Raw genomic sequence first — 54685 nt, 5'->3', positions numbered from 1 at the left:
CTCCACGGGCGCGCCCGCGTCAAAGCTCGCGCGCACCGCACGGTTGCGCGCGCGGCGCAGGGCCGCCCGGCAGTTGGGCACTTCGAAGGCGGTGCCGGCAATGATCTCGTAGAGCTTTTCTGCGTTGCGCTCGCCCACCAGTTCGGCCACGCGGGCAAAGCGGGCGTCGGCGCGCGCAGACCAGTGCGGACCGCGCATCGGGCTGTAGATGCGCGCGCCCGGCATCTCGCGGATCAGCGCCATGGCGCCGCGCCAGCCCACCCAGCGCACCAGGTCGCGCACGCTGGCGGGCAGGTCGGTCTCGAGGATGGCGAGCGAGGTCCGGCTCATCAGGGCACCCGCTCGGACAGCTCGTGGCGCAGCGTGGTGGCCAGCGCCGCGACCACCTTCTTCAGGTCATCGGTATCGCAAAAATCCAGGCTGGAACGCTTGCACACCCGCCGCGCCACGCCGTCGGCGTAGGACAGGGGCTTCACGGTGCCGGTGACGCGGTGCAGCTCGGCCAGCAACGCGTCGACCTTGCTCAGCAGGGGGGCGCGCTCGGCGCTGGGGGTTACCCGCCGGCGCCCGGCATAGCCCTCGCGGCCGCGGTTGAGGTGGTCGAGGATGGCGTTGAGCTCGGCCAGGCTGCATTGAGACAGGCTCGCGCAGCGCCCGCCCGTCAGCTCGCGCACCATGCGCCCGCGCTCGGCCGCATCGCGCAGGTCGAGCCCGGCCTTGCCAGCGGCCGCAAATATGGCGCGCTTGCGCAGGGCGATGCGCTGCGCGGCGGTGGGGGCGGTGGGGGGCATGACGTCACTCCTCATCAATGGGCATGAGCCACAGCAGCGCGGCGTGCAGCATGTCGGCGAGGTGTTCGGCGAGGCGTTGCAGCATCATCGGCTCCTGGGCGTGGGGTTACTCGGCTTGATGGAGGGGCCCGCAGTAACGGCGCAGCCCCTCGGGCAAGACGGGTTACGGATTGATCCAGTCTTCCAGCGCCTTACCCGCCACGAACTTGACCACCATGCGCTCGGGGATCTGGATCGCCTCGCCGGTGGCCGGGTTGCGGCCGGTGCGCGCGGCGCGCAGGGTGGTCTTCAGCTTGCCCAGCCCGGGCAGCGTGACATCGGCGTCGATGCCGGCGTCTGCGCCTGCAAAGTGCTGGGCGATGACGCGGCCGGCGGATTCGAGGACCGATTCGACGACCACCTTCTGCAGGTTGATGTCGGCGGCGATGGCGGCGATCAGTTGTGCTTTGTTCATGCTGCGATGCTCCATTGGTTGTGAGGGGTTGCCGGTTCCCGGCGCCCTTTGCGGCTTTCGCCAAGGCGGGCCTTTGCTGTATCCGTGCCGGCTGGTTCCGTTATGTGCCCGACGGTTTCCTGCGGTCATGCCGCACTCAGGTGATTGGCGTAATGTGGAAATGGGTGGTGTCGCCGATGCGGTCGATCTCGATTGCGCGGTGCGTGCCCGGCTTCCAGAACTTGTCCATCAGTCGCTCAACGGCGACTTGCGCGCTGTTCGTGCTGCTGGCCCGCGTGTTCCCCATGCGGCAGCTGTAGGTGTTGTTGCGACCGCGCCGCACGGTGATTTCGATCGGGGAGGTCATGTCAGGCCAATTCCTTGCTCTTTGCCTTCGTCTTACCCTTGCGGACACTGGGCTTGTCTTCTTCGCCATGACGCCGGATCGCATCTGCAATGAGCGCCTGAGCCAGCTTTTCCACGTCTGCTGCGCCGATCGTGATAAAGGGGTTGTCTGCGCCCGTGATGCGGTTGATGCCGAGCTTTTGGTGCGCCGCCGCGGGCAGTTGCGAGAGGGCGTCGATGACAATCGTTTCCTCGGTGCGGATCAGCAGGTCGGCTTGGGCCGGCAACAGCGCCCGGATGCGCTTGATGAGCGCCGCGTCATCACCCCAGTCGAGCGCATCTTCTGCTTTGCGGTATCCAGCGCGGACGCCGTTGACGTTGATGCTGCGCGGCTTGTCGAACAGCTGTGGCGCGGCCTCGAGCAAGCTCATCAGGGCGCGGTGCGCGGCAGCTTCCTCTTCTGCCGCCGCGTCCATGCCTGCGCGGTGACGGTCGTAGATGGGCTGGATGGCGGCTTTGATCTCGTCCTGGCAAAGCGCCGCACGTGCGGTAGTTGCGGTGTGAGCAACAGCCAGCCGGTCGGCAGCTGCGCGGATGTCGTCGAGGGAGGGGGTAGCCATGTCAGTGGTCTCCAGTGGTTGCGGGGGTGGTGTTGGCCTCGCGCATGGCGGCCAGCGCAGCCCGCCCGAGGTCGGTGATGTAGTACGTGGCCGCGCGCCCCATGCCCACTGGGGTATTCGTTCGACTTGGCAGGGCTCGGCCCAGCCAGCGGCGGTCGTACATGTCCACTGCCAGGCTGGCGACCGCGTTATGGCTGATGTCGGGGTTTGTCCCCGGCACGGGCGCAGAGGCGATTGCGTCGCGCAGTTGGCGCACGGTGCGCGAGCCGCGCGCGGCCAGTTCGGCGAGCATGCATTGGCGGTGCAGCGCGCCTTGGCGCTGGGGTACCGATGAGCTGGGGCCAAATCGGGCGGCGCGGGAGAATGCGGCGCAGGCCTGTGCGCGGGCGGCCGCACTAGCGGCCTGTACCTGCTGCGCCAGCGTTGGGATCCCCTGGGTGGCGGTTGAGTGGATCATGCCGCCACCTCGCATGCATGCGGCACGCCGAGCAGACGGGCGAGCCGGGCTACATCTGCGGGGGCGATCTGCAGCAGCTCGTCGCCGTCGTAGATGGATAAGCCCCCGTCGTCCCACAAGGCGAAGCTGATGCGCGCGGGGTTGGTCTGCGGCGGAGTAGGCGGCGCGGGGTCATCGGGTTCCATGTCGCCGAGGGCGTTGGATACGGAGGCCAGGAAATCGGCGACGGTGGAGAGATCTGCGGGCTCGAGGGTTTGGGCCGGGAGCACCTCGGGTTCCGGCTCGGCGCCCGGCGCTGTGTCGGCGGCCGCGAACGGCTCGCCGGCGGCGACCTCTGCAGCCGGGTCATAGGCGCGGTGGCCGTGGTCTTTCGGCAGCTTGCCGAGCGCGACGCGCTGACCGCCGAGCATGCTCTTGATCAGGTGGCGCACGCCTTCGACGGTGATGTCGAGCTCGGCGACGAGCGCCTTGAGCGGCAGCCCATCAGTGAGCGGGCGTCCGGCAACGAGGTCGGCGATCTTCTGGCGCCGTTGCTGGGTGGCGGTGGGCGATTGCTTCATTTCGATCTCCTGTGCAGCGCGGCGCGCTGCGATGGATTGCGGGAGGCGCTGCGGGGTGAAGGTGCGCGTAGTCGAGAAGTGGCCGCGGGCGTTGAGCGCGTGCCACGAGTCCATGCGCGGGCGGGCGCCGGTGGGCCAGATGGCGAGCCAGGGCTCGGGGTCGGTGCCGCGCTTGATGTGGGCGCAGTTGATCTGGCTCGTGCCCTTGAGGTGCTCGATGGCGGCCCAGTAGAGGTGCTCGCAGCCGCCGATCAGCGCGGCTACGTCGTCGGCACGCGCCGGGCGCTTGCTGTCGTGCCCGGCAAGCTGTGCGAGGATGCGTTCGCCGAGGTCGGCGGAGCTGGCGCGGGCGGTCATCGCTGCACCTGGGCGGCGACGACGAAAACCGACACGGCGTCCGGGTCGGGCTGGGCGCCGCAGGCAATGCGGGTGTGCTCGACCTGGTCGGCCAGCGACACAACTGCGGCGCGCAGCGTCTCGCGCTCTGTATCGCCCGCCTCCAGGGCGATGACCACGCCGAGGCCAAAGGCGCAGACCATGGGCAGGACGCGCTCGGCGGCGTCGTGCAGCCAGTCGAAAAAATCATTCATCTCGATTCCCCTCGAAGTGCGCGCAGCGGCGGCATGCGTGCCAGTGCGCCAGGCGGAACGGGTTGTGGGTCGGCGGCTCGCAGCGGGCCTGTTCGGCACACAAGGCGCGGGGCTCTTCACGGCCGGTGTGCGGGCAGGCCACTGAATCGAGCACGGTCAAGGCGGCGCGCAGCAACTGGTCGGGGTCGCCGTAGGTGCCGGATAGCAGCCGCGATACAGCCGGGCGCGAATAGCCCAGGCGCATCGCCACGGCCGCCTTGCTGCTGGTGCTAACCTCTTCTCGGATCAGCGAGAGCGCACGCGCACGCGCTTCGTGCGTGAGAGCAGTCAGACTCATGTCTCCTCCCAACTCGGCTCTTCGTGCCACACCACGCGCCCTTGGTTGGGGTCGAACACCACCTTCGTGCGTTGCACCATTGGCGCGCGCGGGCCGGTCTTCATCTCGTGGCGCAACGCGTAACGCGCCGCGATCGGCCTGCTGCCGAGCTTGGCCGGCGCAACCTCGTCCAGGTAGCCGGCGGCATGCAGCGCGCCGATGTAGGCCTTGGCCGTCTCCGGGAACACCGGGTGATCCGGCGTCGAGGCATAGGCCGCCAGCTCACGAAAGTCGAACGTCGGCAGGAAGTGGCGCATTGCGTTCCACATCGCCTCGTTGCCGCGCCCCTGTGTGACTGCGGTGCCGTCTCGGCGTAACCGGGGCGCTTCCAGGCCCACGTCCTTCACCAGCCAGTAACGGTGTGCCGCGCCGAATCGGAGCCGGTCCTCGCGCCGCAGAAAGCCGCCGGCCACCAGTGCCTTCATGTATTCGCTGATCAGCGGCAGGCCGACCTTGCTGGCTCGGGTGAGGTCGGTGGTGGTGAAGCCGCCCTCACGATCGGCCATCGTGCGGATGGCCTCCCACACCCGCTGGCGCGGGCTCTTGCCGCCGGTCATTTCGAGGTGCGCGGGCTTACGAGACACGGTGCCAGCCCTCCGCAACCAACCACACGACGGCCGAACTGTTGTCACGCACGGCATCGTCAATCTCAATGACGCCGCCAGCCTTAACGACCGCGGTTCCAATGCGCATTTCTTTTACCTTCGCAACCCCGAGGCATCGATCCGCCGTCTTGATCTCAACTTGCGCATCGGGCGGCATGCTTGAGAGCTTCTCGATGAGGTCTCTGGCCTTCATCACACCACCCCCTCGCTCTCGTCGGTGTAGATGCCGCGCCCGCCCCACTTGGCCAGCGTCATCTCGTCCTCACCGCTCACCAACGCCTCGTCGCGGATGCGCGCCAGGTTCACGCAGGTGTAGCGCACCGACCCATCGACGCGCGCGACGATCTCCGCCAATAGATCCGGCGCCACCTGCACGCCGGCCGCATACACGGTGGCGAGCTTGACCGCATCCGCCAGGCTCACCGCTGGGGCTTCCACCCACTGGTAAACACGGCTGTGCATCTGCTTCCAGCGCCGCAGGCCCACGCGCAGCTCGTCGGTGCCCACCAGCAGCACCGGCTTCTTGCTGCCCTCGTAGATGTCGCGCACCGTCTCGATCAGGCTGTCGCTGCGGATCAGGTAGTCCGCCTCGTCCAGGATCAGCGGGCGACCGCTCTTGGCCAGCTGCGCGGTGATCAGGTCGAGCAGATCGGCCGTGGTGGCCTTGTTCGGCGCCGCCACACCCATCTCCAGCAGCACCTTCTGCAGCACCACCTTCACGCTCCAAACCCGGCGCACCTGCACGTAGTACGCGCGGTACTGCGCCACCATGGCGCCGGCGGCCATGCTCTTGCCGCGGCCCGGCGGGCCATACAGCACGCCCATGCCGGCCACGTTGGCATGCCGCGTCATCAGCGCTTCCAGCGCCACGCTCACAAGGTCGAGCGAGGCGATCGGCACCACGCCGCCCGGCAGCGCCTTGTTCAAGGGTTCATTCATCTTCATAATCGGGACTCAAGCTCCGTTTGCGGTTCTGACGGGCACGACGGTTGCCGCCGTCGTGCCCGAGTTGTTTCCAGCCGTCTGGTGCCGGCGCATCAGCGCGCCGAACTCCGACGACTGCGGGTACATCCCCCACCATTTCTGCAACTTCGGTTCGTCGATCACCTCTCCCCTTTCTGCAATTGCGTTGATTTCCAGCCACTTGCGGAAGCGCAGCTCCGGCGTCTCCGGGATGTGCACCACCTTTTGTTCGGGCTCGGGCACGGGCTGCGGGTTGTCGCGCTCGGCGCGGCGCGCATCCAGGCGGCGCTGCAGCTCGGGCGCCAGCGGTGCCGCCTCGCGGCCGTGGTCGATGCGCCGTGCAGCCTTGCCGGCCTCCTGCAGCCCTTCGCTGCGATGCGCCTCGGCGCCGCGCGGCGGCAGTGCGGCCAGCTTCCCGGCCTCTGCGGCCTTCCGGCGCAGCAGCTCGCCCACCATGCGATCGGGGTCCACCTTCGCCCCGGCCCCCATGCGCTTCTTGTCTTCCTTCACGCGCTTGGCCTGGGCGTTGCGCACGTGTGCGGCCAGTTCCTTGCGGCTCACGCCCTTGCGCTCCGGGCAGATCGCCACGCAGATGAACTTGCCGTCCTGGTGCACCACCACGGCGCCGAAGTCCTCGGTCTCGCGCACCGTCACCTCGGTGCCTACTTCCACCAGGGAGAACAGCTCCGGCGCGGCGTACCAGCCCGAATCCACCGCGATGCCCTTCTTCTGCAGGGTGCGCACGCCCGCCAGCGGGGCCAGCAGCACGTCCAGCGCGCGCTCGTCCTCGATGCGGCGCACCTTTCCCGTCCAGGCCGCGGCGCGGGCAAACGGGGTTTCGTTCGTCTCGCCGTGCGGGCGCTGTTCATAGGTGCCCTGCAGCCAGTCATTGATGTGGCCCTGCAGGGTGCTGGGCGTCATGTCCAGCTCGACCACGGTGTCCTTCTGGAACAGGCGCTCGCTGAAGGCCCGGCGCGACTCGATCGCCTGGCGCTCGGCCACGTTGTGCCCGACGAAGTTCGGCAGCAGCTCCAGGATGCTGTGCAGCATCACGCCGATGCCGCGCTCGACATGCGGCTTCTGCCAGGGCGAGAAGGGCGCCGTCACCCGCTGCTTGATGCCCAGCGCCTCGAGCGCCATCTGGAACTCGCGCGCCTTGTAGTCCTGCCCGTTGTCGGTAACGATCTCTTCGGGCACGCCCCACGCCAGTAACGCCAGCCGCAGGCAGAACATGTGCGTCTGCGCTTTCGGCGTGCGGCTCAACACCACCAGCATCCGCCGGCTGTAGATGTCGATCACCACCGAGCAGGTGTAGCGCCGCTTCTGGTTCGTCTCGGGGTCGGTCAGCATCCAGTCGCTGGGCGTGGCGTCCATCTCCCAGCGCTGGTTCAGCCGCACCACGTCCTCGCTGGCGTTGCCCACCGCGCTCATGCAGCGGTTCTTCCACTCGTCCGGGCTGGTCAGCGCGGTCAGCAGCTCCGGGTGTTTCTCCTGCCAGTTCTTCAGGAAACGGTAGGTCGCGTCGTAGCTCGGTGCCTCGAACAGGATCTCACCCGTCTCGGGGTCCACCGCCGCACTGGCCAGCAGCGCGTGCAGGTCGTGGGGCATGATGTTCGGCCGCGCCTTGATCAGCGCCAGGGTGGTTTCATGCAACGTCGGCTGCTTGGTGAAGACGTTCACACCGCGCATCAGCGCGCCGTCCTGCTTGTCGATCAGTCCGGCTAACCCCTCCTTCTTGAACTTGGATTCCCAGCGCGCCAGCGATCGCCCGGAAATCTCTGGGAACGCCTCGCGCACCGCCTCGGTGATCTGCGGCAGCGGAGGCAGCGTGCCGGCGTTGTAGAGGCTGCAGAACACTTCCTGCCCGCGCTTGCGCTTGATCGGCTGGGCCTGCACGAACCACACCTCCCAACCCTGCACGATGCCCCACCGACCATCAAAGCGCTGTTGCTGCCCTTCGGTCAGGCTGGCCGCCAGCGCCTTCAGCGCCTGCTCGCCCTTTTGCCGGCGAATGCGCGCCTCTTCGGCCACGTCTGCGCGCACCTTCGCCACCACGGCGTGCTCGCGCAGAGCGCGTTCGCCGGCGGCGATGATCCCCTCGGCACGGTCGATCAGCTTGGCGATGCGGGGCGGGGGGGCGTATTCGCGGGCGACGCCACCCTTTCCGCCCTTGACCGGCACCTCGCGGAAGGACCAATCCTCGCGGTCAACGAGCTTGCGCCAGCCACGCTCGGACCCTGGCAGATCAGGCAGCCTGAGCTCGGCCAACTCGCGGCAGGCGTAGTGGGTCTTACGCATGATCGCCTCGCCCATTCAGCCACTGCAGCAGCGCTGCCGCCTTGCTCGCGGGCAGCGTCAATGTCAGCGTGACCTCAGTCTCGCGGTGCTTGCGCTTGGTCACACCGATGCACGCTGCCGGCTCACCGGCGATCAGTGCAGCGATGCGCGGAGGAGGGGCGTATTCGCGGCGAACGCCACCGCGGCCACGGCCTTTGCTTTCAATGCACGGCCACCCCTCACGAGAGACGGTGAGCCGCCAACCTTCATCTGTGGTTGGGCAATCAGGCAGCTTGAGCTCGGCCAACTCGCGGCAGGTGTAGTGGGTTTTACGCATCGCCCATCTCCCCCAGTGCGCTCTTGAGTGCGCGGATCTTCTTTCCCGCCTCGTCGCGCACCCGTTCGAGCTTGCCGATCTCGGCATCCAGCGCCGCCTTGCCCACCAGTACGCGGCAGCCGCGGCGGTCCGCCAGCCACTGCGTCAGCAAGTGGGTGTGGCACGCCACCTCCAGCACCGGCGCCAGGTAAAACGGCATGTTGTAGGCCTCACGGCTCTCCGCGCTCCAGGCGTCCAGCATGTACTTGGAAACGTCGCGGCCGGCCAGGCGGCTCATGCGTGCGGCCACATCCGTGCGGTCGCAGCCTGCGCCGGCCAGCGCCTGACTCACCAGGTGAGCCACTTCCACCCCATAGCACTGGCTGCCCGGCGTCTGCTCCGCCGGCTGCGGCAACAGCGCAAACAGGTCGCCCGTGTGGATGTCGGCATGGCGTGCCATGGTCATCTCCTCATCCACCCTGCTCATGCGGTGGCGCGGCTGTCAGCGTCGCGGACATTGCGCCCCTTAGCTCTGCCGCTAGAATGTCCTGCAGTAACGCGGGTTTCCGTGTGTTCTGCAGGCGGCGGCAGGAGGGCCGCCGGGTGCCCCACGCTGGCCAGGGCAGCCCGGCGCCAGGGGTTGGCGGCAATGCATTCGGCGGTGTAGCGGCTGGGCCAGATCTGCGCGGGGTCCAGGCCGAGCGCATCGGCGATGAGGCGTTCGTTTTTCGGACTGCTGTTGTAGAGGGCGTGGCGCACCGCACGGCAATTCACGCCTTCGGCGCGCGCCAGGTCGGCAAAGGTGAGGCCTCGGCGGCGCAGCTCGGCGGTGATCGCGTGGCTATCCCAGTCCTTGATTTTTGGGGTCTTTGCGTTCATGTCTATTTCCTTGCGTTTGCGTGTATGTCGGAACTGTAAGGCCCTGTGTGGAACACGTCAACAGGGGAAATACTGTTCCCAGCTCAGCAACTCCACGCAGGGACTGATCTGCGCTACAGCCTCCGCAACTATTTTCTTTATAAACAGATGGATGGGAATGATATGAATAGCTCGGAACAGCCCGCATGCTCGGAACAATTAGGTTCCGAGCAAAAATGGTTTTCGTGTTCCGAGCTGTCGGCGATCAAGCTGCCTGGCGCCGCGCTCACGGATCGCGGCTGGCGCAAGGTTGTCGAGCGCGAGGGTTGGCAGTTCAGAGAAGTCCACGCAAAAGGGGGGAAGGCCGGCGTGAAGCGCGAATATGTGCCGCCGCCTGAGCTGCTCAAGCTGATCCGCCGCCACATGCGTGGTGAGGTCGTAACCGAAGAAGAAGTGAACCGCGCGCGGGCGATCAGGTCGGTGGCGTTCCGCAAAGCACCAGCAGGCCTCGCGGACTACCAGCAAGCGCCAGGGCGTGGTCAGCGCGCGGGGGCGCCAAACGTGATCGATGCCGACGAGCGCCACTCAGCCAGCGCAGCGCCCTCGCCTTCAGGCGTGGCGGGGCCCGCAGCCGCCGGCGCGCCCACGGTGGCGGCGACGGCAACCCCGGCGCCAGGGGCACGCACGGGCGCCGGCCGGCTCACCGACCCCACCGACGAAGACCGCCTGCAGATGCTCCTCGCCCTGCTGCGCACCATGGAGCACCACCTCAAGGCGCCCGTCAGCGCCGAGGTCGCGGCCCGCATGCTCGAGGTCGTCGAGGCCTGGCACGACTTCGCCGCCCGCCAGCCCGACATCCTCGCCCGCCTCGAGGCCGTCCGCGCCGCAGCCAACCTCTACTTGGTGCGGTGAACGAAAAAAGGGGCGTGGACCTATCCACACCCCCTCTCATTCCCGTTCACCGCGCCGCCGCTACGGTGCCATCTCCCGCGCAATTTTGCGCACGCCGTGCTCGTTCCACTCAATTTTGGCGCCAGCCCGGCCAGTCGCCCCTGCCGCCCAGAATCCCGCGCCACGCTTGACCTTCAGCCTCGCCGCCTCACCTCACCCCCGGTGCCAAAACGATCGCCCCCCCACAGCGAGTGTGGTCTGTGCGCCGTTCGGCCCGAACCCACCAGCCCAGCCGCCGCGGCTCAAACCTTGAAGCGCTCGACCTGACGCCGCATCTGCGCCGCAACGCCTTCCATTTCCTGTGCGGCCACCACGATGCTGCTTGTGGCGCTGCTGCTCTGCTCTGCCCGCAGCGCGATGTCCTCGACCCGCCGCGCCACCTCGGACGAGGCCGTTGCCTGCTCACGCAAAGCCAGGTCGAGCTCGGAGACGATGCCCGCCACCTCGCCCGAGAGTTCATGCAGGCGGCCGATCGTGCCACCGGTCTCGACTGCCTCCGCGCTGCTGCGCCTGACGACCTGGACCCCGCGCTCGATCCCGGCAACGGCCTCCTTCGTCCCTGCCTGGACGGATGCCACCATGCCGGTGATCTCCTCGGTGGACGTGGCGGTGCGTTCGGCGAGCTTGCGCACCTCATCGGCCACCACCGCAAAGCCCCGCCCCTGCTCGCCGGCCCGCGCCGCCTCGATCGCAGCATTGAGCGCCAGCAGGTTGGTCTGCTCGGCGATCTCGCGGATCACGGCGACGATATGAGAGATCTTCGCGGATTGCGCCTCCAGACCGGTGATGCGAGTCGCCGCGTCACCCACCACCTGCTCGACTTCGCGCATGCCCGCAACCAACCGCTCCATCGACTGCTTGCCGGCCGTCGCGCCTGCGCCTGACTCCGCGGCTACGCGGCTCGCATCGCTGGTGCGATCGGACACATGCGAGATCGAAACAGTCAGCTCCTCGACATTGGCTGCGATGCTGCTGGCCGCCTGGCTCTGCGCCGAGGCGCCTTCGCTGACCTGACGTGAGGCCTCGAGCAGGCTCGTTGCCGAGTCACCCACCTGCCCCGCACCGTCACGGCTGAGCGCGATGGTCTCGCGTAGCGAGGACTGCATGTCGCGCATCGCGCGTACCAGGTCGCCGATCTCGTCGGCGCTCGGCTCGGGCAGGGCTGCGCGCAGGTCGCCCGCAGCGATCTGCTGAGTGCCGCTGACCGCCGCGCGCAAGCGACCACTCATACGCCCGGCAAACACCAGGGTGAGGGTGATGGCGACCGCCAGACCAATCGCGGCGGCGGAAAGCCCGCCAATGAATGCCGCCCGCACCCCGGCCGCCACGTCGCCCACATTGCCTTCGGCCGCAGCGCGATTGTAGGCAATCAACTCTGCGACGGCGTCGCGCGCTGCATCCGCACGCTGTACCCACACCGTTCGGCGCAGCGTGTCCGCCCCATTGCGATCACCGCGCGCGAGCAGGTCCCGGGCCTGCTGCACCACCTCGTGGTAGCCCAGCACACTGCGCTCAACCGCATCGAGCAGCGTACGCTCACGCTCCGAAATCTGGCGCGTCCGATAGCCGGCAATCTCCTTCATGAAACCCTGGTGCAGTTGGTCGAGCGAGGCCGTCATGCGCTCCGTCTCCGCTGCACCGGTCGCCATCATGAACTCGAGGCTGCGCACGCGGTAGCGCAGACGCCACTCGCCCATTGCCCCCGCAGCCTGCAAGCCCGGCAGGTCGTGATGCCCGATGGTATCCACCTCGCGCTCGATCAGACGTACTTCGTAGAGCGCGAAGGCGATTGCAAACAACAGGACACCACAGGAAAGACCGGAAAGCAGGAACAGCTTGCCACGCAGGCTGAGGTTGTCGAGGGCATTCATCATGTATGTCTCCGGGGATGCGACCTCACATGAGCAAGGCCTTGTTCATGTATTCATCGGTCCCGGCAAGCATAACTTTAGTCGTATCCAAACGCTGACTGCACAGCCATCGGAACGCACCGGGTCAGCATGAGCCCTCAGGACGTCACCGGGCCCTGCGCAGGCTCCGCACATGCGAGAATTCGGCCCCGCCCTACCGCGAGCCCCACCCGCATGCGCCCCCTCGAGCACACCGTCACCCACCTGATCATCCACACCCTGGAAAAGGCCCCCGGCTCGCCGGCTCGCCTGATCCTGCGCGAAGGACTATGCACGCTCGACGCTGCCGCGCTGCGGCTTGCAGAACGCCTGTGCAGTCAGTACGACAGCCGCTCGGCCAAGGGCTTCGGCCGCTTCGAAGAGGATGAGGAAAGCTACCCGCTGGCACGCTGGCTGCGCGAACACCTCGTCGATGAGACGCTCGACTTCGCAGGCCTGTCTCGCGCCTTCGCCGAGCGCGTGCAGGCGCTCACCGACGCGGAAGAGCTTGAAGAAGGCGGCCAACTGGTCATGGCGCGCATCCGCGAAGGGGGCGCCAACGGAGGCGGCACGGACTGCCTGTGGCTGGCGCTGATTGGTGAGGCCGAAGGCGTACGCATCGGCGGTGCGCTCGAAGCGCTCGACTGCTGCCACCTCGACTTCACCGCCCTGCATGCGGCCGGGCGCATCGACCTGTCGGGCTGGCGACGTGGTGACGAGCGCTATATCGGCTTCCTGCGCGGGCGCGGCAAAGGCGGCATGTGGTTCAAGAACGCACTCGGATGCAGCGACGTCATGGTGGCACTGCAGGAGACCAAGAAGCTGGTCGCCACGCTCGACCGCTTCGTCGACACCGAGGGCCTTGCCCCCGCCACCCGCGATGCCGTGCTCGAGCGCGCCCACGACTACCTCGACACCCTGGGCGAGGCAGGCGCCCCGGTGGTGTTCGAAGAGCTCGCGCGCGAGGTCTTTCCCGAACAGCCCGCTCGGCTCGACGCCCTGCTGCGTGCCGAGGAGACCAGGATCGCCCCCGGCTTCGTTCCCAACCGCCGCGCCATCCGCCCGCTGGTGCGCTTCAGCGCCAGCGGCGACAACTGGAAGCTCGAGTTCGAGCGCAGCGGCCTGCACTCGGGCGCAGTACATTACGACCGCGCCACCGACACCCTGGTCCTGTCGGGCCTGCCCGACTACCTCAAGCGCATGCTCGACGAGGCGCCCGAGGACTGACGCGCCCGGACTGCCCCGCGATCAACGCATGCGTTCGTATGCGTGCTCACCCGGTTGCACCTTGAACCAGCCTACGGTCTCGCGCAACTTGCCGGCGAGCGCGTCGAGATGTCGCGCAGTCTCGGCCGCATTGCTCGCGGCAGCCGTGTTCTCCTCGGTCATCTGCGCGATGTGCTCGATGCGCCGGGCGATCTCCTGAACTGCGGCATCCTGTTCGCGCACCGCATCGGCGATGTTGCGCACCGACGTCGTGACCCGCCCGGTATCGGCACTGGCGGCGTCGAGCGCACCGGTGGAAGCCACCACGCGGGTGCGCGTCGACCCGGCTTTGTCGTTTGCCTTCTGCATGTGCGCCACTGCGGCATCGACCTGGCCCTGGATGCCACCGATGAGGCCGGAAATGACGTTGGTTGCCGCGGAGGTGTTCTCCGCCAGCTTGCGCACCTCGTCGGCGACGACGGCGAAACCACGCCCCTGCTCGCCCGCTCGCGCCGCCTCGATCGCGGCATTGAGCGCCAGCAGGTTGGTCTGGTCGGCAATATCCTTGATGGTGCGCACGATGCCGTCGATCTGGCGCGAACTCTCGGCCAGTCGCACGATGTCGCCGCTGGCGGCGTCGATCATGCCGGCCAGGCTATCGACGTTGTCCGCAGTCTCGCGCACCGCAGCCAGTGTGGTTTCGATGTCGGCACGCGCCTGCACTGCAGTCGCGTCCGCCACGCGGGCATTGCTGGCCGTCTCGGAAATGCTCACCGCGGTCTGCTGCACGCTGGCGACGACAGCCGACGCCGCCTCCGACTGCGCATCCGAGCCCTTCTCCACCTGAGCCCCTGCAGCCGACATGGACTGTGCGGCCGCAGCAATGGCATCGGCCGACTGCCGGGTCTCGCCGATCAGGGCGGCAATACGCGCCATCATGCGGTCGAACGCGGCCGCGGTACGCCCCACTTCATCCCGCCCGGTGAGGCCCGCGCGCAGGCTGCAGTCGCCGCTCGTCTCGACCCGCACGAGAACGTCCTGCAAGGTGGCGAGCGGGCGGGTGATGGAGCGGATGATCACCATGCCGAACACCAGCGTCAGTGCGATCGCGAGCGTACCGAGCAGCGCCGCCACGAACATGGCCCTTTGCGCCTCTTCCGCCTGCTCACCGGCCCAGGCCAGCAGATCGCCGCTGACCCGCTGCTCGACGGTGAGCATGGCGTCGATCCGGGCGGTGGTGGTCGAGAACCATGTCTCCGGCGTCACGCCGAACCCCTCGGCAGAATCATGCAACCTGGCACGCAGGGCCTCCACCGCAGTCTCGGGCTGGCCGTTGACCGCCTGGAGGTAGGCCTGCCAGTGAGTGGGCTCTGCCAGCGATGACAAAGCCGAAACGAACGCAAGCTGCTTGCCGATGCGCTCGTTCAAACCACGGTACTGTGCGCGTTCGATTCGGTCGGCAGTAAACACCGGCACCATCGTCGCGCGCTCCTGGCCCGCATACTCCTTGGCATGCAACAGCATCTCCAGGGCAGCCAGGCGCTTTGCCGCACCGCCATCGGCAACCGCTGAACTGGCCACATTCACCGTCTTGAGCAGAGTCGCGATGGTGCTGGTATAAAACGCGCTCGACTCCGCCGCCGCGATCGCGAAACGGTCAGCACCGGCGCGCGTATCGCGCAACTGCGCCAGGCTCTGCCGGGCCGCCTGCGTCGCCGCGCTCAGCGCCTGGGCGGCACCCGCTTCGGCCGCGAGTTCGGCAAAGGCCTGCTCCACCCCCTGGACGGCCTGGTCCGTGTTGGCGCGATAGCCTGGCAGCACATCTGCAAAGCGCTTGCCGCCGCTTTGCAGATAGCCTGCCGTCGCGCCACGCTCGATCTGCAGGTAATGCGCAGCAGCCCCCGCCTTCACCGCAAGCGCCACGGTACGCTCGGTATCGAGCGCCGTACGCCACAGCGCATGGTTCGCCAGCATGCTGGAGACGACAAAGCCCGCCACGATGAGCAAAGGCAGAATCAGTACCGCCAAAAGCCGTTCACGAATGCCGATGTTCATGGCCCCTCCCGGGCATGCGTCACGCGAAAGAAAAATGATCGCGATTGTCACCACCGGCAGTACGGGCAATCTATACGGAATGTCAAATCCAGACGCTGCAGCGCAAAAATCGCACACCACATGCGGCGCTACAGACTCACCGGCTTCAGGCATGTCGCCGCCTTCAACCCCTCGCGCCGCGCTCGGTTCCGCGGTAGGAGCGGCGCGAGCCGCGAGCCTTTTCGGGCGCTTCCGATCCGCCACGTCGCCTTCAACCCCTCGCGGCTGGTGCCGCTCCTACGACGACCCCACGCGCAGCTGTTCGCTGTAGGCGCGGCGCGAGCCGCGAGCTTTTTCGGGCGCTTCCGATCCGCCACGTCGCCTTCAACCCCTCGCGGCTGGCGCCGCTCCTACGACGACCCCACGCGCAGCTGTTCGCTGTAGGAGCGGCGCGAGCCGCGAGCCTTTTCGGGCGCTTCCGATCCGCCACGTCGCCTTCAACCCCTCGCGGCTGGAGCCGCTCCTACGACGACCCCACGCGCAGCTGTTCGCTGTAGGAGCGGCGCGAGCCGCGAGCTTTTCGTCGGAGGGCCCTTTACTGCAGCAGGTTGCGCGGCGAGCCGGCGACGAAGTGCTCGATGTTGTCGATGAGCTGGTCGGCCAAGGCCTGCTGGGCCTCGTCCGAGGCCCAGGCCACATGCGGCGTCAGGATGACGTTGGGGCGCGCGGCGATGCGCATCATCGGGCTGTCGGCCGCCGGCGGCTCGCCGTCGGCGACGTCGAAGCCCGCGCCGGCGATCAGGCCTTCGTCGAGCGCCTGTACCAGCGCGGCCTCGTCCACCAGGCCGCCGCGCCCGGTGTTGATGATGAGCGGACGCCGCACCATGGCGCGGAACTCGGGCATCGCGATCATGCCGCGCGTCTGCGGCGTGAGCGGGCAATGCAGGGTAATGATGTCGCTGGTCGCCAGCATTTCATCCCAGGGCGTGTACAGGCTGCCGGCACCGGTCCTGCCCTTGCGTGCTGCGAACAGCGGCACCATGCCGAAGGCGCGCGCGATGTCGGCCACGCGCTGGCCCAGCACGCCTTCGCCGATGATGCCCAGGCGGGCGCCGCGCAGGTCGTGGATGGCATGGTTGAAGAAGCAGAACTGGCCCGAGCGCTGCCACTCGCCCGCGAGCACGTCGTCGCGGTAGGCGACCAGGTTGCGGCGCAGCGCCAGCATCAGCGCGAAGGTGTGCTCGGGGACGGTATTGACCGCATAGCCGCGGATGTTCGCCACCGCAATGCCACGCTGCTGACAGTAGGCCTTGTCGACACAATCGGTGCCGGTGGCGGCGACCGCGATCAGGCGCAGCGCAGGCAGTTGCGCCAGCACTGCGGCGGACAGCGGCACCTTGTTGGTAATGGCGATACTGGCGCCGGCCAGGCGCTCGACGATCTGATCGGGCGCGGTCCTGTCGTAGACGACCAGCTCGTGCGCGAACGCGGGGCTGCGCAGGCGGATCTGCGGCGCGATGGTCTCGCGGTCGAGGAAGACGATCTTGTGCATGTGGACTCTTGTCTCCAGGGGGTCAGAGGTAGCGCTTTGCTTCGGCAACGATGTTAGCCGGGGTGATGCCGAAGTGCGCGTAGAGCTGCTCGTAAGGGCCGGACGCACCGAAGCCAGCCATGCCGACAAAGCCGCCGCGCGGCCCCAGCCAGGCATCCCAGCCGAAGCGCATCGCCGCCTCGACGCCGACGCGCACGCAGCCCTCGCCCAGCACGGCACTGCGGTAGCCTGCATCCTGGGCCTCGAAGAGCTCCCAGCACGGCATCGACACCACCGCGGTAGGGATACCCTCGGCCTGCAGCAGCCGGCGCGCCTCGACCGCCAACTGCACCTCGGATCCGGTTGCGAGCAGGGTCACGGCACGCGCGCCGCCTTCGGCTTCGGCCAGCACATAGGCGCCGCGGCGCGACCGGTTGTCCGCGCTGTGCGTGGTGCGCAGCGTGGGCAGCGCCTGGCGGGCGAAGATCAGGCTGGCCGGCGTGCGCCGGAGTTCCAGCGCGACCTCCCAGCATTCGGCCGCCTCCACGGCGTCGGCCGGGCGCATCACCAGCATGTTGGGCATGGCACGCAGCGAGGCGAGGATTTCCACTGGCTGGTGGGTGGGGCCGTTCTTGCCGACGCCGATCGAGTCGTGGCTGAACACGAACTTGACCGGCAGGCCCATCAGCGCCGCCATGCGCATGGCCGGGCGTTCGTAGTCGGAGAAGGCAAGATAGGTGACTGCAAGCGGGATGGCGCCGCCGTGCGCGGCGATACCGTTGGCCATCGCACCCATCAGGTGCTCGCGCACGCCGCAGTGCACGTACGCGCCGCCGCGGTCCTCGGCGGTGAAGGCGGCAAGGCCGCGCTTGTGGGAGGTGGGGGCCTCCAGGTCGGCGCAGCCGACGATGCGCTCGGGCAGCACGCCCACCAGCAGGTCGTTGATCTCGGCCGAGGCGAAGATGCCTGGCTTGGGCTCGGTATCGGCAGCGGCCTTGCGGCGGTAATCGGTCAGTACCTCGCGCCAGCCGGTGGGCAGTTCGCCGGCCTGCACGCGCTCGAACTCGGCGCGCTCGGCAGCCGGCAGTGCGGCCAGGCGCGCCTGCCAGGCACGGTAGTCGGCAGCGCTGCGGCGGCCTGCGGCACGCCAGGCACCAAGGATGTCGGCCGGGATCTCGAACGGCGCGTGCGGCCAGCCCAGCAGCTCACGCGTGGCCTGTGCGTCCTCGGGGTACAGGCGCGCGCTGTGGCCGGCACGCTGGCCCTGCACGCGCGGGATGCCGCGGCCGATCACGGTGCGGCAGGCGATCAGCGAGGGGCGCGGATCCTGCTTGGCCAGCGTGATCGCGGCCGACACGGCATCGATGTCGTGGCCATCGACTTCGACCACGTGCCAGTCGGCAACGCGGAAGCGCGCCGCCACATCCTCGCTGATCGACAAGTCGGTGCTGCCATCGTCGGTAATCTTGTTGTCGTCCCAGAACAGGATCAGCTTGCCGAGCTTCAGATGGCCGGCGAGCGAGATCATCTCCTGACCGAGGCCTTCCTGCAGGCAACCGTCGCCAACGAAGGCCCAGGTGCAGTGGTCGACCAGGCCGGCGCCGAAGCGCGCATTCAGATAGGCCTCGGCTACCGCCATGCCGAAGGCGTTGGCAATGCCCTGGCCGAGCGGACCCGTGGTGACCTCGATGCCGCAGGCGGGCTCGAACTCGGGGTGACCGGCGCAATGCGAGCCCAGCTCGCGGAAGGACTTGACCTGTTCGAGGCTGATCTTGTCGTAGCCGGTGAGGTGCAGCAGCGCGTACAAGAGCATCGAGCCATGGCCGTTCGACAGCACGAAGCGGTCACGGTCGGGCCAGGTGGGATCGGCCGGGTTGAACTTGAGGTGACGGGTGAACAGCGCGGTGGCGATCTCCGCCATGCCCAGCGGCACGCCCTGATGGCCCTCGGCGGCGTGGACGATGGTATCGAGCGACAAAAAGCGGATGGCGTTGGCGAGTTGGCGAGGTTCTACGGCATGCATGGCAAGGGTTCTCCCTTGCCTCCCCCTGTGAGGGGGAGGCAATAGCGGGGTGGTTACGGAGGCGGGGTGGGCTGGCGGGGCGCTACGCCGCGCGCGGGATCAGTAAAGCGTGAAGGCGGGCACGAAGGAGATCAGTAACAACACCGTGATCGCGACCAGGTAGAAGGGCCACAGCTCACGCACCACGGCCCCCACCTTCTGACGCGAGATGGCGGCAGAGATGAACAGCGTGGTCCCGACCGGCGGGGTGAACAGGCCGATGCTCAGGTTCACCGCCATCATGATGCCGAGCTGCACGAGGTCGAGACCGATCGCATTGCCGATGGCGACGAAGGTCGGCCCCAGAAGCAGGATCGCAGCCGGCAGATCGAGAAACATGCCTACCGTGACCATGATGAGGTTGAGCATCAGGATCACCATCCACGGCGACTTCAGCGTCTCGACGGTCCATTCGGCCACGGCGGTCGGCACCGCCTCGACGGTCAGCACGAACCCCACCAGGTTGGACGCCGCGATCACCAGCATCACCACGCCGGTCGTGACGGCGGTGTGCACCAGCGCGTCGTAGAGCCGCTTGAAGCTCAGGTCGCGATACACCAGGGCGCTCACCATCAGGCCGTAGAACACCGCCAGCACGCTCACCTCGGTGGGTGTGGCGATCCCGGCCCGCAGCAGGATGACGATGAAAGCCGGCATCGCCAGCGCCGGTGCGGCAGACACCGTGGCACGCAGCACGCCCTTCCAGGTCACCCCCTCGGCCAGGCGCTTGAAGCCGCGCAGGCGTCCCGAGAAGTAGCACACCAGCATGAAACCGCCGCACAGCATCAGCCCGGGAAGAATGCCGGCAAGAAAGAGCGCGGCGATCGACTGGTTGGACACGGCTGCATACAGGATGAGCGGAATCGAAGGCGGGATGAGGCCGGCGATGACCGACGACGACGCCGTGGCCGCCGCGGCAAAGGCCGGGGGATAGCCTTCGCGCTTCTGCCACGGGATGAGCATCGAGCCCAGCGCCGAGGCTTCGGCCACGGCCGAGCCCGACACCCCGCCGAACACCGTCGAACCCACCACCGTCACCTGCCCCAGCCCGCCATGGAAGCGGCCGACCAGCTTGGTGGCGAAGTCGATCAGGCGCTTGCCCAGCGTGCCGCCCATCATCAGGTTGCCCGACAGCATGAAGAAGGGAATGGCCAGCAGCGGAAAGCTCTGCGTGGGCTGGAAGATCTTCACCACCGCGGCCACGCTCGGCATGCCGCCGGCAGTCACCGCGGCCAGGCCGGAGCTGATCACCAGCGCGTAACCGACCGGCAGGGCCAGCACCAGCAGCGCGCTGAATACAAGAAGCATCACGACAGTCATACGTCCTCCTCGATGTGGTGGGCGCGGACGGAGAACGGATCGTTCGCGATCAGCAGCCGGACCAAGGTGCTCAGCGCCGTGATGCCGAGGCCGACGAAGCCGACGATCATCGCCATGTAGGCCCAGCGGGCCGAGATACCGGTCACCGGGTACACCTCGCTGCCGGTGATCTCGATGACATCGAGGCCGACCCAGGCAAGATAGAAGAAGGCCGCGGCGACAAGCACCTGATGGCCGACCATCAGCATGCGGTTGGCAGCGCGCCCGAGCCAGCCGTGGATGGCGGTGACGGCAATGTGCTGGCCACGCTGGGCGGCGAGCACGATGCCGCCCATGACCAGCCAGGGGAACAGGATGTTGGGCATCTCGGTCGGCCAGCCCATGCCCTGGTTGGTGAAGTAGCGGACGATCACTTCGGCCATCAGGGATACGAACATGACGACCAGAGCACTGATCGCGACCGCCACACCGGCGGCCACGATCGCAGCGTCCACCCACTTCACCACCCGGGCCGGGACACTGCTCGAGGTCGCGGCGGGGGAAGTGGCGTGGGTCGACATCTTTACTTACCCGCTTCCGAGACGATCAGCTTGACCAGGTCGGGGAACTGCGCCGCCCACTTGTCGTAGACCGGCTGGGTCTTGGCGACGAAGGGCGCCTGGTCGACCTCGTTGATCTGCACGCCGGCTGCTGCCAGCTTCTCGCGCAACTCGGTATCGGCTGCCAGCGACAGCTCGCGGTTCAGTTTGCCGGCCTCGACGGCAGCCTCCTTGATCGCCTGCTGGTCGGCCTTGGACAGTCCGGCCCAGATCATCCGGCTGGCCAGCACCGGCGTGGTCTCGTACTTGTGGCCGGTGAGCGAGATGTACTTCTGCACCTCATGGAGCTTGGACGCGTAGACGTTCATCAACGGGTTCTCCTGGCCGTCGAATACGCCCTGCTGCAGCGCGATGTACAGCTCGGAGAAGGCCAGCGGGCCGGGGTTGGCGCCGAGCGCCCTGAAGATGTCCAGGGTCATCGTGTCGGGCGGCGTACGCAGCTTGATGCCCTGCAGGTCGTCCGGCGTGGTGATGGGGCGCTTGTTGTTGCTGGTGTGGCGGATGCCGTTATCCCACAACGCGAGGAGCACCAGGCCCTTGCCGTTGGCAGCCTCGTCGAGCTTGGCGCCGACCGGGCCATCGACCACGCGGTAGGCGTGGTTGAGGTCGCGGAACAGGAAGGGCAGTCCGATCAGGTTGAATTCCGGCACCACGCCCGCAGTGGCCCCCTGCGAATTGGCGCTGAAAGCCAGTGTACCCAGACGCATGTTGGTGATCGACTCGACGTCGTCGCCGAACTGCGCGCTGCCGCCCACCTCGACCTTCACCCGGCCGGCGGTCTTGGTCTCGACCAGCTCGGCGAACTTGAGCGCTGCTTCGGAGCGCGGGTTGCCCGGCGCCGCGCCATGCGCCATACGCAGCACCTGTTGCGCCCAGCTGGTGGAAGCGCCCATGGCCAGGGTGGCGACGAGTGCGATCAGGGTCTTCTTCATCATGGTGGTCTCCTTCTCTTGCCTTGTGTGGACCGGGCTGCGGTGGCGGCACCCGGCTGCTGCAGCGATGCGAAAGCGGGCCCGGCCGGCGCCGGGCCGAGGGGGTCAGCCGTGGATCAGCATGCCGCCGTTCACGTCCAGGGTGATGCCGGTGCAGTACTTGGACAGGTCGCTCGCCAGGAAGACGATGCAACCGCCCACATCGCTGGGCTCGCCGATACGGCCCAGCGGGATGCCGTCGAGAATCGCCGCGCGCTTGTCCTCGGGGATCTTGCCCTTGTTGATGTCGGTGGCGATCAGGCCCGGAGTGATGCAGTTGACGCGGATGTTGTCGGCGCCGAACTCGCGCGCCATGGCCTTGGCCAGGCCGAGCACGCCCGCCTTGGCGGCCGAATAGTGCGGACCGCCGAGGATACCGCCACCGCGCTGTGCCGACACCGACGAAATGCACACGATCGAGCCGCTCTTCTGCGCCTGCATGGTCGGGATGACCGCCTGCGACATGAACAGCGTGCCGCGCAGACTGACGTCGAGCACGGCATCGTAGTCGGCCGAGGTGATGTCGAGCGTCTTGCGCGGCTGGGTGATGCCGGCGTTGTTTACCAGCACGTCGATACGGCCCAGGCGCTTGACGATTTCGGCGGCGGCCGCATCGCAGGCCGCCTTGTCGGTGACGTTGGCCACCAGGCCGATGTGCTGCGGACCGAGTTCGGCTGCAGCCGCCGCCGGGTTGGCCTGCTCTAGGTCGAGCAGGGCGATGCGCGCACCTTGCGCGGCCAGCATGCGGGCAGTGGCGAAGCCCAGGCCGTTGAGGCCGGCACCGCCGGTGATGACGGCAACCTTGCCGTCAAGAAGAAGGGATTGGGACATGGACGGATCCTGTTCAGAGCGGCGCCCTTGAGGGCGCCCGGTTTCGAGGAAGGGAGCGACGGGGGAAGAAAGGAAGCGATCGTTCAGCCGATCCAGCGCTTGATCGTGGCCGACATCGCCTCGGTGGAGATACCGTAGCGGTCGTGCAGCGTGGGCAGCGCGCCGGCATCGAGGAAGGCGTCGGGCAGCGCGATCTGGCGGAACTGCGGCGTTACGCCTGCGGTCAGCAGCGCTGTCGCGACCGCCTCGCCCAGGCCGCCGACCGAGGTATGGTTCTCGGCCACCACCACCAGGCGGCCGGAGCGGCCGGCCTCGCGCAGGATGGTCGCGGTGTCGAGCGGCTTGATCGTCGGCACGTGCAGCACGCCGACGTCGACCTTGTCCGCCTCCAGCGCCTTGGCGACTTCCAGCGCACGCATGGTCAGAATGCCGGACGAGATCACCAGCACATCCCTGCCGTCGCGCAGCAGCTTGGCCTTGCCGAGCTCGAAGCTGTAGTCGTACTCGTCGAGCACCAATGGCACATTGCCGCGCAGCAGGCGCATATAGACCGGACCGTTGTGGGCAGCGATCTGGGGCACGGCCTGCTCGATGTCGAGGGCGTCGCAAGGGTCGATGATGGTCATGCCGGGAATGCCACGCATCAGCGCGATGTCCTCGGTGGCCTGGTGGCTGGGGCCGTAGCCGGTGGTGAGGCCGGGCAGCGCGCAGCACATCTTGACGTTGAGGTTCTCCTCGGCGATCACCTGGTGCACGAAGTCGAAGGCGCGACGGGTGCCGAATACCGCGTACGTGGTGGCGAAGGGCACGAAGCCCTCCTTGGCCATGCCGCCCGCCGAGGCCATCAGCAGCTGCTCGGCCATGCCCATCTGGAAGAAGCGCTCGGGGCAGGCCTGGGCGAACAGGTGGAGGTCGGTGTACTTGGCGAGGTCGGCGGTAAGGCCGACGATGTCCCGGCGCTGCATGGCCAGTTCGACGAGGGCCTTGCCGAACGGGGCAGCCTTGACGCGCTGGCCCTCGGAGGCGATCGAGGCAATCATCGCCGAGGTTGTCAGGCGCGGCTTCTTGGCGGTGGTGGTACTCATCGTGCAGCTCCCTGGGCTTGGTCGAGGATGTCGATGGCCTGCTGCCATTCGGGCGGATCGACACGGATGAAGTGGTTCTTCTCGCGAGTCTCGAGGAAGGGCACCCCCTTGCCCATCAGGGTGTCGAAGAGGATCACCCGCGGCCTGGCTTCGGTCAGCCTGCGTGCGGTGTCGAAGGCGGCGATCACGGCAGCCAGGTCGTTGCCATCGACACGCTGCACATGCCAGCCGAAGGATGCCCACTTGTCGGCGAGGGGCTCGAAGCCCATCACCTTGGTCGAGGGGCCGTCGGCCTGTTGGTTGTTGATGTCGACCAGGCAGATCAGGTTGGAGAGGCCGTGATGGGCTGCACCCATCGCTGCTTCCCAGGTCGAACCCTCGTCGAGCTCGCCGTCTGACATCGAGTTGTATACAAAAGCGGGATTGCCCTTCAGGCGCAGGCCCAGCGCCATGCCTACAGCGATCGGCAGCCCCTGGCCAAGAGAACCACCCGACATCTCCATCCCCGGCGTGTAGGTCGCCATGCCCGACATCGGCAGCCGGCTGTCATCGCTGCCATAGGTCTCGAGCTCGTCCTCGGGGATGATCCTGGCCTCGATCAGCGCGGCGTAGAAGGCGATGGCGTAGTGACCATGCGACAGCAGGAAGCGATCACGGCCCTCCCACTCCGGGTCGTCGGCACGGAAGTTCATCGCATGGCAGTAGGCCGTCGCCAGCACGTCGGCGTAACCCAGCGCCTGGCCGACATAGCCCTGGCCCTGCACCTCGCCCATCCGCAACGCAAAGCGGCGGATGCGGTAGGCGCTTTCGGCGACCCGGGCGTAGTCCTCGGTAAGACTTGTTTGCACGCAGTTCTCCTTGACTTGAACCCGGCAACGCAGGGGCGCCAGGCAGATTCGTTTCGCTTGGCCAGAGACCCATCGCCCCGGCCCTGCCGGCAGCCGATGAAGGGCGTCCAGCGAGTGAGGGAAAGCTTATTCGCTTGATTTATCGGCCTCAAACGATTATTTATGGGCCTATAGATGAATTGATCTCATGTGAATGCCGCGATGCACAATCGAGTTTCCCTCAAGGCCATTCAGGCATTCGAGGCCGCCGCGCGGCTGTCCTCCTTCGCGCTTGCAGCAGACGAACTCTTCGTCACGCCGTCTGCAATCAGCCATCAGGTCAAGCAGCTGGAAGAGCAGTTCGGCGTTCAGCTCTTTCATCGCGTACATCGGGCGGTGGTGCTGACGGACGCCGGGCGGCGCTATGCCGAGGAGGTGTCGGCAGCTTTCTCGCGCATCGAGTTGGCAACGCGCGAACTGGGACGGACGGAAAAGATCGACATCCTGACGGTGCACTCCACCCCCAGCTTTGCCACCCAGTGGCTGATGCCGCGGCTGGCTCGCTTCAGCTCGCTGAACCCGGACGTCGACGTGCGGCTCAACGCATCGACCGACGCGGTCGACCTCGTCTCGGGAGCGGTCGACATCGACATCCGCTACGGCATGCGCCGCCTGCAGCCGGCAGGCACCATGGTGCTGAGCTTCCCCGCCGAGACCATCGTGCCGCTGTGTGCGCCCGCGCTGCTCGAGGGCGAACACCCCATCCGCAGCCCCGAGGACCTCGCTCTCCACACGCTGATCCATAGCGAGGTCTGCCTGGTGAGCTGGCGCGACTGGATGCGCCAGCACCGCAAAGTCAAGCTCGACATCTCACGCGGCCTGCGCTTTGACCGCTCGTTCATGGCCATCAGCGCTGCAGTGGACGGTTTGGGCGTGTGCCTGGAGAGCCTGCTGCTGGTGCAACGCGAACTGGAAACCGGCCGCCTCGTCGCACCCTTTGGCCTGGCTGGCCCCAAGGTGCAGGGCTACACCTTCAACCTGCTCAAGTCGCGCGCCGAGCTGCCCAAGATCCGCAGCTTCCAGGAATGGCTCTTCGATGAATTGGACGCCCCACGGCGCTGAAGCCTGCCAACGCCTTTTCGGGGCTGCAGCGGAGACGCGCGGGCGAGCGCGCCCCCGCCGGCTAAGGCATCAGACGTTCAGGGGTGCCGGACGCCTGCGCATCGCACCCAATCCGAGCACGCCAATCGCAAGGCATGCGAGCGTGCCGGGCTCGGGCACAGTCGAAACGCCAACCGCCCGCGCAACCAAGGTGAAGTCGAACCTGCTGGGGAAGAAGTCGCCCACGTAGTCCGTACCTGTCATCGACAAGGTCGTACCATTGAATGTACCGGCGTAGCTGCCGAAGGCCCCCATCGACCAGCAGCCCCCGGTGGACGGAAACCATGTGCACGGATTCTCGTTGGCCACGAAATCCTCGCCCGAGAGCACGGCGAAGTAAGTCGGGAAGTCAAACCCGAGCGCAGACGCACCACCACTCTCGATCACCGGCGTCTCAAAGCGGATCTGCTGCCGCTCATAGCCGTCGGGCGGAAAGAGGGATGTGGTCACGAACACGGTCTCCTGCTGGAGCTTGAAGCTGCCGGAGAGCGCGAAGGTCTGCGGCGGCGGCAAGACACCGCAGTTGCCGTCCGGGTCGCAGAGCGGAAAGCCCCCCGGACTGTAAGTGACCGAACTCTGACTCGCGTCGATCTCGATCACGAGGGCGTGCGCCAGGGTGGGCATCGCCCCGAGCGTGACCGTGGTGAGCACGGACGCAACGGCGACCCGTGCGGTGCTGGGCAGGAGGTTCATGTGTGCAAGGCCTCTCATGAAATTAGCATCGAATGACACCGAATCCACCCCCTCGGGTGAAGCACGGCGCGACGACACATAATGCAAATTTCATTCCCGACGCATCTGCACGGCACATGCCTTTGTATTTAATGAATTATGGATAAGCTGAAACCATAACCATGGCATGGAATGTAAATAAATCCGACACCCACCCCTCCAGCCGTTAAGGCCCCGGTGCCGCATGCCCGGCGCGCCGGACGGTCGCCAGCAGCAGCGCCGCCGCCACGAACAGGCCGCCGAAACTGCGGTTGAGCAGACGCTGCTGATGCGGCTCGCGCAGCAGGCGCAGCACGCGCGCGGCGAGGCCGGTATAGCCTGCCATGACGACCAGGTCGACCGTGATCATGGTGGCTGCGAGGATCAGGTATTGCGCCAGCAGCGGACGCGCCGGGTCGAGGAACTGCGGCAACACCGCGAGGATGAACACGATCGCCTTCGGATTGCTGGCATTGACGATGAAGCCTCTCATCACCAGCGGCCATGGCCGCCCATGAGCGGCATCGCCCGACTCGACCGCCACCGCCGCGGGCGGTGCCACCCACTGCTTCCAGCCCAGGTACACCAGATAGGCGACGCCGAACCACTTGATGACCGAGAAGGCAAGCTCGGACGCAGCCAGCACCGCCCCCAAGCCAGTGGCGACAATGCCGATCTGGAGCACCAGCGCAAGCTGCAGCCCAAGGGCATTCCAGTAACCGCGGCGGAAGCCGTAGTTCAGGCCGGAAGACATTGACGCCACGGCGCCCGCGCCAGGGCTGAGGCTGATGACCCAGCAGGCAACGAAGAAGGAGATCCAGGTATCGAGCAGCATCGGAAAGGTATCCAGGCAGTTGCAGCGCACACAAGCCGCCATGTTAATCCGCCTCTGCGCCGATGCATGACCCTGTGTGCGTTACAGGCAGATGAATCGCCACAGCCATGCGGCAACCAGGCCACGGCGCATGCGCCTGCCTGCCCCGGCGCCCACCGCAAGCCCCACAATGGCGCCTCGTGGAGAAAACGATGGAAACAGACTGGACAGAGGAGTTCTCCCGCTGCGCGGACCTGATCGCGCAGGCAGACGGCCTGCTGATCACCGCTGGCGCGGGGCTGGGGGTCGACTCAGGCCTACCGGACTTTCGCGGCAGCGGCGGGTTGTGGCGCGCCTACCCGGCGCTTGGCCGCGCTCGCCTGCAGTTCGCCGAGATCGCAAACCCGGCCGCCTTCCGCACCCACCCACGGCTGGCCTGGGGCTTCTACGGCCACCGCTTGCGGCTATACCGACAAACCACACCAGGGCCCGCCTTCGGCATCCTGAAGTCGATCGCAAGCCAACTGCCTGCTGGCGCCCGCATCTTCACCAGCAACGTCGACGGCCACTTCCAGAAGGCGGGTTTCGACCCACGGCACATCGTCGAGTGCCACGGCTCGATTCATCACCTGCAATGCATGACAGGCTGCCGGGGCGAGGTGTGGCCGGCCGACGACTTCGAGCCCGAGGTTGACGAGGCAGCCTGCCTGCTCCTCAACGCGGCTCCCGTCTGCCCCTGGTGCACGAGCCTGGCGCGACCGAACATCCTGATGTTCGGCGACGCCGACTGGATCGACACCCGAACGCAGCACCAATACGCTCGCTACGCCAGCTGGCGCAGCTCACTCGACCGGCTGCTGGTGATCGAGATCGGCGCAGGCACGGCCGTGCCATCCGTACGCCTGTTCGGCGAACAACAGGGAACACCCCTCATCCGCATCAACCCCGACGATGCTTCGACCGCCGCCGACCGCGGCGTATCCCTGCCGATGAGCGGGATCGCCGCCCTGCGCGGAATCGAGGCCGCGCTGCGGACGCGGGGTTTCCTGGCGGACTGACCGCAACGCACCAGCCCCCGCCACAGCGTCACCGCGCCATCCGAGTACCGAAGACCCGCACCGCGCGGCGTGTCAGAACACCTTGGATTTCTTGAACAACGGCACGAGCTGCATGTCGGATTTCATCACATGGTCCACCAACCAGTGGCGCAGGAAGTTGGTGAGCTCCTGGCTTCTGTCGCGCAGCCCTTCCGGACCGACGGCTGGATCGTCGAGCAAGACCTCGATGCTGTTGACCAGCACATCAAGCTCGCGCAGCAGTTGGCGATGCGCCTGCCTGTGCTCGTCGAACTGGATGTAGCCCCAGGCGATCTGGATGCGCTCCTCGCGCTCGAAGTGCCCCGCCGCATACCGCCTGAGCTCCTCGAGCGCCATCTCGATATGCGGCCGGTTCTCGGGAAAGCGCAATACGAGCTCGACGGTGTTGATCAGCAGGATCAGATAACGATGATCGGCGTCGATCTCGTCGTGGCCGATGGCCATTTGTGGACGCCAGAAGATGGGCATGATGCGTTGCCTTTGGATCGCATGAAGGAGCGCAGCGGCGGATGCAGGGATCCGAGTGCAGGGGCCGCATGATGACAGCCTCACGCCCAACCCGAAAGCGGCGAACAGGTAGCGCCCCCGCGGCTCGTGGCCCCCGCCCCCTCAACCACGGCGAAACACAAGACTGAAATTGTTGGCTGGCATGTCGATCACCTCGGCCAACCGAAACCCGCAGCGCAGGGCCTCGGACTCGACCGCCTCGAGGTCGCGCACGGCAAAGCGTGGATCGACGCTGCGCAGCCATCCGTCGAACTCGGCGTTGCTCGGCGCGGTGTGGGCGCCGCCGCGGCGATAGGGGCCATAGCAGTACACGACCCCGCCCGCAGGCAAGACCGCGGCAGCCGCGGCAAACAATGCGGGCGTGCTTTCCCAGGGCGAGTAATGCAGGACGTTGATCGCCACGACGGCGTCCGCGGCGTCGACTGGCCAGGGCATGGTGGCCAGGTCGAAGCACAGGGGTGGCAACAGGTTGGCCAGCGCACTGTGGCCTCGCCAGTCCGCGATCGACGCCAGGGCTGCAGGATCGGCCTCGCTCGGCTGCCAGCGCAGCGCGGGCAGATGGCGGGCGAAATGCACGGCGTGCTCGCCCGTGCCGCTGCCGAGTTCAAGCACCAGCCCCTCGGCCGGCAACACGCGTTGCAGCACGGCGAGGATGGGGTTGGCGTTGCGGGCCACTGAGGGTGAATACTGACGGCGGTCGAAGGTCGGCATGGGGCGCGGCGGGTCATGATGAGGGGAGCGCCGATTATCGCCCGCCCGGCACCTGCTGACAGATTCACTGACGCTGGCGCCAAGGCGGGGATAATGACGCACTTGCCTCCACTGTCCAGCTCCGCCATGACCTCGCCCACCAGACCCCTCGCCGGCCTCAAGGTCGTCGAACTCGGCTCCCTCATCGCCGGCCCCTTCGCCGCCCGCATCATGGGCGAGTTCGGCGCCGAGGTGATCAAGATCGAATCGCCCGACGGTGGCGACCCGCTGCGCAAATGGCGCAAGCTCTACGAGGGCACCTCGCTGTGGTGGTACCTGCAGTCGCGCAACAAGAAGTCCGTGACCGCCAACCTCAAGCACCCGGACGGGCTCGAAGTGGTGCGCCGACTGGTGGCCGAGGCCGACATCGTGGTCGAGAACTTCCGCCCTGGCGTACTCGAGAAGCTGGGCCTGGGCTGGGAGACGCTCTCGGCACTCAACCCCGGGCTGGTCATGCTGCGCCTGTCGGGCTTCGGCCAAAGTGGGCCGATGGCTCAGCAGCCGGGTTTCGGCGCGATCGGCGAGTCGATGGGCGGGCTGCGCTACGTCACCGGCTTCCCCGACCGCCCGCCGGTGAAGACGGGGATCTCGATCGGCGATTCAATCGCCGCGCTGTGGGGCGTGATCGGCACGCTGATGGCGCTGCGCCACAAGGAGATGAATGGCGGCAAGGGCCAGGTGGTGGACGTGGCGCTCTACGAGGCCGTGTTCGCGATGATGGAATCGCTGGTGCCCGAGTTCGACGTGTTCGGCTTCGTGCGCGAGCGCACCGGTAACATCATGCCGGGCATCACACCGTCCAACACCCACACCACGCGCGACGGCCGCCACATCACCATCGGCGCCAACGGCGACGCCATCTTCCGCCGTCTGATGCTGGCCATGGGCCGCAGTGACCTCGCCGACGACCCCACGCTTGCCGACAACGCCGGGCGCGACGCCCGCCGCGATGAACTCTATGCGCTCATCGACGCCTGGGTGGCAGGCCACGACGAAGCCGACGCCCTCGCCGCCCTGGCCGCGGCCGAGGTGCCTGCTTCGCGCATCTTCTCGGTGACCGACATGTTCGCCGACCCGCAATTCCTCGCCCGCGAGATGCTGCAGAGTGTCAAGCTGCCCGACGGCCGCGACTGCCGCATGCCCGGCGTGGTGCCCAAGCTGTCGGCGACACCCGGTCGCTGCGAGTGGGTCGGCCCTGCCCTCGGCGAGCACACCGACGCCGTGCTGCAGACCATCGGTTACGATGCGGCTGCGATCGCTGCGCTGCGGCGCGACGGCGCGATCTGAACGGTGCCCGGAGTGCTGCACCACCGGGCCTCACTACAACCAAGGAGTATCGATGCAATACGCGAACATCCTGTTCTCGGTCGAGCAAGGCGTCGCCCGCCTGACACTCAACCGCCCCGACAAGCTCAACAGCTTCACTGGCGACATGCATGCCGAACTGCGTGACGCACTGGACCGCGTGCACGCCGACCATGCCACGCGCGTGCTGGTGCTGAGCGGCGCCGGGCGGGCCTTCTGCGCCGGCCAGGACCTCGCCGACCCCGACATGGCCACGCAGCCCGACGGCCGCCTACCCGACATCGGCGACGTCGTCGACAAGAACTACAAGCCGCTGGTGCTGCGCCTGCAGAACCTGCGCGTACCCACCATCGCTGCCGTCAATGGCATCGCCGCCGGTGCCGGCGCCAGCCTGGCGCTGGCCTGCGACCTGGTGGTGGCAACGAAGTCGGCGTCCTTCCTGCAGGCGTTCAGCAAGATCGGCCTCATCCCCGACACCGGCGGTACCTGGTTCCTGCCCCAGCGCGTCGGCATGGCACGCGCCATGGGCCTGGCCCTGCTCGCCGACAAGCTGCCCGCGGAGAAGGCCGCCGACTGGGGCCTGATCTGGGCCGCGTACGACGACGCCGAGTTCGGCGCCAAGGTCGACGCGCTCGCCACCCAGCTCGCCGCCATGCCCACCAAGGCGCTGGTGCGCACCCGCCAGGCCATGCACGCCGCCCCCGGCCACACCCTCGAACAGCAGCTCTCCTTCGAAGGTGGCTTCATGCGCGAGCTGGGCTGGAGCGCGGACTACGCAGAGGGCGTCGCCGCCTTCATGGAAAAGCGCGCGCCGAAGTTTACCGGCCAGTAAGCGCTCAGCGCTGCATCCGCAGGCGGCGGACGAGCCCCCAGGCCACCGCCGCCGTAACGGCTGCCGACACGCCGATACCGGTGATCATGGGCTGCGCGCTCCCGTCCATGCTCGCACCCAGCCACTGCCCCACCGCAAACGCCGACAACATCATCAGGCAGCCGCTGAGCGCCGAGGCCGCACCGGCCGCGTGCGGAAACGGGCCCACCGCGCCCGCCTGTCCGCAGGGCTGGTGAATGCCATGGCCGAGCATGTAGAGCAACATCGGCAGCATGATCGGCCACACCCCGGCAACTCCCGACCACGCCAGCGCGGCCATCACGCCGCCGCCCGCAAGCGACAGCGCACCCCCGACCACGACTGTCCGCTGCACCCCCAGGCGCTTGAGCAGGGCGCGGCAAAGGAAGGTGCCGACCAGGTAGGCAAGCGCCATCAGGCACATCAATAAGCCGTAGTGAACCTTCGTTACCCCGAACAAGGTGATGAAGACGAAGGACGAAGCCGCGAGAAAGGTGAACAGGCCGGCATACGTCGTCATCGCCAGTAGCGCAAAGGCGATGAACTGGGGATGGCGGACGATGCCCATCCACGTTGCCAGCAAGACTGAGGGACGCAAGGCGCGCGGATCCGGACAAGCCAGGGTCTCCTCGAAGCGCATCGCGATCAGCGCCAGCGTACCGCCGCCGAACACGGCGAGCGTCAGCAGGGCCGCGCGCCAGCCCCACAACTCGGCCACGACGCCGCCGAGCGGAATGCTCAGGCACGCGATGACACCGAGCCCGGACAGGCCCTTGCTGATCGCGCGCGCGCCAGCCTCGGGGGCGTAAAGATCGCGTACCAGTGCGCGCGCGCACATCACCACCGCCCCCATCGCCGCCCCCTGGGCAAGCCGCCACGCCAGCAGCGTATCGATCGTCCCGGCAAACGCACTGCCGACCGCCGCCAAGGTGTAGATCGACAGACCGAGCAAGAGCACAGGCTTGCGCCCGAAGCGGTCCGACACCGGCCCCCACACCAGCTGCGAACACCCGAAGGCCAGCAGCAGCCCCGACAGGGTGAGCTGCGCCTGCCCGACCGACGCGCCGAGCGCATGCGTGAGCGAAGGCAGCGCCGGCAGGTAGAGGTCGGTGGTGACGGGCTGGATGCCCAGCAGCAAGGACAGGGCAAGGACCACGAAGGCCCCCGACATGGCTGGCGCCGAGGCGCTTGCGGTCGTCATGACAGGGGCCCGTTGCAGCACTGCGGGGGCACGGGGCACGGGGCAGCGGCGGTGTCGATCTTCTTCATGCAGGTGGGGCCCATTCGGTTGCGCAGCCCCCGTGGCGCGGCGGCGTCATTCGGCGTCAGGCTGGTTGCCGGGTGCCGCCAGCCTGAAAGCCTCGATGGTCTCGCAATTCGCGGCGATGCGCACGATATTCGGCATCGTCGACAGGTCGCAGCCGAAGCGCCGGGCATTGAACACCTGCGGCACCAGGCAGCAGTCTGCAAGCCCTGGCACATCGCCATGACAGAAGTCGCCGGTACGCCTGTCGCCGGCCAGCAGCGCCTCGACCGCGCCCAGCCCGGCAAGCACCCAGTGCCGGTACCAGTCGGTTTTCTGGCTGTCGGCGGCGCCGAGCACCTCGCCCAGATACTGCAGCACGCGCAGGTTGTTGATCGGATGGATGTCGCAGGCGATGGCGAGAGCGATCGCACGCACGCGGGCTCGATCGAGCGGCGCCTGCGGCAGCAAGGCCGGCCGCGGATGGACCTCCTCGAGGTACTCGATGATTGCCAGCGACTGGCCGAGCACCTCGCCCCCATCCTCCAGCGCAGGCACGAGCCCGGCCGGGTTCAGTTGCAGGTAGGCAGGCTGGCGATGTTCGCCGCCGCCGCGCACGAGGTGTACGGGCACCGCGTCGTAGGCCAGCCCCTTGAGCCCGAGCGCGATGCGCACGCGATAGGCTGCGGAGCTGCGGAAATAGGTGTAGAGCCTCATCGTCTATCCTTTCAGATGCAAGGGCGTCAGCCACCCAGCAGATGCACCAGCCACAACGAAAGACCGGGGAAAAGCGCCAGCAGGATGATGCGCACACCGTCCGACGCCAGGAAGGGCAGCACGCCGCGGAAGGTCTCGCGCATCGGAATGTCGCGCGCCAGGCTGTTGATGATGAACACGTTCATGCCCACCGGCGGCGTGATCAGGCCGATCTCGACCACCATCAGGGCAAGGATGCCGAACCAGATCGCCTTGTCCGTCGGGTTGAGCCCCCAGAAATCGAGCCCCATCACGATCGGCAGGAAGATCGGGATGGTGAGCAGGATCATCGACAGGCTGTCCATGACGCAGCCCAGCACCAGGTAGATGAGGATGATGCCGATCAGCACCGCAGCAGGCGTGAGGCCGCTCTCGAGCACCCAGCCGGCCAGGGCCTGCGGCATCTGCGACAGGGCCAGGAAGGCATTGAGCACGTCGGCACCGAGCAGGATCAGGAAGATCATCGCGGTCGACTCGGCGGCACCGAACACGGCGTGCGCGAGCCCCTTGAGATCGAGCTCGCGCGACGCCACTGCGAGCGCCGCGGTGGCGATGGTCCCCACCGCCGCCGCCTCGGTCGGGGTGAAGATGCCGCCATAGATGCCGCCGATCACCACCACGAATACGGTCACGATCGGCCACACGCGGGCGACCGCCGTCATGCGCTCGGCCCACGACTTGCGCGTCGAGGCCGGGCCGGCGTCGGGCACCACGCGGGCATAGATGGCTACCACCAGCATGTAGCCGAGCATCGCGATCAGGCCGGGAATGAGCGCGGCCATGAACATCGCCGCGACGTTCTGCTCCGCGAGGATGGCATAGATCACCAGCACCACCGAAGGCGGGATCAGGATGCCGAGCGTGCCGCCGGCGGCAAGTGCCCCTGTGGCGAGGGCCGGCGAATAGCGGTTGCGCCTGAGTTCGGGCAACGCCACCTTGCCCATCGTCGCCGCGGTGGCGAGCGAGGAGCCACAGATGGCACCGAAGCCGGCGCAGGCGCCGATTGCACTCATCGCCACGCCGCCGCGGTAGTGGCCGAGGAAGGCGTTGGTGGCCTCGAACAGCCGGCGTGACAAGCCCCCGTGTGAGGCGATGTTGCCCATCAGCAGGAAGAGCGGCACCACCGACAGGTCGTAGACCGAGAAGCGCCCGTAGGCGAGGTGCTTGAAATAGCTCATCAGCGGGTCCCAACCGGAGACTGCGATGTAGCCAATGGCGCCGCCAAGCAGCATGGCCATGCCGATGTGGATGCGCAGGGCGAGCAGGACAAGGGTCAGCCCACCCACCAGGAAGCCAATGGTCACGCTACTCATTGCTCGCCCACCTCGTTGTGCATCTGCCCCTTCCAGGCGGTGTACAGGGCGGTGAGGGCAAGCAGCAGGAAGCCCGGCCCAAGCGTGAGATAGGACCACCACAGCGGCCAGCCCAGGATCATGGTGCTCTCACCCGTTTGCGAGGCTTCCCAGGCACCGACGAAACTGCGCCAGGCGATCACTGCAGCCCCCAGCGCAAGCACGACCGAGGCGATACGATCGAGCACGCGGCGCACCCGGGCCGAGGCGTTGTGGGTGAAGAAATCGACAATGACGTGGGCGTTCTTCATCTGTGCATAGGGCAGACAGGCAGCGATCGCGAGCGCACACGCCATCTGCACGAGTTCGACGTCGCCCAGCACCGGCGCATCGAACAGCCAGCGTCCGAGCACGCTGTACACCGAGACACCGCAGGCAGCGAACAGCAGCACCGCGCCCCCCAGCGCCGAGAGCTGCGACCATGCAAACAGAAAGTGCCCGACCGGATCGCGCGGGCCGGGGTCGCGCTGGTCGTCGAGTTGGGGAATGACTTCGGCCATGGCGGGGCCTCCGGACTGCCGGGGTTGTGCGATTGGCGGCCCGCCCGCGGGCGCGGCAGGCCGCCAGCAGGTCAGCGGGCGCTGTGCGTGGCGATCAGCGCGCGCGCGGTATCGAGCATCTCCTGGCCCGGATAGCCCTTGCCGCTGACCTCCTTCACCCACTCTGCGGCGAGACGATCGCCAACCTTCACCCATTCGGCCGCCTCGCTCGCCGGGATGGTATGGAACTGGTTGCCGCGATCGACCGCCTGCTGGCGAGCCGCAGGTGCCGACTCGTCCCAGGCGCGACCGATCGCCGCCGAGAAATCGGCACCGGAGTTGGCATCAATGACCTTCTTGAGCTCGTCCGGCAGGCTGTCGTAGCGGGCCTTGTTCATCGCAATGGTGAAGAAGGTGGTGTAGAGCGAGGGCTGCGAGGCGTCCATCTCGGTGTGGTACTTGGTCATCTCATGCAGCTTCATGGTCGGGATCACCTCCCATGGCAGCACGTAGCCGTCGACCACGCCCTTGGACACCGCCTCGGGCGTCTGCGGCATCGGCATGGCCACCGGGGTCGCGCCGAGATGGGCGATCATGCGGTTCGTGAGCCGCGTCGGCGCGCGCATCTTCAGGCCGCGGAAGTCGGACATGCGGGTGATCGGACGCTTGTTGTTGTGGATGTGGCCGGCGTCATGCACATGGAAGGCGAGCGGCTTGACCGACTCGAAGTCCTTCTGGCCGAACTGCTCGTAGTAGGCCCAGGCCGCACGGCTCGCGCCTTCGGCATTGTGGGTCATGAAGGGCAGTTCGAAGACCTCCACCGACGGGAAGCGGCCCGCCGTGTACCCGGGCAGGGTCCACACGATGTCGGCAACGCCGTCTGCCGCCTGCTGGATGAGTTGGGCAGGCGTGCCTCCAAGCTGCATGGCCGGGAAGATCTGGCACTTGAGCCGGTTGTCCGACTCGGCGGCAATCTTCGCGCACCAGGGTTCGAGGATCTTCTGCTGGCTGAGCGCGGTAGCAGGCCAGAAATGCGCGACCTTGAGCACGATCTCCTCGGCGCGGACCGGGGCAGCGAACAGGGTGGCAGTGGCGGCGGCCAGGCCGATCAGGGCTTTCAGCTTCATGTGTCTCACTCCTCTCAAGCGTTTCTGTGTGACTGCGGGTTTTGCCGGCGCTGGTGCGAGCCTTCTGCGGGTCATCGCCAGGCCGGGGGGGGGGAAGCTCAGGACTGGACTGCGGTGACGCGGTTCTCGATGGCGCCGAAGATGCTGCGCCCCTCGCGGTCGAACATCTCGATGCGTACGACGTCGCCATCGCGCATGAAGGGCGTGGCGGGCGTGCCCTGTTCGATGGTTTCGTAGGTGCGCAACTCCGCCAGGCAGCAGTAGCCGACGCCACCGTGCTCGATCGACGAGCCCCACAGGTCGCCCTGCTTGTTGGATACCGTCCCCGAGCCGATGACGGAGCCGGCCTCGAGCTCGCGGGTACGTGCCACATGGGCGACGAGCTGGCCGAAGTCGAAGGTCATGTCGACACCCGCCTCGGGCTTGCCGAACAAGGCGCCGTTCAGGTGCACGACGAGCGGCAGGTGCAGCTTGGCGTCCCTCCAGGCATCGCCGAGTTCATCGGGCGTGACCGCTACCGGACTGAACGCAGAGGCGGGCTTGCTCTGGAAGAAACCGAAGCCCTTCGCGAGCTCGTTGGGGATCAGGTTGCGCAGGCTGACATCGTTGACCAGCATCACCAGGCGGATCGCGCGCGCCGCATCGGCGGGCGTCGCCCCCATCGGCACATCGCCGGTCACCACCGTAACCTCGGCCTCGAAGTCGATCCCCCAGCGTTCATCAGCCACCACCGCGTCGCGCGGCCCGATGAAGCTGTCCGAGCCACCCTGGTACATCAGCGGGTCGGTGTAGAACGAGGGCGGCATCTCGGCATTGCGTGCCCTGCGCACCAGCTCCACATGGTTGATGTATGCAGAACCGTCGGCCCACTGGTAGGCACGCGGCAACGGCGAATGGCAGGCGGCCTGGTCGAACGGCTGCGACTCGATCGCTGCGCTGTTCAGGGCTTCGTACACCTGGCGCAGCTGCGGCTCGCAGGACTGCCAGTCGTCGAGCGCGGCCTGCAGGCTGCGCGCAATCGCCGGGACGGCCCGGCAGCGCGCCAGGTCACGGCTGACGACGACCAGGGTGCCGTCGCGGCCGCCGTGCTTGAGGGTGGCGAGTTTCACTGGAACATCTCCTTGTAGCTGCCGTCGTGCATCCAGGCGGCATGCTTGGGCGCCTTGCGGGTCTGCGCCCACTCCTCGAGCATCTCCCACTTCACCTTGTCGAGGGCTTCCAGCATGCCGGGCCGATGGGTATTGCAGGCCAGCTCGAGACGGTGGCCGTTGGGATCGAAGAAGTAGATCGACTGGAACAGCGCATGGTCGGTCGGCCCCACCACGTCGATGCCCTCGGATTCGAGGCGAGCCTTGGTGGCGAGCAGGGTGTCCATGGAATCGACCTCGAGCGCGAGGTGCTGCGTCCATGCCGGGGTGTTCTCGTCGCGCCCCATCGGCGCACGGGTGGGGAGCTCGAAGAAGGCGAGCACGTTACCCATGCCGGCATCCATGAAGATGTGCATGTAGGGATCAGGCTCTCCGGTCGACGGCACCGCGTCCTCGGCGATCGACAGCACCAGCTTCATGCCCAGGTGCTTCTCGTACCAGCGCGCAGTCTGGAGCGCGTCCTTGCAGCGGTAGGCTACGTGATGAATCTTGTTCACGATCGGCGTCATTGCAGTCTCCTTCTCCTTCCTGGTTCCAGGGTTCGCGCCCCATGTTTCGTTTATCGCCCGATAAGGCATGCCCACATTACAGGCGAAAAACTAATATCATTCCAACAGCTTTTTCAGATTCATTTATCGGGATACCTGATGAATATCACGCTCCGCCAACTCCGCGCCTTCGTCGCCGTGGCGCGCAACGGGAGCTTCACCCTGGCGGCCGAGAGTCTGTTCCTGACCCAGTCGGCGTTGAGCGGCCTCATCAAGGAACTCGAACAGTCGCTCGGCGTGCGCCTGTTCGACCGCAGCACGCGACGCATCCAGCTCTCGGAGATCGGTCGCGGCATCTATCCGCTGATCGACAAGATCCTCACCGACCTCGATGGCGTGGTCGACGAGGTCACCAACCTGAAGGCACTCAAGAAAGGCGTGGTACGGGTGGCAGCCCCACAGTTGATGGCATGCACCCTGCTGCCCGAGGTGATCGCAGCCTATCGCGCACGGCATCCCGAGGTGGATATCCGCCTGATCGACTGCGCCGTTGAGAGCGTGACCTCGCGGGTGTTCTCCGGCGAGGTGGATTTTGGTGTCGGCCCCGAGCGCGACCCGAGCTCGGACATCGACGCTGCACCGCTTTTCGAACTGCCCTTCCATGCGGTGTTCCCGCACGGACACGCGCTCGGTGCGCTACAGGCCGTGCGCTGGTCGGACCTGGTGCACCACCCGCTGATCACCCTGCAGGGCCAGTTCACGGAACGCCTGTCGGTGGACCTGCACAATGCAATGCGCGAAGTCGACCTCGACCCCGCCACCACCGTGACCTTCATGTCGACCGCCCTCAGCATGGTGGCATCCGGGCTCGGGGTGACGATCTGCATCCCCTATGCCGCTTCGCTGGTGCGTCTTTACCAGCTCGACATGCGCCCGCTGGTGGAGCCCGAGGTCACGCGCCGCTTTTACGTCTTCAGTCGCAATGGGCGCTCGCTGTCGCCCGCGGCACACAGCTTCCGCGACATGCTGTTCGAGCACGTCGCGGACATCGGCTGCGGCGCCCGGGACTGAGCGCCGCAGCCGACGAGGGCGTGGCGAGCGCGGCTCAGCCCTCGGCCGCCACGCCCTCACGCGCGAGCTTCAGCGCCTCGCGCAGCACGGCGATGTCACCGACATGGTTGGCGAGGAGCAGGATCAGGCGGGCGTTGAGCATCTCGCTCTGCTCGTCGCTGAGTTCGCGGTGGGCGTCGATGAGCGCCTCGTAGAAATCGTCGCCGGGCGAAAAGGCACGGAAGTAACGCTTGCCGGGTTCGGCCAGGTTGGGCTGCAGGTTCAGGGCCATGACGATCTCCTTCAGGCGTTGCAGGTGGCACGGACGAGGGCCGCTCGCACCCGCTCGGTGTCGAGCAGGCGCCAGCGCGCAGCCACATGCTGGTCGGGACGGATGAGATAGGTGGTTCCGGGCCTCATGTCGTAGCGCTCGCGCACACGCCCCTTGGCGTCGATCAGCGTACGCAGGCCGGCAGGCGCCCGCCCGCGGGCCGCGACGATGACGGGCTCGAGCGCGATACCGCCATCAGCGAGCGCCTGCACGGTGGCGAGGTTGGTGTCCGCGAGGGCGGATGCATCGTCGACGTAATGCAGTACCTGGAAGCGGTTCCCGAGCACCTGCAGCAGCCAGGCGTGGCCATCGGCCGCGAGCACCGGCGCGTCGTCCATCGGCGCTCCCGGCACCATGGTGCCGGCAAAGTCGTCCTCGTCGGGCGTGTTGAGGCTCGATGCGGTCAGGTAGCTCGGCACCGACAGGCGCCCGGAATTGACGAGGGCGCGAGCGAAGGGATGATGTTCGGCCAGGCCCAGGACGGCGTTACGGAAGGTCTTGCTGGTGCGGCTCTTCGGGGTGATGAAGTCGGTCGAGCGCGTCGAGTTCATGATGTTCTCGTCCGCCGCGAAACCGCGCTCTTCGGTGTAGCTGTCGAGCAGCTTCGGCGGCGCCTTGCCGTCCATCACGAGCTTGAGCTTCCACACCAGGTTGTCGGCGTCCTGGATGCCCGAGTTGGCGCCGCGCGCTCCGAACGGCGATACCTGATGCGCCGCATCGCCGACGAAGAGCACGCGCCCATGGTTGAAGCTGCTCATCCGCCGACACTGGAAGGTGTAGACGCTGACCCATTCGAGCTCGAACTCGCGCTCGTCCCCGATCATGGCCTTGATGCGCGGAATCACGTTCTCGGGCTTCTTTTCCTGCTCGGGATCGGCGTCCCAGCCGAGCTGGAAATCGATGCGGAAGACGTTGTCGGCCTGGCGATGCAGCAGCACCGACTGATTGGGATGGAACGGTGGGTCGAACCAGAACCAGCGCTCGGTCGGGAAGTCGGCCTTCATCACCACGTCGGCGATCAGGAAGCGGTCCATGAAGATCTTGCCCTCGATGTCGAGGCCGAGCATGCTGCGGATCGGGCTGCGCGCGCCGTCGGCGACGACCAGCCAGTCGGTGGTGAGCGAATAGGCTCCGTCCGGCGTCTCCACACGCAGCCCCGCCTTGTCGTCGCCGGGCGTGACGCCGATGACGTTGTTCCGGAAGCGGATTTCCAGGTTGGGAAGCTGGCGGGCGCGGCGGACGAGGTATTCCTCGAGGTAATACTGCTGCAGGTTGATCATGCCCGGACGATGATGGTCAGGCTCAGGGCAGAGGTTGAAGTTGAAGACTTCGTCCTCCCGAAAGAAGGTGCGCCCGACGTTCCAGGACACACCTTTGGCGACCATCTCCTCGCCGCAGCCGAGGCGGTCGAGGATCTCGAGCGCGCGCTTGGCGTAGCACACGCCACGCGACCCGATGGATACGGTGTCGTCGTTGTCGAGCACCAGCACGCGCTGGCCCTGCTGGGCGAGGTCGATCGCAGTGCACAGGCCAACCGGGCCGGCACCGACGATGATCACGGGATGGTGCCCTTCCCGCCCCTCGTCGATCTCGGGTGGTCGGACATATTCGAACTTCGGGTATGTGTACGTGCTCAGCACGGCGGTCTCCTCCTGGTGTTGGTTCGCTCCGGCCTCACGTCTGGGCGTGAGTTCGACCGGATACGGGCGCCCACGGCGGGCACCCGATCCCTCTGCTGCGGGGCCTGGCGCAATCTGCGTCCTTCAGTGCTGCACCTCAGGCCTGCAGCGCATGCCACATCTGCTGGTCGCGCTCGGCCGTCCAGATGCGCGGGTCGGCGATGCCGCTCGCCTCGTCATGGGCACGCGTCACATCGAACGGCAGGCAGTGCTCGTAGATGAAGACGTGGCCGAACTTCGGGTCCATGTTCTTGCGCGTGTGCGCCATCGCCGCCTTCAGGTCCATGCCCTGCGCCACCGCCTCCTGTGCGCTGAGGTACAGCGTGGAGACGAAATCGCGCGTGTAGGCCAGCCCTGCCTGCACGGCAGCAGGCGTCATCAGGGCGGGGCCGCGCCCCGGGACGAGCTTGGCGAAGTTCATCGCGGCAAGCCTGTCGAGCGTCTGCGGCCACTCGGCGAGATAGGCGTCGCCGGTGTAACAGGCCGCGTCCGCCTCGACCAGATCACCCGAGAAGCAGATCTGCTGAGCAGGCAGGTACACGATGGTGTCGCCCTTGGTATGGCCTCGGCCGATCTGCTTGATCTTCACCTCGAGCTTGCCCAGCCAGAGCGTCATCTCGCCCTCGAAGCTCATCGTCGGCCAGGTCAGGCCGGGCACGCTCTCGACAGCCTGGAACAGGCGCGGGAAGCGGCCGATCTCCGAATCCATGTCCTGCTGGCCGCGCTCAACGATCAGATCGTAGGTGTCGCGGCTGGCGATGACCTCCTGCAAGCCTTCGCGCTTGTAGCCCGAAGCGCCGAGCACGCGGACAGCGTGATAGTGGGTCAGCACGACATACTTGATCGGCAGGTCGGTGATCTCGCGAACCTTGGCGATGACGCCCTGCGCTGCTACCGGCGTCGCCGTCGCGTCGATGATCATGACGGCGTCGTCGCCGATGATGACGCCGGTGTTGGGGTCGCCCTCAGCAGTGTAGGCGTAGGCGTTATCGGACAGCTTCTCCCAGCTGATCTTCTTCTCTTCGACGTCGGCCTGCGATGCAAACTTCTTGCTGTTCATGATCGTGTGTCTCCTGCATTGACTGGGTGCGTCGAATCCTAGACCGCAATTTGCCTATAGTCAATCGATTTACTATTAACAAATCCGAAGGCCATGATGAGACCGACCGTGGCGCGCGCACGGAAGCTGCTAACATTCGCCGCGATTCAGGAGGGAGTCATGCAGGACAACACGCCGGCGGTAGCCGACACCGAACGCAGCGAACGGCGCGGCATCCAGTCCATCGAGGTCGGCGGCGCCCTGCTGCAGGCCCTGGTGCGCAGCGGCAAGCCGATGATCCTGAAGGAGCTCGCGCGCGAGGCGGGCATGCCGCCCGCCAAGGCCCACCCCTACCTGGTGAGCTTCGGCAAGCTCGGCCTCATCGAACAGAACCCGCTGACCGGGCGTTACGGCCTGGGGCCCTTTGCCCTGCAGGTCGGGCTGACTGCCCTTCACGGACTTGACCCGCTCAAGGCCGCGATTCCCGAGGTCGCTCGCCTGGCCGACGACATCGAGCTCAACGTCGCCATCGCGGTATGGGGAAACCTGGGTCCGACCATCGTTCACATCGAGGAATGCAGCAAGCAGATCCACGTCAACATGCGCCCTGGCACGGTGATGACGCCCTTGCTGCTGTCGGCCACCGGACGGGTGTTCGCGGCTTTCCTGCCCGAGCGCATCGTCGCGCCGATCCTCGCCGGCGAGACTGCGGCCGAGCCCGCCTCGGCGACCGACCTGACGGTCACCTCGCCCGAGGCGGCAGAGCAGCTCCTACAGGAAGTGCGCCGGCACCGCCTCGCGCGCGCGCTCGGCAACCCCATCCCCGGCATCAATGCGTTCTCCGCGCCGGTCTTCAACGACGTCGGGCAGCTCACGCTCGCGATCACGGCGATGGGCCCCGCAGGCAGCTTCGACACCGCCTGGGATGGCGCGACCGCACAACGCGTGCGCACCTGCGCACAGGTCGTCGCGGCCCGCCTGGGCGCCGCGGCTCAGTCGCCCAGCGCGGGCGTGTAGAAGCGGTGGTGGCCGCGGCCGCCGTGCTTGACCGCATAGAGGGCAAGGTCGGCCCGCCTGAGCAGGCTCTGCGCGTCGCCTCCGTGCTCGGGCGCCAGCACGATGCCGATCGAGGCCGACACGCACCCCTCGCCCTTCTCCAGCACGAAGGGCGTTGCGATCGCCTCGCCGATGCGCAGGGCAATCTCCTCGACGTCGTCCATACCGCCGATCTCGTTGAGGATGACAGCGAATTCGTCACCGCCGAGGCGGGCAACGGTGTCCGATTCGCGCACACAGGCGTTCAGGCGCTCGCCCGCTTCGACCAGCAGGGCGTCACCGGCGAGATGCCCCAGGCGGTCGTTTACAGCCTTGAAGCGGTCGAGGTCCACGAACAGCAGCGCGAAGGCCGAACCTCGCCGGTGCGCCCCCGCCAGCGCGGAAGCGAGGCGGTCGTCGAACAGCGCCCGGTTCGGCAGGCCGGTCAGCGGATCATGGTCTGCCCGGTAGCGGATCTTGTCCTCGAGCGCCTTGCGGCTGGTAATGTCGCTGAGGGTGGCGATGTAGCCCTGAATGTCGTCGGCGGCACCGACGCGGACGATCGAAATCCACTGCACGTAAAGGTCGCCGCTCTTGCGCCGGTTCCACATCTCGCCCTGCCAGTTGCCCTCGCGGGCGAGGCTGTCATACATCTGGGCAAAGTAGTCGGCATCATGACGCCCAGACGCAAGCAGTGCAGGCGTGCGGCCAAGCACCTCCGCAGCGGCATAGCCGGTAATGCGGCAGAAGGCGGGATTGACCTGGGTGATGCGGGACTCGGCGTCGGTCACGATGATGCCCTCGGCTGCGCCGTCGAACACCGCGCGGTAGCGCGCCTCGCTCTCTGCAAGCTGGCGCGCGCTGTGCCGATGCAGATCAACCTCGTCCGCCAGCTTGCGATTGGCGTCGGCAAGCTCGCCTGTGCGCAGCGCGATGAGGCGCTCCTGGTCGGCATTGATCGCGCGCACCACGCGCAGGTGGCGGCGATTGACCAGCAACAGGCCATGGATCAGCCCGGCGGAGATCAGGAAGGCGAGCAGGTGCATGGCTCCGGTGCGCAGGCGCTGGGTGTCACGCATGGCAATCAGCGCCTGCGCAGGCATGGTGACCGAGATGCCGCCGCGGACGTCACCGACCTCGTAGCCCTGCGCGATGTGGCACTGCAGGCAGGCCGGCACCACCAACAGCGGCGCCATGTAGCGATGGGTCTGGGTGTCGCCCGCAGCGACGAGCTCCAGCACTTCCGCCTCGCCACGCTCGAAGCGCCGTAGCGCCTCGCGCTCCCAGGGGTCGGGCGCATTGCCCGGGCGGATGGGGGACAGGCTCGTGATACGCACGCGCACGCCCTGCTTGGCCTCGGCGAGTTCGGCGATCTGTCGCGTCATGTAGGCCGGATTGACCATGGTGAGACGGCGCCCGTCCGCGCTGTCGATATCGCGCGCAGGATGCTCGAGGTAAGGATTGGGCTGGCCCTCGTCCGAGACAAGGACATACACGCCTCCGTGGCGCGCATTCCATTCGCGCGTGGTCTCGACCAGCGCGAACAGCGTCGCGCCACGCTCGCGCGCCAGGGCGAGCACGCTGCGATCGATCGACCGCCACTCGAGCACCAGCAGGACGCCGAACAACAATGCGCACACGAGATACCCCAAGGCGACAGCCGAGGCAAAGCCCCCCTCGCGCAGCGCGCGACGGCCTTCGGGGATGGGCTCGCGGGGTGGACTCATGCGCCTAGTCTAGACCGCCGGAAAGATGGCTGGGAAGCTCATGCATCCACAGTGGAGACCGTCGTCCGCCCGGGCGCGGCCACTGCCTCCTCGTCCTCGCTACCCAGAAAACCGCCGCTCTGATGCGCCCAGAGGCGCGCATACAGCCCCCCCTGGGCAAGCAGGCTGCGGTGATCGCCCTCCTCCACGATCCGCCCACGGTCCATCACCACCAGGCGGTCCATGGCGGCGATCGTAGACAGCCGGTGCGCGATCGCCACCACGGTCTTGCCTTCCATGAGACGGTAGAGGCTCTCCTGGATCGCGGCCTCGACCTCGGAGTCGAGCGCACTGGTGGCCTCATCGAGCAGCAGGATGGGCGCGTCCTTCAGCATCACGCGCGCGATCGCGATGCGCTGGCGCTGGCCGCCGGAGAGTTTGACGCCGCGCTCGCCCACATGGGCGTCGTAGCCGCGCCGCCCCTTGGGGTCGGTGAGGCCGAGGATGAAGTCGTGCGCTTCCGCACGCTTGGCTGCCGCAATCATGTCCGCATCGGAGGCATCGGGGCGGCCGTAGAGGATGTTGTCTCGCACCGAACGGTGCAGCAGCGAGGTGTCCTGGGTGACCATACCGATCTGCGCGCGCAGGCTGTTCTGGGTGACGCTGGCGATGTCCTGGCCGTCGATCAGGATGCGGCCCTGCTCGAGGTCGTAGAAGCGCAACAGCAGGTTCACCAGGGTCGACTTGCCCGCGCCCGAGCGCCCGACCACGCCGATCTTCTCGCCCGCGCGGATGGTGAGCGTGAAATCGTCGATCACCCGCCGCGCCTGCGCGCCCGTCGCACCATAGGCGAAGCCGAGGTGCTCGAAGCGGACTTCGCCACGGCTCACCACCAGCGGCCTGGCATCCGCGCGATCCACAACCGCATGCGGGCGCGACAAGGTGTTGATGCCGTCCTGCACGGTGCCGACGTTCTCGAACAGCGAGGCCATCTCCCACATCACCCAGTGCGACATGCCATTGAGGCGCAGCGCCATCGCGGTCGCCGCCGCCACCGCGCCAACGCCGACCTGGCCCTGGCTCCACAGCCACAGCGCCACCCCGCTGGTGGAGAGGATGAGGCCCATCGACAAGCTGTGCACGACGATCTCGATGCCGCTCACCAGGCGCATCTGCGCATGCACCGTGTGCAGGAACTCCTGCATCGCGCCCCGTGCGTAGCCTGCCTCACGGCCAGCGTGGGAGAACAGCTTGACGGTGGCGATGTTGGTGTAGGCGTCGGTGATGCGCCCGGTCATCAGTGCACGGGCGTCGGCCTGGACGCGCGACACCTTCGACAGGCGCGGCACGAACCAGCGCAGCACCAGTGCATAGAGCGCCAGCCAACCCAGGAAGGGGGCGAGGAACCAGACGTCGAAGCTCGCCACCACCAGGGTGAGAGTGACGAAGTAGATGGTCACGAAGACCAGGATGTCGGTCATGATCAGGCAGGTATCGCGCACCGCGAGCGCGGTCTGCATGACCTTGGCCGAGACCCGGCCGGCGAATTCATCCTGGTAGAAGCTCATGCTCTGGCCGAGCATCAGACGGTGGAAGTTCCAGCGCAGCCGCATCGGGAAATTGCCCGCCAGGCTCTGGTGCTTGAGCATGGTCTGCACCGCCACCAGCGCGATGCTGCCGACGATGATGGCCGCAAGCAGCAGCAGGGTGCCACCCTCGTCGGCCCACAAGCGCGCGGGTTCGACCGCAGCGAGCCAGTCGACCACCTTGCCGAGCATGGCGAACAGCAAGGCCTCGAAGGCGCCGATGCTCGCGGTGAGCAGCATCATGCCGAGGATGAAGGGCCGCATGCCCTCTGTACCCGCCCACAGGAAGGCGAAGAAGCCGCGCGGCGCAGGGCCGGGCGCGGCTTCGGGATAGGGGTCGATACGACGTTCGAACCAGCTGAAAGGCACTGATGGGCTCCTCGATGATCTCGGCATGTGACAGCCAGAGTGTGCCGTGGTTGCCCGCACAATGGCAAAAAGCCCCGTACGGGGCTGGGCCGCGCGAGGCCGCGCGAGGACTGCTGTAGGAGCGGCGCCAGCCGCGAGGGGTTGAAGGCGACGGCGCCAGGGCGCTGCACAACAACACCTCGCGGCTGGCGCCGCTCCTACATGGGGGGCAGCAGCACGGGGGGGCAGCGCCCCCGTGTGAGCTTACATCGCCGGTGCGCTGCTGCGAATCAGGTGATCGAAGGCCGACAGCGAAGCCTTGGAGCCTTCGCCCATGGCGATGATGATCTGCTTGTACGGCACCGTGGTGCAGTCGCCGGCAGCGAAGATGCCCGGCACCGAGGTCTGACCCTTGGCATCGACGATGACCTCGCCGAAGCGCGACAGCTCGACCGTGCCCTTGAGGAAGTCGGTATTGGGCAGCAGACCGATCTGCACGAAGATGCCCTCGAGCTCGACGCGGTGCACCTGCTCGGTGTTACGGTCCTTGTACACCAGGCCGTTGACCTTGTCGGTGCCGGTAACCTCGGTGGTCTGCGCGCTCTTGATGACGCTGACGTTGGGCAGGCTGTAGAGCTTCTTCTGCAGCACGGCGTCGGCACGCAGGTCATCGGCGAACTCGAGCAGGGTCACATGAGCGACCACGCCGGCGAGGTCGATCGCGGCCTCGACACCCGAGTTGCCACCACCGATCACCGCGACGCGCTTGCCCTTGAACAGCGGGCCGTCGCAGTGCGGGCAGTAGGCCACGCCCTTGCCGCGGAACGCCTTCTCGCCGGGCACGTTCATCTCGCGCCAGCGCGCACCGGTGGCGACGATCACGGTCTTGGCCCTGAGGCTGGCGCCGTTCTCCATCTTTACTTCGTGCAGGTTCTCGCCCGGCACCACGGCGGCGACGCGCTGCAGGTTCATGACGTCGACTTCATATTCCTTGACGTGCTCCTCGAGGGCCGCGACCAGCTTGGGACCTTCGGTGTACTTCACCGAGATGAAGTTCTCGATCGCCATCGTATCCATCACCTGGCCACCGAAGCGTTCGGCGACCACGCCGGTGCGAATACCCTTGCGTGCAGCGTAGATCGCCGCCGCCGCACCCGCTGGGCCACCGCCCACCACCAGCACGTCGAATGCAGCCTTCTCGGCCAGTTTCCTGGCGTCGCGCGCCGCAGCGCCGGTGTCGACCTTGGCCAGGATCTGGCCCAGTTCGAGGCGGCCCTGGTCGAACTCCTCGCCATTCAGATAGACGGTGGGCACCGCCATGATCTGGCGCTCCTCCACTTCCTTCTGGAACAGTGCGCCGTCGATCATGGTGTGGCGGATCTTCGGGTTGAGCACTGCCATCAGGTTCAGGGCCTGCACCACATCCGGGCAGTTATGGCAGGACAGCGAGATGTAGGTCTCGAAATTGAGCTCGACGTCGAGGGTCCTGATCTGCTCGATCACCTCGGCCTCGACCTTGGGCGGGTAGCCACCGGCCTGCAGCAGGGCAAGGATCAGCGAGGTGAATTCGTGGCCCATCGGCAGGCCGGCGAAGCGCACACGCGCCTCTCCACCACGCGGCCCGACCGAGAACGAGGGCTTGCGCTCGTCGTCATCGCGGCGCTCGATCAGGGTGATGAGTTTCGACTGCTCGACCACGTCGTGCAGCAGTTCGAGCATTTCCTTGGACTTGGGACCATCGTCCAGCGACGCCACGATCTCGATCGGCTGCGTCACCCGCTCCAGGTAGGCTTTCAGTTGAGTCTTGATGTTGGCGTCAAGCATGACGGTTGTTCCTTTGGATGATTCCGGCCGCTGCGGTTTTGAGCGGTCCTGATACGACACAGCCGGCACGGGGCCGGCTGCTGGACTCACGGCCCGGACCCCATGGGCCCGGGCAGATGCTGCGGCCTGCTTAGATCTTGCCGACCAGGTCGATCGACGGCGCCAGCGTGGCTTCGCCTTCCTTCCACTTGGCCGGGCAGACTTCGTTCGGGTGCGACGCGACGTACTGGGCGGCCTTGAGCTTGCGCACGGTTTCGGTCACGTCACGGGCGATGGCGTTGTCGTGCACTTCCATCGTCTTGATGACGCCTTCCGGGTCGATCACGAAGGTGCCGCGCAGAGCCAGACCAGCTTCCTCGATATGCACGCCGAAAGCGCGGGTCAGCTGGTGAGTGGGGTCGCCAACCAGGGGGAACTGGGCCTTGCCGACCGCCGGCGAGGTTTCGTGCCAGACCTTGTGCGAGAAGTGGGTGTCGGTGGTGACGATGTACACCTCGGCACCAGCCTTCTGGAACTCGGCGTAGTGCTCGGCAGCGTCCTCGATCTCGGTCGGGCAGTTGAAAGTGAAGGCAGCCGGCATGAAGATCAGCACGGACCACTTGCCCTTCAGGTCGGCTTCGGTCACTTCGATGAACTTGCCATTCTTGAAGGCTTGGGCTTTGAACGGCTGGACTTGGGTGTTGATCAGCGACATGTAGTTGCTCCAGGAGGGGTTGCAGGACGTTGGGTGAAACTCGATGGATGACAGTCTAGATCGGCGCCATGCATTGATCTAATTGATTATCGAGATACTCTCGATTGAAACAACCTATCAGAGAAAGCAGGCGCCAGGGCGCCCCATCGATTTCAGCATCATACGTCAGGGCATACGCGCGGATTTCAAGCCCCGGCAAGGTGCCTGCGCACCGAGATGGCAGCCCCCAGCCAACCGAGCAGCGCGGCGAAGGCAACGATGGCCAGTGCAGCACGCCAGTCCGGCCCACTGAGCACGAACACCGCGCCGTAGGTCTCGGCCAGCGCGGTGACGGGGGCAGAGAGCGCCCGCACGCCCAGCGACACCGTACCCAGGGCCACCAAGCCGCCGAGCGCGCCCTGCAGGCCACCAAACCAGTAGAACGGCCTCCGGATGAAGGGGTCGGTGGCGCCCAGCAGGCGGCTGACGGCGATCTCCTGGCGTTGCGTCAGAATCTGCAGGCGGATGGTGTTGAAGGTGACGATCACCAGCGCAAAGCCGAGCAAGCCCGCCAGCATGAGCACGGCAGAGCGTCCGAGCCCAAGCAGCGCATGCAGGCGCTTGACCCAGGCCGAATCGAGCTGGACATGGGCCACCTTGGGCCACGCCGCCATCTGCTCGGCCATGCGCTCGAACAGCTCCGGATCCTCCTCGCGCAATGACAGCACGAAGGCATCGGGCAGCGGGTTGGCGCTGAGCCCGCCGAGGACGTCACCCAGGCCGCTCGCTTCGAGCTGGCGCAGAGCCTCGTCGCGCGCCACGAAACGATAGCTGCCGAGGTCGGGCGTTGCCTTCAGGCCCTGCTCGATGGCGGCGCGATCCTCGGGCCCGGCGTCCATGTCGAGAAAGAGACTGATCTCGGGAGCGCCCGAGACGCCGCGCGCCAGCGAGGACACATTGTCCAGCAGCAGGTAGCCGCCGCCCGGCAGCGACAGCGCGATGCCGACCACCAGCGCGGACAGCAGGGTGCTCAACGGCTGGGCGGCAAGGCGGCGCAACGCATGGGCGATGGCGCGCAGGTGCAGGTAAAGCCAATGGATCATGCAGCCTCCATGGCCGGGCGCCCGGTGGGACGCGAGTCCTCCACGAGTTGCCCCTTCGCGAGTACGAGCCGGCGCGGCCGGCTCGCCGAGAACAGACTGGCATCATGCGTGGAGATGAGCACGGTCACCCCGGCCTGATTGAAGGAGCGGAACAGCTCGGCAATGTCCGCCGCATAGGCGGGATCAAGATGCGCCGTAGGTTCGTCGGCAATCAGGATGGAGGGCCTGTTGACGATGGCACGTGCGATCGCTACCCGCTGCTGCTCGCCACCGGAGAGACCTGCGGGCATTTCCTTGCCACGCCCGTCCAGACCGACACGCTCGAGCGCCGCCCCGACCCGGCGAGCGGCATCACCCGGCGGATGGCCAGTGATGACGAGAGGCAGCATCACGTTGTCGAACACGCTGCGGTCGAACAACAGGCGGCTCTCCTGCAGCACCAGGCCGAGGTTGCGCCGCAGGTAGGGAATGGCGGTGCGCGGCAGATGGGAAACATCCTGCCCATTGATGAGCACACGCCCGGCGCTCGGACGCTCGATCACCGGGATGAGCTTGAGCAGCGTGCTCTTGCCCGCACCCGAGTGACCGGACAGCACGACGAGTTCGCCGTGGCGGACCTCGAAACTGATCCCGGCCAACGCCGTATAGCCGCCCGCATAGCGCTTGGCTACGCCCTCGAAGACGATCATCTGCGCGCTTCCGCTCCCGCCTTTACCGCACCTGCACCAGGTTCGAACAAGGCATCCACGAACTCGCGCGCCCTGAAGGGCTGCAGGTCGTCGATACCCTCGCCGACACCGATGAAGCGCAGCGGCTTGGGGCATTGGCGCGCGATCGCCGCCAGCACACCGCCCTTGGCGGTGCCATCGAGCTTGGTCACCACCAGGCCGGTGACGCCGATCGCCTTGTCGAAGGCCTTGACCTGGGCGAGCGCGTTCTGGCCGATGTTGGCGTCGAGCACCAGCAGCACCTCGTGCGGGCCGCTCGGGTCGGCCTTGGCGATCACCCGGCGCACCTTGGCGATTTCTTCCATCAGGTGGAGCTGGGTGGGGAGGCGCCCGGCGGTGTCGGCGAGCACGACGTCGATCTTGCGCGCACGCGCGGCGTTGATGGCATCGAAGATGACCGCTGCGGCATCGCCGCCCTCCTGGGCGACCACGGTGACGTTGTTGCGCTCACCCCAGGTCATCAGCTGCTCGCGCGCAGCGGCGCGGAAGGTATCGCCGGCCGCCAGCAGCACACTCTTGCCCTGGGCCTGGAAATACTTTGCCAGCTTGCCGATCGAGGTCGTCTTGCCCGAGCCATTGACGCCCGCGATCATGATGATGAAGGGCTGGTGGCTGCCGAGCTCAAGCGCCTGCTCGAGCGGCGCAATGATGCCGTGCAGGCCGTCGGCGAGCGCCTTCTGCAGCTGGTCGGCGGTTTCCAGGCGGTCGCGCTTCCAGCGCATGCGCAGGTCGTCGATGAGGTACTGGGTGGCATCTACACCGCAATCGGCCATCAGCAAGGTGGATTCGAGTTCCTCGAGCAGATCCTCGTCGATCTTGCGCAGGCCGAAGAGGTTGGCCAGGCCACCGCCGATCTGCTGACGCGTGCGCGCCAGCCCTGCCTTGAGGCGCTCACCCCAGGACAGGCGCGGCGCCGGCGCCACCACCGTCTCGGCCACGGCTGCAGGCTCCCCCTCCTCAGGCACCACTTCGGCGACGGCTTCAGCCGCTGGCTGCGCGACCTCGACCGCCGGCACTGCAGCGGCCGCTGCGGCCGGGTCGATCACCGCAGGCGCGGGAACGCCAACCTCGGCCGTCGGTTCCGCTACTGCGGGCGCCACGTCCTCGGGCTTTGGGGACTTCTTCTTCAGGAAACCAAACATGAAACGCTCGGGTCAGAGAGGTCGTTTTGCGTCGGTGCGCACGGCACCCGTTGCGTGGGCGCCCGCCTCCGATCACGCTAAGATGCGGCTCCGCGGCACGCGCCGGCCCTGCCTGCGCCCGTACTGCGAAATGCCGCGAATTCTAACAGATGCAGGACAACTCCATGTTTCGCTCACCCCGCCTTCGTTCAGTGCTGCTGGGCATTGCGGCAGCCACCCTCGCCGCATCGCCCGCCCTCGCCAACCCGTTCGAGACCACGCTTGCAAACGGCATGAAGTTGATCGTAAAGGAAGACCGCCGCGCGCCCTCCGTGGTGCACATGGTCTGGTACAACGCTGGCGCGATGGACGAGCCGGACGGCGTGTCGGGCGTGGCCCACGTGCTCGAACACATGATGTTCAAGGGCACGCGAGAGGTCGGCCCGGGCGAGTTCAACAAGCGCGTCGCCGCCGTCGGCGGGCGTGACAATGCATTCACCGGCAAGGACTACACCGCCTACTTTCAGCAGGTGCCGCCCGCCCATCTGCCGGCGATGATGGCACTCGAGGCCGACCGCATGCAGAACCTGGTGCTCACCGACGACGAGTTCGCGCGTGAGCTCGAGGTCGTGAAGGAGGAACGCCGCCTGCGCACCGACGACCAACCGCGCGCGCTGGTCTACGAGCAGCTGATGGCCACCGCCTTCCAGGCTCATCCCTACCGCCGCCCGGTGATCGGCTGGATGCCCGACCTCGAGGCCATGCAACCCGAGGACGCCCGCGAGTGGTACCGGCGCTGGTATGCGCCCAACAATGCCTGGCTGGTGGTCGTGGGCGACGTCGACCACCAACAGGTCTTCCGCGACGCCGAGCAGCACTACGGCGCGATCCCGGCACGCGCCCTGCCCGAGCGCCGCATCTCGCCCGAGCCTGCCCAGCGCGGTCCGCGCAGCTCGGAGGTGCGGGCGCCGGCCGAACTGCCCTACCTTGCCATGGCCTGGCAGGTGCCCACCCTGCGCGACCCGGCAAACGAGCGCGAACCGTACGCGCTGCAGGTGCTCGCCGCAGTGCTCGACGGCTATGACGGCGCCCGCCTCACCCGCCGCCTGGTGCGCGACGAACAGCTCGCGGTGTCGGTCGGCGCGGGCTACGACGGCAGCGGCCGCGGCCCGTCGCTGTTCTACCTCGACGGCGTACCCGCCCCGGGGCGCACGGTAGATGAACTCCAGGCCGCGCTGCGCGCCGAACTGCAGCGCGTCCGCGACCACGGCATCAGCGCGGAAGAGCTCGCCCGCGTCAAGACCCAGGCCATCGCCAGCCGCGTCTACAAGCGCGACTCGCTGATGGGCCAGGCGATGGAGATCGGCTACCTGGAGTCGGCAGGCCTGTCCTGGCGCGACGAGGACAGGCTGCTCGAAGGCCTGCGCGCAGTCACTGCGGACGAGGTGCAAGCGGTGGCGCGGCGCTATTTCGACGACGCCAGCCTCAGCATCGCCCGTCTCGACCCGCAGCCGCTCGGCGAACAACGCCCGCGCTCGCCCTTCGCCCCCGCCCGCCACTGACGCCTCAGCACAGGAAACCGCTGCAACCATGCGCGCATCGATCCGCCCCCTGATCATCCCCGCTCTCGCCCTCGCCAGCTTCCTCGGCCTGGCCTCACCTGCGCTCGCCGGCCCGCAGATCCAGCACTGGGTCGCACCGACCGGCGCGCGCGTGCATTTCGTCGAAAGCCGCGCCCTGCCCCTGGTCGATATCCAGGTGAGCTTTGCCGCCGGCACCGCGCTCGACCCTGCCGACAAGGCCGGCCTGGCCAGCATGACCCAGGCCCTGCTCGATGCGGGCGCCGGCAACCTGGACGAACAGACCATCGCCGACCGCAAGGCCGACCTCGGCGCCCAGGTTCGCGGCGGCGCCGACAACGACCGCGCCAGTCTGGCGCTGCGCAGCCTGTCGTCGCCAGTCGAGCTCGACGCGGCCGTCGAACTCATTGCCACCGTGCTGGCGCGACCGACCTTCCCTGCCGAGATTCTGGAGCGCGAGCGCGCACGCGCGATCGCCGGCCTGCGCGAGGCGCTGACCAAGCCGGGCAGCCTTGCTGCCCGCCAGTTCAATGCCGCGCTCTACGCGGGCCACCCCTACGGCAACAACAGCAGCCCGGAATCGCTGGCGGCGATCAG

At 67.1% G+C, this 54685-nt stretch carries 57 protein-coding genes (1 of these 57 cut by a window edge); 10 read left to right on the top strand and 47 right to left on the bottom strand.

Annotated features, from left to right (window positions below; translation table 11 throughout):
• The 16 genes from C662_RS14385 to C662_RS20180 form a co-directional block, all read right to left on the bottom strand.
• Positions 1 to 330 carry the 5' portion of a Mor transcription activator family protein gene (locus C662_RS14385; protein ID WP_002930552.1) on the bottom strand. Its footprint begins 123 nt before the window's first position, so only the first 330 of its 453 coding nucleotides appear in the window; it begins with the start codon at positions 328 to 330; its stop codon lies off the left edge, out of view.
• Complete coding sequence (locus tag C662_RS14380; RefSeq protein ID WP_002930544.1) at positions 330 to 791, bottom strand: phage protein GemA/Gp16 family protein; 462 nt, start codon at positions 789 to 791, stop codon at positions 330 to 332. The genes C662_RS14385 and C662_RS14380 overlap by 1 nt, the downstream gene beginning before the upstream one ends.
• 163 nt (positions 792 to 954) lie before the next feature.
• On the bottom strand, positions 955 to 1245 hold the full coding sequence (locus tag C662_RS14375) for an HU family DNA-binding protein (protein ID WP_157354555.1): 291 nt from the start codon (positions 1243 to 1245) through the stop codon (positions 955 to 957).
• A 136-nt stretch (positions 1246 to 1381) separates the two neighbouring features.
• Entirely contained in the window at positions 1382 to 1591 is a 210-nt protein-coding gene (locus tag C662_RS14370) for a hypothetical protein (protein ID WP_002930542.1), read from the bottom strand.
• A gap of 1 nt (position 1592) precedes the next feature.
• Entirely contained in the window at positions 1593 to 2189 is a 597-nt protein-coding gene (locus tag C662_RS14365; protein WP_002930540.1) for a hypothetical protein, read from the bottom strand.
• Between the two features lies 1 nt (position 2190).
• Positions 2191 to 2646, bottom strand: coding sequence for a hypothetical protein (locus tag C662_RS20330; protein ID WP_157354553.1), 456 nt, complete (start codon positions 2644 to 2646; stop codon positions 2191 to 2193).
• On the bottom strand, positions 2643 to 3563 hold the full coding sequence (locus tag C662_RS14355) for a hypothetical protein (RefSeq protein ID WP_002930536.1): 921 nt from the start codon (positions 3561 to 3563) through the stop codon (positions 2643 to 2645). Before C662_RS14355 ends, C662_RS20330 begins: the two co-directional genes overlap by 4 nt.
• Positions 3560 to 3796: a hypothetical protein gene (locus tag C662_RS14350; protein WP_002930534.1), complete on the bottom strand. Its 237-nt coding sequence runs from the start codon at positions 3794 to 3796 to the stop codon at positions 3560 to 3562. Before C662_RS14350 ends, C662_RS14355 begins: the two co-directional genes overlap by 4 nt.
• Complete coding sequence (locus C662_RS14345) at positions 3789 to 4133, bottom strand: transcriptional regulator (protein ID WP_002930532.1); 345 nt, start codon at positions 4131 to 4133, stop codon at positions 3789 to 3791. Before C662_RS14345 ends, C662_RS14350 begins: the two co-directional genes overlap by 8 nt.
• Positions 4130 to 4756 carry a hypothetical protein gene (locus C662_RS14340; protein ID WP_037984714.1) on the bottom strand — a complete coding sequence of 209 codons (627 nt, stop codon included), beginning with the start codon at positions 4754 to 4756 and terminating at the stop codon, positions 4130 to 4132. Before C662_RS14340 ends, C662_RS14345 begins: the two co-directional genes overlap by 4 nt.
• Positions 4746 to 4970 carry a hypothetical protein gene (locus tag C662_RS14335; protein WP_002930528.1) on the bottom strand — a complete coding sequence of 75 codons (225 nt, stop codon included), beginning with the start codon at positions 4968 to 4970 and terminating at the stop codon, positions 4746 to 4748. Before C662_RS14335 ends, C662_RS14340 begins: the two co-directional genes overlap by 11 nt.
• Positions 4970 to 5716: an AAA family ATPase gene (locus C662_RS14330; protein WP_157354551.1), complete on the bottom strand. Its 747-nt coding sequence runs from the start codon at positions 5714 to 5716 to the stop codon at positions 4970 to 4972. Before C662_RS14330 ends, C662_RS14335 begins: the two co-directional genes overlap by 1 nt.
• Before the next feature lie 15 nt (positions 5717 to 5731).
• The gene (locus C662_RS14325; RefSeq protein WP_083485768.1) at positions 5732 to 8038 is read right to left on the bottom strand and encodes a DDE-type integrase/transposase/recombinase; all 2307 of its coding nucleotides are present in this window, start codon (positions 8036 to 8038) and stop codon (positions 5732 to 5734) included.
• Positions 8031 to 8354, bottom strand: a complete 324-nt coding sequence (locus C662_RS14320; protein WP_002930525.1) for a hypothetical protein — start codon at positions 8352 to 8354, stop codon at positions 8031 to 8033. The genes C662_RS14325 and C662_RS14320 overlap by 8 nt, the downstream gene beginning before the upstream one ends.
• On the bottom strand, positions 8347 to 8793 hold the full coding sequence (locus C662_RS14315) for a hypothetical protein (protein ID WP_002930524.1): 447 nt from the start codon (positions 8791 to 8793) through the stop codon (positions 8347 to 8349). Before C662_RS14315 ends, C662_RS14320 begins: the two co-directional genes overlap by 8 nt.
• A 23-nt stretch (positions 8794 to 8816) precedes the next feature.
• Positions 8817 to 9212: a helix-turn-helix domain-containing protein gene (locus tag C662_RS20180; protein WP_002930522.1), complete on the bottom strand. Its 396-nt coding sequence runs from the start codon at positions 9210 to 9212 to the stop codon at positions 8817 to 8819.
• 162 nt (positions 9213 to 9374) lie between these two features.
• Here C662_RS20180 and C662_RS14305 point away from each other — a divergent pair, with 162 nt between their 5' ends.
• Positions 9375 to 10103 carry a hypothetical protein gene (locus C662_RS14305; RefSeq protein ID WP_002930520.1) on the top strand — a complete coding sequence of 243 codons (729 nt, stop codon included), beginning with the start codon at positions 9375 to 9377 and terminating at the stop codon, positions 10101 to 10103.
• Positions 10104 to 10384: 281 nt separating this feature from the next.
• Here C662_RS14305 and C662_RS14300 read toward each other — a convergent pair whose 3' ends face one another.
• Positions 10385 to 12016 carry a methyl-accepting chemotaxis protein gene (locus C662_RS14300; RefSeq protein WP_002930518.1) on the bottom strand — a complete coding sequence of 544 codons (1632 nt, stop codon included), beginning with the start codon at positions 12014 to 12016 and terminating at the stop codon, positions 10385 to 10387.
• 210 nt (positions 12017 to 12226) lie between these two features.
• Here C662_RS14300 and C662_RS14295 point away from each other — a divergent pair, with 210 nt between their 5' ends.
• Entirely contained in the window at positions 12227 to 13258 is a 1032-nt protein-coding gene (locus C662_RS14295) for a nucleoid-associated protein (protein ID WP_002930516.1), read from the top strand.
• 21 nt (positions 13259 to 13279) lie between these two features.
• On the opposite strand, the gene C662_RS14290 is transcribed toward C662_RS14295, so the two are convergent.
• From C662_RS14290 to C662_RS14250, 9 genes are all read right to left on the bottom strand, one after another.
• Positions 13280 to 15292 (bottom strand): methyl-accepting chemotaxis protein, encoded by a 2013-nt coding sequence (locus tag C662_RS14290; protein ID WP_002930514.1) that lies wholly within the window; start codon positions 15290 to 15292, stop codon positions 13280 to 13282.
• Positions 15293 to 15866: 574 nt separating this feature from the next.
• Positions 15867 to 16823, bottom strand: coding sequence for a D-2-hydroxyacid dehydrogenase (locus C662_RS14285; protein WP_002930512.1), 957 nt, complete (start codon positions 16821 to 16823; stop codon positions 15867 to 15869).
• A gap of 22 nt (positions 16824 to 16845) precedes the next feature.
• On the bottom strand, positions 16846 to 18825 hold the full coding sequence (gene tkt / locus C662_RS14280; RefSeq protein ID WP_002930509.1) for a transketolase: 1980 nt from the start codon (positions 18823 to 18825) through the stop codon (positions 16846 to 16848).
• Positions 18826 to 18924: 99 nt separating this feature from the next.
• Complete coding sequence (locus C662_RS14275) at positions 18925 to 20184, bottom strand: TRAP transporter large permease (RefSeq protein WP_002930508.1); 1260 nt, start codon at positions 20182 to 20184, stop codon at positions 18925 to 18927.
• Positions 20181 to 20744, bottom strand: coding sequence for a TRAP transporter small permease (locus C662_RS14270; RefSeq protein ID WP_232433279.1), 564 nt, complete (start codon positions 20742 to 20744; stop codon positions 20181 to 20183). The genes C662_RS14275 and C662_RS14270 overlap by 4 nt, the downstream gene beginning before the upstream one ends.
• 2 nt (positions 20745 to 20746) lie before the next feature.
• Positions 20747 to 21718, bottom strand: a complete 972-nt coding sequence (locus C662_RS14265; RefSeq protein ID WP_002930504.1) for a TRAP transporter substrate-binding protein — start codon at positions 21716 to 21718, stop codon at positions 20747 to 20749.
• 102 nt (positions 21719 to 21820) lie between these two features.
• On the bottom strand, positions 21821 to 22585 hold the full coding sequence (locus C662_RS14260) for an SDR family NAD(P)-dependent oxidoreductase (protein WP_002930501.1): 765 nt from the start codon (positions 22583 to 22585) through the stop codon (positions 21821 to 21823).
• Positions 22586 to 22668: 83 nt separating this feature from the next.
• Entirely contained in the window at positions 22669 to 23670 is a 1002-nt protein-coding gene (locus tag C662_RS14255) for a transketolase family protein (protein ID WP_002930499.1), read from the bottom strand.
• The gene (locus C662_RS14250; RefSeq protein ID WP_002930497.1) at positions 23667 to 24518 is read right to left on the bottom strand and encodes a transketolase; all 852 of its coding nucleotides are present in this window, start codon (positions 24516 to 24518) and stop codon (positions 23667 to 23669) included. The genes C662_RS14255 and C662_RS14250 overlap by 4 nt, the downstream gene beginning before the upstream one ends.
• A gap of 201 nt (positions 24519 to 24719) precedes the next feature.
• On the opposite strand from C662_RS14250, the gene gcvA reads away from it, so the two are divergent.
• Positions 24720 to 25619, top strand: a complete 900-nt coding sequence (gcvA, locus tag C662_RS14245) for a transcriptional regulator GcvA (protein WP_232433278.1) — start codon at positions 24720 to 24722, stop codon at positions 25617 to 25619.
• A 69-nt stretch (positions 25620 to 25688) separates the two neighbouring features.
• On the opposite strand, the gene C662_RS14240 is transcribed toward gcvA, so the two are convergent.
• Positions 25689 to 26351, bottom strand: coding sequence for a PEP-CTERM sorting domain-containing protein (locus tag C662_RS14240; protein ID WP_002930493.1), 663 nt, complete (start codon positions 26349 to 26351; stop codon positions 25689 to 25691).
• Between the two features lie 205 nt (positions 26352 to 26556).
• Positions 26557 to 27204: a LysE family transporter gene (locus C662_RS14235; protein WP_002930492.1), complete on the bottom strand. Its 648-nt coding sequence runs from the start codon at positions 27202 to 27204 to the stop codon at positions 26557 to 26559.
• 191 nt (positions 27205 to 27395) lie between these two features.
• Here C662_RS14235 and C662_RS14230 point away from each other — a divergent pair, with 191 nt between their 5' ends.
• Positions 27396 to 28241 carry an SIR2 family NAD-dependent protein deacylase gene (locus C662_RS14230; protein ID WP_002930490.1) on the top strand — a complete coding sequence of 282 codons (846 nt, stop codon included), beginning with the start codon at positions 27396 to 27398 and terminating at the stop codon, positions 28239 to 28241.
• Positions 28242 to 28313: 72 nt separating this feature from the next.
• Here the strand turns inward: C662_RS14230 and C662_RS14225 are convergent, their stop codons facing one another.
• Positions 28314 to 28748: a bacteriohemerythrin gene (locus C662_RS14225; RefSeq protein ID WP_232433277.1), complete on the bottom strand. Its 435-nt coding sequence runs from the start codon at positions 28746 to 28748 to the stop codon at positions 28314 to 28316.
• 141 nt (positions 28749 to 28889) lie between these two features.
• Complete coding sequence (locus C662_RS14220) at positions 28890 to 29498, bottom strand: DUF938 domain-containing protein (RefSeq protein WP_002930487.1); 609 nt, start codon at positions 29496 to 29498, stop codon at positions 28890 to 28892.
• 126 nt (positions 29499 to 29624) lie between these two features.
• On the opposite strand from C662_RS14220, the gene C662_RS14215 reads away from it, so the two are divergent.
• Together C662_RS14215 and paaG are read left to right on the top strand one after the other, a co-directional pair.
• On the top strand, positions 29625 to 30824 hold the full coding sequence (locus tag C662_RS14215) for a CaiB/BaiF CoA transferase family protein (protein WP_002930485.1): 1200 nt from the start codon (positions 29625 to 29627) through the stop codon (positions 30822 to 30824).
• 52 nt (positions 30825 to 30876) lie between these two features.
• Positions 30877 to 31674 (top strand): 2-(1,2-epoxy-1,2-dihydrophenyl)acetyl-CoA isomerase PaaG, encoded by a 798-nt coding sequence (gene paaG, locus C662_RS14210; protein ID WP_002930484.1) that lies wholly within the window; start codon positions 30877 to 30879, stop codon positions 31672 to 31674.
• 4 nt (positions 31675 to 31678) lie between these two features.
• On the opposite strand, the gene C662_RS14205 is transcribed toward paaG, so the two are convergent.
• The 7 genes from C662_RS14205 to C662_RS14175 all read right to left on the bottom strand — a co-directional run bounded on the left by C662_RS14205 (position 31679) and on the right by C662_RS14175 (position 38306).
• A complete protein-coding gene (locus C662_RS14205; RefSeq protein ID WP_002930482.1) occupies positions 31679 to 32893 on the bottom strand; it encodes a multidrug effflux MFS transporter in 1215 nt (404 codons plus the stop codon).
• A 114-nt stretch (positions 32894 to 33007) separates the two neighbouring features.
• Positions 33008 to 33652: a maleylacetoacetate isomerase gene (maiA, locus tag C662_RS14200; RefSeq protein ID WP_002930480.1), complete on the bottom strand. Its 645-nt coding sequence runs from the start codon at positions 33650 to 33652 to the stop codon at positions 33008 to 33010.
• Positions 33653 to 33678: 26 nt separating this feature from the next.
• Positions 33679 to 35004 (bottom strand): TRAP transporter large permease, encoded by a 1326-nt coding sequence (locus C662_RS14195; RefSeq protein WP_002930478.1) that lies wholly within the window; start codon positions 35002 to 35004, stop codon positions 33679 to 33681.
• The gene (locus C662_RS14190; RefSeq protein ID WP_002930476.1) at positions 35001 to 35543 is read right to left on the bottom strand and encodes a TRAP transporter small permease; all 543 of its coding nucleotides are present in this window, start codon (positions 35541 to 35543) and stop codon (positions 35001 to 35003) included. Before C662_RS14190 ends, C662_RS14195 begins: the two co-directional genes overlap by 4 nt.
• Positions 35544 to 35614: 71 nt before the next feature.
• Positions 35615 to 36649: a TRAP transporter substrate-binding protein gene (locus C662_RS14185; protein WP_002930470.1), complete on the bottom strand. Its 1035-nt coding sequence runs from the start codon at positions 36647 to 36649 to the stop codon at positions 35615 to 35617.
• Positions 36650 to 36747: 98 nt separating this feature from the next.
• Complete coding sequence (locus C662_RS14180) at positions 36748 to 37758, bottom strand: fumarylacetoacetate hydrolase family protein (RefSeq protein WP_002930468.1); 1011 nt, start codon at positions 37756 to 37758, stop codon at positions 36748 to 36750.
• Positions 37755 to 38306 (bottom strand): VOC family protein, encoded by a 552-nt coding sequence (locus C662_RS14175; RefSeq protein WP_002930467.1) that lies wholly within the window; start codon positions 38304 to 38306, stop codon positions 37755 to 37757. Before C662_RS14175 ends, C662_RS14180 begins: the two co-directional genes overlap by 4 nt.
• A gap of 138 nt (positions 38307 to 38444) precedes the next feature.
• Here C662_RS14175 and C662_RS14170 point away from each other — a divergent pair, with 138 nt between their 5' ends.
• Positions 38445 to 39356 (top strand): LysR family transcriptional regulator, encoded by a 912-nt coding sequence (locus C662_RS14170; RefSeq protein WP_002930466.1) that lies wholly within the window; start codon positions 38445 to 38447, stop codon positions 39354 to 39356.
• A gap of 34 nt (positions 39357 to 39390) precedes the next feature.
• Here the strand turns inward: C662_RS14170 and C662_RS14165 are convergent, their stop codons facing one another.
• From C662_RS14165 to C662_RS14155, 3 genes are all read right to left on the bottom strand, one after another.
• Positions 39391 to 39627, bottom strand: a complete 237-nt coding sequence (locus tag C662_RS14165; protein ID WP_002930465.1) for a DUF2783 domain-containing protein — start codon at positions 39625 to 39627, stop codon at positions 39391 to 39393.
• Positions 39628 to 39638: 11 nt separating this feature from the next.
• Entirely contained in the window at positions 39639 to 41306 is a 1668-nt protein-coding gene (locus C662_RS14160; RefSeq protein ID WP_002930464.1) for an FAD-dependent oxidoreductase, read from the bottom strand.
• 136 nt (positions 41307 to 41442) lie between these two features.
• A complete protein-coding gene (locus C662_RS14155; protein WP_002930461.1) occupies positions 41443 to 42405 on the bottom strand; it encodes an MBL fold metallo-hydrolase in 963 nt (320 codons plus the stop codon).
• A gap of 159 nt (positions 42406 to 42564) precedes the next feature.
• On the opposite strand from C662_RS14155, the gene C662_RS14150 reads away from it, so the two are divergent.
• Entirely contained in the window at positions 42565 to 43401 is an 837-nt protein-coding gene (locus C662_RS14150) for an IclR family transcriptional regulator (RefSeq protein ID WP_002930459.1), read from the top strand.
• Here C662_RS14150 and C662_RS14145 read toward each other — a convergent pair.
• The 7 genes from C662_RS14145 to ftsY form a co-directional block, all read right to left on the bottom strand.
• Complete coding sequence (locus C662_RS14145; protein ID WP_002930457.1) at positions 43377 to 45146, bottom strand: diguanylate cyclase domain-containing protein; 1770 nt, start codon at positions 45144 to 45146, stop codon at positions 43377 to 43379. The genes C662_RS14150 and C662_RS14145 overlap by 25 nt on opposite strands.
• Before the next feature lie 38 nt (positions 45147 to 45184).
• On the bottom strand, positions 45185 to 47080 hold the full coding sequence (locus tag C662_RS14140; RefSeq protein WP_002930455.1) for an ABC transporter ATP-binding protein: 1896 nt from the start codon (positions 47078 to 47080) through the stop codon (positions 45185 to 45187).
• 243 nt (positions 47081 to 47323) lie between these two features.
• Complete coding sequence (gene ahpF, locus C662_RS14135; RefSeq protein WP_002930453.1) at positions 47324 to 48883, bottom strand: alkyl hydroperoxide reductase subunit F; 1560 nt, start codon at positions 48881 to 48883, stop codon at positions 47324 to 47326.
• A gap of 130 nt (positions 48884 to 49013) precedes the next feature.
• On the bottom strand, positions 49014 to 49577 hold the full coding sequence (gene ahpC, locus C662_RS14130; protein ID WP_002930451.1) for an alkyl hydroperoxide reductase subunit C: 564 nt from the start codon (positions 49575 to 49577) through the stop codon (positions 49014 to 49016).
• Positions 49578 to 49762: 185 nt separating this feature from the next.
• Entirely contained in the window at positions 49763 to 50659 is an 897-nt protein-coding gene (gene ftsX / locus C662_RS14125) for a permease-like cell division protein FtsX (RefSeq protein WP_002930450.1), read from the bottom strand.
• Positions 50656 to 51348 (bottom strand): cell division ATP-binding protein FtsE, encoded by a 693-nt coding sequence (locus C662_RS14120; protein WP_002930448.1) that lies wholly within the window; start codon positions 51346 to 51348, stop codon positions 50656 to 50658. The genes ftsX and C662_RS14120 overlap by 4 nt, the downstream gene beginning before the upstream one ends.
• Positions 51345 to 52529 (bottom strand): signal recognition particle-docking protein FtsY, encoded by a 1185-nt coding sequence (gene ftsY / locus C662_RS14115; RefSeq protein WP_002930447.1) that lies wholly within the window; start codon positions 52527 to 52529, stop codon positions 51345 to 51347. Before ftsY ends, C662_RS14120 begins: the two co-directional genes overlap by 4 nt.
• Positions 52530 to 52693: 164 nt before the next feature.
• On the opposite strand from ftsY, the gene C662_RS14110 reads away from it, so the two are divergent.
• The gene (locus tag C662_RS14110; RefSeq protein WP_002930446.1) at positions 52694 to 54070 is read left to right on the top strand and encodes a M16 family metallopeptidase; all 1377 of its coding nucleotides are present in this window, start codon (positions 52694 to 52696) and stop codon (positions 54068 to 54070) included.
• Between the two features lie 28 nt (positions 54071 to 54098).
• The coding region (locus tag C662_RS14105) for a M16 family metallopeptidase (protein ID WP_002930445.1) at positions 54099 to 54685 on the top strand (587 nt) is incomplete at its 3' end.

Origin of the sequence: Thauera sp. 28 (assembly GCF_000310145.2) — a bacterium.
Classification (GTDB): Bacteria; Pseudomonadota; Gammaproteobacteria; order Burkholderiales; family Rhodocyclaceae; genus Thauera; species Thauera mechernichensis.
The sequence above is the reverse complement of the archived record's forward strand: the minus strand, read 5'-3'. Positions and strand labels throughout refer to the sequence as shown.

What these genes read in the sequence shown, in the direction of transcription:
- C662_RS14380 (WP_002930544.1), bottom strand. Translation starts at nt 791, where the DNA reads ATGCCCCCCACCGCCCCCACCGCCGCGCAGCGCATCGCCCTGCGCAAG.
- C662_RS14375 (WP_157354555.1), bottom strand. Translation starts at nt 1,245, where the DNA reads ATGAACAAAGCACAACTGATCGCCGCCATCGCCGCCGACATCAACCTG.
- C662_RS14370 (WP_002930542.1), bottom strand. Translation starts at nt 1,591, where the DNA reads ATGACCTCCCCGATCGAAATCACCGTGCGGCGCGGTCGCAACAACACC.
- C662_RS14365 (WP_002930540.1), bottom strand. Translation starts at nt 2,189, where the DNA reads ATGGCTACCCCCTCCCTCGACGACATCCGCGCAGCTGCCGACCGGCTG.
- C662_RS20330 (WP_157354553.1), bottom strand. Translation starts at nt 2,646, where the DNA reads ATGATCCACTCAACCGCCACCCAGGGGATCCCAACGCTGGCGCAGCAG.
- C662_RS14355 (WP_002930536.1), bottom strand. Translation starts at nt 3,563, where the DNA reads ATGACCGCCCGCGCCAGCTCCGCCGACCTCGGCGAACGCATCCTCGCA.
- C662_RS14350 (WP_002930534.1), bottom strand. Translation starts at nt 3,796, where the DNA reads ATGAATGATTTTTTCGACTGGCTGCACGACGCCGCCGAGCGCGTCCTG.
- C662_RS14345 (WP_002930532.1), bottom strand. Translation starts at nt 4,133, where the DNA reads ATGAGTCTGACTGCTCTCACGCACGAAGCGCGTGCGCGTGCGCTCTCG.
- C662_RS14335 (WP_002930528.1), bottom strand. Translation starts at nt 4,970, where the DNA reads ATGAAGGCCAGAGACCTCATCGAGAAGCTCTCAAGCATGCCGCCCGAT.
- C662_RS14330 (WP_157354551.1), bottom strand. Translation starts at nt 5,716, where the DNA reads ATGAATGAACCCTTGAACAAGGCGCTGCCGGGCGGCGTGGTGCCGATC.
- C662_RS14325 (WP_083485768.1), bottom strand. Translation starts at nt 8,038, where the DNA reads ATGCGTAAGACCCACTACGCCTGCCGCGAGTTGGCCGAGCTCAGGCTG.
- C662_RS14320 (WP_002930525.1), bottom strand. Translation starts at nt 8,354, where the DNA reads ATGCGTAAAACCCACTACACCTGCCGCGAGTTGGCCGAGCTCAAGCTG.
- C662_RS14315 (WP_002930524.1), bottom strand. Translation starts at nt 8,793, where the DNA reads ATGGCACGCCATGCCGACATCCACACGGGCGACCTGTTTGCGCTGTTG.
- C662_RS20180 (WP_002930522.1), bottom strand. Translation starts at nt 9,212, where the DNA reads ATGAACGCAAAGACCCCAAAAATCAAGGACTGGGATAGCCACGCGATC.
- C662_RS14305 (WP_002930520.1), top strand. Translation starts at nt 9,375, where the DNA reads ATGAATAGCTCGGAACAGCCCGCATGCTCGGAACAATTAGGTTCCGAG.
- C662_RS14300 (WP_002930518.1), bottom strand. Translation starts at nt 12,016, where the DNA reads ATGATGAATGCCCTCGACAACCTCAGCCTGCGTGGCAAGCTGTTCCTG.
- C662_RS14295 (WP_002930516.1), top strand. Translation starts at nt 12,227, where the DNA reads ATGCGCCCCCTCGAGCACACCGTCACCCACCTGATCATCCACACCCTG.
- C662_RS14290 (WP_002930514.1), bottom strand. Translation starts at nt 15,292, where the DNA reads ATGAACATCGGCATTCGTGAACGGCTTTTGGCGGTACTGATTCTGCCT.
- C662_RS14285 (WP_002930512.1), bottom strand. Translation starts at nt 16,823, where the DNA reads ATGCACAAGATCGTCTTCCTCGACCGCGAGACCATCGCGCCGCAGATC.
- tkt (WP_002930509.1), bottom strand. Translation starts at nt 18,825, where the DNA reads ATGCATGCCGTAGAACCTCGCCAACTCGCCAACGCCATCCGCTTTTTG.
- C662_RS14275 (WP_002930508.1), bottom strand. Translation starts at nt 20,184, where the DNA reads ATGACTGTCGTGATGCTTCTTGTATTCAGCGCGCTGCTGGTGCTGGCC.
- C662_RS14270 (WP_232433279.1), bottom strand. Translation starts at nt 20,744, where the DNA reads ATGTCGACCCACGCCACTTCCCCCGCCGCGACCTCGAGCAGTGTCCCG.
- C662_RS14265 (WP_002930504.1), bottom strand. Translation starts at nt 21,718, where the DNA reads ATGATGAAGAAGACCCTGATCGCACTCGTCGCCACCCTGGCCATGGGC.
- C662_RS14260 (WP_002930501.1), bottom strand. Translation starts at nt 22,585, where the DNA reads ATGTCCCAATCCCTTCTTCTTGACGGCAAGGTTGCCGTCATCACCGGC.
- C662_RS14255 (WP_002930499.1), bottom strand. Translation starts at nt 23,670, where the DNA reads ATGAGTACCACCACCGCCAAGAAGCCGCGCCTGACAACCTCGGCGATG.
- gcvA (WP_232433278.1), top strand. Translation starts at nt 24,720, where the DNA reads ATGCACAATCGAGTTTCCCTCAAGGCCATTCAGGCATTCGAGGCCGCC.
- C662_RS14240 (WP_002930493.1), bottom strand. Translation starts at nt 26,351, where the DNA reads ATGAACCTCCTGCCCAGCACCGCACGGGTCGCCGTTGCGTCCGTGCTC.
- C662_RS14235 (WP_002930492.1), bottom strand. Translation starts at nt 27,204, where the DNA reads ATGCTGCTCGATACCTGGATCTCCTTCTTCGTTGCCTGCTGGGTCATC.
- C662_RS14230 (WP_002930490.1), top strand. Translation starts at nt 27,396, where the DNA reads ATGGAAACAGACTGGACAGAGGAGTTCTCCCGCTGCGCGGACCTGATC.
- C662_RS14225 (WP_232433277.1), bottom strand. Translation starts at nt 28,748, where the DNA reads ATGCCCATCTTCTGGCGTCCACAAATGGCCATCGGCCACGACGAGATC.
- C662_RS14220 (WP_002930487.1), bottom strand. Translation starts at nt 29,498, where the DNA reads ATGCCGACCTTCGACCGCCGTCAGTATTCACCCTCAGTGGCCCGCAAC.
- C662_RS14215 (WP_002930485.1), top strand. Translation starts at nt 29,625, where the DNA reads ATGACCTCGCCCACCAGACCCCTCGCCGGCCTCAAGGTCGTCGAACTC.
- paaG (WP_002930484.1), top strand. Translation starts at nt 30,877, where the DNA reads ATGCAATACGCGAACATCCTGTTCTCGGTCGAGCAAGGCGTCGCCCGC.
- C662_RS14205 (WP_002930482.1), bottom strand. Translation starts at nt 32,893, where the DNA reads ATGACGACCGCAAGCGCCTCGGCGCCAGCCATGTCGGGGGCCTTCGTG.
- maiA (WP_002930480.1), bottom strand. Translation starts at nt 33,652, where the DNA reads ATGAGGCTCTACACCTATTTCCGCAGCTCCGCAGCCTATCGCGTGCGC.
- C662_RS14195 (WP_002930478.1), bottom strand. Translation starts at nt 35,004, where the DNA reads ATGAGTAGCGTGACCATTGGCTTCCTGGTGGGTGGGCTGACCCTTGTC.
- C662_RS14190 (WP_002930476.1), bottom strand. Translation starts at nt 35,543, where the DNA reads ATGGCCGAAGTCATTCCCCAACTCGACGACCAGCGCGACCCCGGCCCG.
- C662_RS14185 (WP_002930470.1), bottom strand. Translation starts at nt 36,649, where the DNA reads ATGAAGCTGAAAGCCCTGATCGGCCTGGCCGCCGCCACTGCCACCCTG.
- C662_RS14175 (WP_002930467.1), bottom strand. Translation starts at nt 38,306, where the DNA reads ATGACGCCGATCGTGAACAAGATTCATCACGTAGCCTACCGCTGCAAG.
- C662_RS14170 (WP_002930466.1), top strand. Translation starts at nt 38,445, where the DNA reads ATGAATATCACGCTCCGCCAACTCCGCGCCTTCGTCGCCGTGGCGCGC.
- C662_RS14165 (WP_002930465.1), bottom strand. Translation starts at nt 39,627, where the DNA reads ATGGCCCTGAACCTGCAGCCCAACCTGGCCGAACCCGGCAAGCGTTAC.
- C662_RS14155 (WP_002930461.1), bottom strand. Translation starts at nt 42,405, where the DNA reads ATGAACAGCAAGAAGTTTGCATCGCAGGCCGACGTCGAAGAGAAGAAG.
- C662_RS14150 (WP_002930459.1), top strand. Translation starts at nt 42,565, where the DNA reads ATGCAGGACAACACGCCGGCGGTAGCCGACACCGAACGCAGCGAACGG.
- C662_RS14145 (WP_002930457.1), bottom strand. Translation starts at nt 45,146, where the DNA reads ATGAGTCCACCCCGCGAGCCCATCCCCGAAGGCCGTCGCGCGCTGCGC.
- ahpF (WP_002930453.1), bottom strand. Translation starts at nt 48,883, where the DNA reads ATGCTTGACGCCAACATCAAGACTCAACTGAAAGCCTACCTGGAGCGG.
- ahpC (WP_002930451.1), bottom strand. Translation starts at nt 49,577, where the DNA reads ATGTCGCTGATCAACACCCAAGTCCAGCCGTTCAAAGCCCAAGCCTTC.
- ftsX (WP_002930450.1), bottom strand. Translation starts at nt 50,659, where the DNA reads ATGATCCATTGGCTTTACCTGCACCTGCGCGCCATCGCCCATGCGTTG.
- C662_RS14120 (WP_002930448.1), bottom strand. Translation starts at nt 51,348, where the DNA reads ATGATCGTCTTCGAGGGCGTAGCCAAGCGCTATGCGGGCGGCTATACG.
- ftsY (WP_002930447.1), bottom strand. Translation starts at nt 52,529, where the DNA reads ATGTTTGGTTTCCTGAAGAAGAAGTCCCCAAAGCCCGAGGACGTGGCG.
- C662_RS14110 (WP_002930446.1), top strand. Translation starts at nt 52,694, where the DNA reads ATGTTTCGCTCACCCCGCCTTCGTTCAGTGCTGCTGGGCATTGCGGCA.